The organism is Burkholderia sp. S171, from assembly GCF_009766085.1.
GTDB lineage: Bacteria > Pseudomonadota > Gammaproteobacteria > Burkholderiales > Burkholderiaceae > Caballeronia.
Genome location: NZ_LMUF01000048.1, coordinates 267,917 through 325,587 on the forward strand (window position 1 = coordinate 267,917; position 57,671 = coordinate 325,587).

General features: G+C 59.4%; 45 protein-coding genes and 1 pseudogene (2 of these 46 running past the window's edge). 24 read left to right on the forward strand and 22 right to left on the reverse strand.

What is annotated here, in order from left to right:
- Positions 1–328, forward strand: partial view of a sigma-54 dependent transcriptional regulator gene (locus GSQ93_RS28530; RefSeq protein WP_158938996.1) — the final stretch only. 1,079 nt of this gene lie to the left of the window's left edge; the window shows 328 of its 1,407 coding nt (coding positions 1,080–1,407); the start codon falls outside the window, past its left edge; it ends in the stop codon at positions 326–328.
- Positions 329–679: 351 nt separating this feature from the next.
- Complete coding sequence (locus GSQ93_RS28535) at positions 680–1,342, forward strand: helix-turn-helix transcriptional regulator (protein ID WP_158938997.1); 663 nt, start codon at positions 680–682, stop codon at positions 1,340–1,342.
- A 1,039-nt stretch (positions 1,343–2,381) separates the two neighbouring features.
- Here the strand turns inward: GSQ93_RS28535 and GSQ93_RS28540 are convergent.
- The gene (locus GSQ93_RS28540; protein ID WP_254074104.1) at positions 2,382–3,389 is read right to left on the reverse strand and encodes a DMT family transporter; all 1,008 of its coding nucleotides are present in this window, start codon (positions 3,387–3,389) and stop codon (positions 2,382–2,384) included.
- A 233-nt stretch (positions 3,390–3,622) separates the two neighbouring features.
- Complete coding sequence (locus GSQ93_RS28545) at positions 3,623–4,489, reverse strand: LysR family transcriptional regulator (RefSeq protein WP_158938998.1); 867 nt, start codon at positions 4,487–4,489, stop codon at positions 3,623–3,625.
- A 214-nt stretch (positions 4,490–4,703) separates the two neighbouring features.
- Between GSQ93_RS28545 and GSQ93_RS28550 the strand changes: the two genes are divergently transcribed.
- Positions 4,704–5,138: a VOC family protein gene (locus GSQ93_RS28550; protein WP_158938999.1), complete on the forward strand. Its 435-nt coding sequence runs from the start codon at positions 4,704–4,706 to the stop codon at positions 5,136–5,138.
- Between the two features lie 98 nt (positions 5,139–5,236).
- On the opposite strand, the gene GSQ93_RS28555 is transcribed toward GSQ93_RS28550, so the two are convergent.
- A complete protein-coding gene (locus GSQ93_RS28555; RefSeq protein WP_158939000.1) occupies positions 5,237–6,040 on the reverse strand; it encodes a transglutaminase family protein in 804 nt (267 codons plus the stop codon).
- Positions 6,041–6,172: 132 nt separating this feature from the next.
- Complete coding sequence (locus tag GSQ93_RS28560) at positions 6,173–7,324, reverse strand: putative zinc-binding metallopeptidase (RefSeq protein WP_158939001.1); 1,152 nt, start codon at positions 7,322–7,324, stop codon at positions 6,173–6,175.
- A gap of 272 nt (positions 7,325–7,596) precedes the next feature.
- Between GSQ93_RS28560 and GSQ93_RS28565 the strand changes: the two genes are divergently transcribed.
- The 3 genes from GSQ93_RS28565 to GSQ93_RS28575 are packed head-to-tail and all read left to right on the forward strand — an operon-like array spanning position 7,597 to position 14,585.
- Complete coding sequence (locus tag GSQ93_RS28565) at positions 7,597–11,049, forward strand: DUF2126 domain-containing protein (RefSeq protein ID WP_158939002.1); 3,453 nt, start codon at positions 7,597–7,599, stop codon at positions 11,047–11,049.
- Between the two features lie 24 nt (positions 11,050–11,073).
- Positions 11,074–13,647: a circularly permuted type 2 ATP-grasp protein gene (locus GSQ93_RS28570; protein ID WP_158939003.1), complete on the forward strand. Its 2,574-nt coding sequence runs from the start codon at positions 11,074–11,076 to the stop codon at positions 13,645–13,647.
- Positions 13,644–14,585 (forward strand): transglutaminase family protein, encoded by a 942-nt coding sequence (locus GSQ93_RS28575; RefSeq protein ID WP_158939004.1) that lies wholly within the window; start codon positions 13,644–13,646, stop codon positions 14,583–14,585. Before GSQ93_RS28570 ends, GSQ93_RS28575 begins: the two co-directional genes overlap by 4 nt.
- A 48-nt stretch (positions 14,586–14,633) precedes the next feature.
- Here GSQ93_RS28575 and GSQ93_RS28580 read toward each other — a convergent pair whose 3' ends face one another.
- A complete protein-coding gene (locus GSQ93_RS28580) occupies positions 14,634–16,190 on the reverse strand; it encodes a PAS domain-containing methyl-accepting chemotaxis protein (RefSeq protein WP_158939005.1) in 1,557 nt (518 codons plus the stop codon).
- 324 nt (positions 16,191–16,514) lie between these two features.
- Between GSQ93_RS28580 and GSQ93_RS28585 the strand changes: the two genes are divergently transcribed.
- Complete coding sequence (locus tag GSQ93_RS28585) at positions 16,515–16,844, forward strand: DHCW motif cupin fold protein (RefSeq protein ID WP_158939006.1); 330 nt, start codon at positions 16,515–16,517, stop codon at positions 16,842–16,844.
- 24 nt (positions 16,845–16,868) lie between these two features.
- Here GSQ93_RS28585 and GSQ93_RS28590 read toward each other — a convergent pair whose 3' ends face one another.
- A complete protein-coding gene (locus tag GSQ93_RS28590) occupies positions 16,869–17,483 on the reverse strand; it encodes a glutathione S-transferase (RefSeq protein WP_158939007.1) in 615 nt (204 codons plus the stop codon).
- 157 nt (positions 17,484–17,640) lie between these two features.
- Between GSQ93_RS28590 and GSQ93_RS28595 the strand changes: the two genes are divergently transcribed.
- Both GSQ93_RS28595 and GSQ93_RS28600 read left to right on the forward strand, forming a co-directional pair.
- On the forward strand, positions 17,641–18,534 hold the full coding sequence (locus GSQ93_RS28595) for a LysR substrate-binding domain-containing protein (RefSeq protein WP_158939008.1): 894 nt from the start codon (positions 17,641–17,643) through the stop codon (positions 18,532–18,534).
- A 63-nt stretch (positions 18,535–18,597) separates the two neighbouring features.
- On the forward strand, positions 18,598–19,221 hold the full coding sequence (locus tag GSQ93_RS28600; RefSeq protein ID WP_158939009.1) for a trimeric intracellular cation channel family protein: 624 nt from the start codon (positions 18,598–18,600) through the stop codon (positions 19,219–19,221).
- A gap of 24 nt (positions 19,222–19,245) precedes the next feature.
- Here GSQ93_RS28600 and GSQ93_RS28605 read toward each other — a convergent pair whose 3' ends face one another.
- A complete protein-coding gene (locus tag GSQ93_RS28605) occupies positions 19,246–20,151 on the reverse strand; it encodes a LysR family transcriptional regulator (RefSeq protein WP_158939010.1) in 906 nt (301 codons plus the stop codon).
- 295 nt (positions 20,152–20,446) lie between these two features.
- Here GSQ93_RS28605 and GSQ93_RS28610 point away from each other — a divergent pair, with 295 nt between their 5' ends.
- The 9 genes from GSQ93_RS28610 (at position 20,447) to GSQ93_RS28650 (ending at position 32,388) form a co-directional block, all read left to right on the forward strand.
- The gene (locus GSQ93_RS28610) at positions 20,447–21,991 is read left to right on the forward strand and encodes an MFS transporter (protein WP_158939011.1); all 1,545 of its coding nucleotides are present in this window, start codon (positions 20,447–20,449) and stop codon (positions 21,989–21,991) included.
- 908 nt (positions 21,992–22,899) lie between these two features.
- The gene (locus GSQ93_RS28615) at positions 22,900–23,889 is read left to right on the forward strand and encodes a MurR/RpiR family transcriptional regulator (RefSeq protein ID WP_158939012.1); all 990 of its coding nucleotides are present in this window, start codon (positions 22,900–22,902) and stop codon (positions 23,887–23,889) included.
- A complete protein-coding gene (locus tag GSQ93_RS28620; RefSeq protein WP_158939013.1) occupies positions 23,886–24,881 on the forward strand; it encodes an isoaspartyl peptidase/L-asparaginase family protein in 996 nt (331 codons plus the stop codon). Before GSQ93_RS28615 ends, GSQ93_RS28620 begins: the two co-directional genes overlap by 4 nt.
- Positions 24,882–24,962: 81 nt before the next feature.
- The gene (locus GSQ93_RS28625; RefSeq protein ID WP_158939014.1) at positions 24,963–26,876 is read left to right on the forward strand and encodes a dipeptide ABC transporter ATP-binding protein; all 1,914 of its coding nucleotides are present in this window, start codon (positions 24,963–24,965) and stop codon (positions 26,874–26,876) included.
- 88 nt (positions 26,877–26,964) lie between these two features.
- On the forward strand, positions 26,965–28,527 hold the full coding sequence (gsiB, locus tag GSQ93_RS28630; protein WP_158939015.1) for a glutathione ABC transporter substrate-binding protein GsiB: 1,563 nt from the start codon (positions 26,965–26,967) through the stop codon (positions 28,525–28,527).
- A 116-nt stretch (positions 28,528–28,643) separates the two neighbouring features.
- Positions 28,644–29,564 carry a glutathione ABC transporter permease GsiC gene (gene gsiC, locus GSQ93_RS28635; protein ID WP_158939016.1) on the forward strand — a complete coding sequence of 307 codons (921 nt, stop codon included), beginning with the start codon at positions 28,644–28,646 and terminating at the stop codon, positions 29,562–29,564.
- A 7-nt stretch (positions 29,565–29,571) separates the two neighbouring features.
- Positions 29,572–30,480, forward strand: coding sequence for a glutathione ABC transporter permease GsiD (gene gsiD / locus GSQ93_RS28640; protein WP_158939017.1), 909 nt, complete (start codon positions 29,572–29,574; stop codon positions 30,478–30,480).
- Positions 30,477–31,535, forward strand: a complete 1,059-nt coding sequence (locus GSQ93_RS28645) for a P1 family peptidase (protein ID WP_158939018.1) — start codon at positions 30,477–30,479, stop codon at positions 31,533–31,535. The genes gsiD and GSQ93_RS28645 overlap by 4 nt, the downstream gene beginning before the upstream one ends.
- A gap of 19 nt (positions 31,536–31,554) precedes the next feature.
- Positions 31,555–32,388: a M55 family metallopeptidase gene (locus GSQ93_RS28650; protein ID WP_158939019.1), complete on the forward strand. Its 834-nt coding sequence runs from the start codon at positions 31,555–31,557 to the stop codon at positions 32,386–32,388.
- Positions 32,389–32,456: 68 nt separating this feature from the next.
- Here the strand turns inward: GSQ93_RS28650 and GSQ93_RS28655 are convergent, their stop codons facing one another.
- The 3 genes from GSQ93_RS28655 to GSQ93_RS28665 form a co-directional block, all read right to left on the reverse strand.
- Complete coding sequence (locus tag GSQ93_RS28655; protein ID WP_158939020.1) at positions 32,457–33,371, reverse strand: PhzF family phenazine biosynthesis protein; 915 nt, start codon at positions 33,369–33,371, stop codon at positions 32,457–32,459.
- A gap of 123 nt (positions 33,372–33,494) precedes the next feature.
- Positions 33,495–34,139, reverse strand: a complete 645-nt coding sequence (locus GSQ93_RS28660; protein WP_158939021.1) for an ankyrin repeat domain-containing protein — start codon at positions 34,137–34,139, stop codon at positions 33,495–33,497.
- Positions 34,140–34,154: 15 nt separating this feature from the next.
- On the reverse strand, positions 34,155–36,197 hold the full coding sequence (locus GSQ93_RS28665; RefSeq protein ID WP_158939022.1) for a M3 family metallopeptidase: 2,043 nt from the start codon (positions 36,195–36,197) through the stop codon (positions 34,155–34,157).
- 263 nt (positions 36,198–36,460) lie between these two features.
- Here GSQ93_RS28665 and GSQ93_RS28670 point away from each other — a divergent pair, with 263 nt between their 5' ends.
- Complete coding sequence (locus GSQ93_RS28670; RefSeq protein ID WP_158939023.1) at positions 36,461–37,255, forward strand: FRG domain-containing protein; 795 nt, start codon at positions 36,461–36,463, stop codon at positions 37,253–37,255.
- 39 nt (positions 37,256–37,294) lie between these two features.
- Here the strand turns inward: GSQ93_RS28670 and GSQ93_RS28675 are convergent, their stop codons facing one another.
- Entirely contained in the window at positions 37,295–38,419 is a 1,125-nt protein-coding gene (locus GSQ93_RS28675) for a mandelate racemase/muconate lactonizing enzyme family protein (RefSeq protein ID WP_158939024.1), read from the reverse strand.
- A gap of 120 nt (positions 38,420–38,539) precedes the next feature.
- On the opposite strand from GSQ93_RS28675, the gene GSQ93_RS28680 reads away from it, so the two are divergent.
- The 3 genes from GSQ93_RS28680 to GSQ93_RS28690 all read left to right on the forward strand — a co-directional run bounded on the left by GSQ93_RS28680 (position 38,540) and on the right by GSQ93_RS28690 (position 41,858).
- Positions 38,540–39,418, forward strand: a complete 879-nt coding sequence (locus GSQ93_RS28680) for a LysR family transcriptional regulator (RefSeq protein WP_158939025.1) — start codon at positions 38,540–38,542, stop codon at positions 39,416–39,418.
- A 123-nt stretch (positions 39,419–39,541) separates the two neighbouring features.
- Complete coding sequence (locus GSQ93_RS28685) at positions 39,542–40,471, forward strand: dihydrodipicolinate synthase family protein (RefSeq protein WP_158939026.1); 930 nt, start codon at positions 39,542–39,544, stop codon at positions 40,469–40,471.
- A gap of 76 nt (positions 40,472–40,547) precedes the next feature.
- The gene (locus GSQ93_RS28690) at positions 40,548–41,858 is read left to right on the forward strand and encodes an MFS transporter (protein WP_158939027.1); all 1,311 of its coding nucleotides are present in this window, start codon (positions 40,548–40,550) and stop codon (positions 41,856–41,858) included.
- A 167-nt stretch (positions 41,859–42,025) separates the two neighbouring features.
- On the opposite strand, the gene GSQ93_RS28695 is transcribed toward GSQ93_RS28690, so the two are convergent.
- The 4 genes from GSQ93_RS28695 to GSQ93_RS28710 form a co-directional block, all read right to left on the reverse strand.
- The gene (locus tag GSQ93_RS28695) at positions 42,026–44,290 is read right to left on the reverse strand and encodes a molybdopterin cofactor-binding domain-containing protein (protein ID WP_174254687.1); all 2,265 of its coding nucleotides are present in this window, start codon (positions 44,288–44,290) and stop codon (positions 42,026–42,028) included.
- Complete coding sequence (locus GSQ93_RS28700) at positions 44,287–44,742, reverse strand: (2Fe-2S)-binding protein (protein WP_158939028.1); 456 nt, start codon at positions 44,740–44,742, stop codon at positions 44,287–44,289. The genes GSQ93_RS28695 and GSQ93_RS28700 overlap by 4 nt, the downstream gene beginning before the upstream one ends.
- Entirely contained in the window at positions 44,739–46,058 is a 1,320-nt protein-coding gene (locus GSQ93_RS28705) for a c-type cytochrome (RefSeq protein WP_158939029.1), read from the reverse strand. The genes GSQ93_RS28700 and GSQ93_RS28705 overlap by 4 nt, the downstream gene beginning before the upstream one ends.
- Before the next feature lie 200 nt (positions 46,059–46,258).
- Positions 46,259–47,707, reverse strand: a complete 1,449-nt coding sequence (locus tag GSQ93_RS28710) for a cytosine permease (RefSeq protein WP_158939030.1) — start codon at positions 47,705–47,707, stop codon at positions 46,259–46,261.
- A 580-nt stretch (positions 47,708–48,287) separates the two neighbouring features.
- On the opposite strand from GSQ93_RS28710, the gene GSQ93_RS28715 reads away from it, so the two are divergent.
- Positions 48,288–49,211 carry a LysR substrate-binding domain-containing protein gene (locus GSQ93_RS28715; protein ID WP_158939031.1) on the forward strand — a complete coding sequence of 308 codons (924 nt, stop codon included), beginning with the start codon at positions 48,288–48,290 and terminating at the stop codon, positions 49,209–49,211.
- 66 nt (positions 49,212–49,277) lie between these two features.
- On the opposite strand, the gene argE is transcribed toward GSQ93_RS28715, so the two are convergent.
- From argE to GSQ93_RS28735, 4 genes are all read right to left on the reverse strand, one after another.
- Positions 49,278–50,447, reverse strand: a complete 1,170-nt coding sequence (argE, locus tag GSQ93_RS28720) for an acetylornithine deacetylase (protein ID WP_158939032.1) — start codon at positions 50,445–50,447, stop codon at positions 49,278–49,280.
- Positions 50,440–51,117, reverse strand: coding sequence for a DUF1028 domain-containing protein (locus GSQ93_RS28725; RefSeq protein ID WP_158939033.1), 678 nt, complete (start codon positions 51,115–51,117; stop codon positions 50,440–50,442). The genes argE and GSQ93_RS28725 overlap by 8 nt, the downstream gene beginning before the upstream one ends.
- Positions 51,118–51,249: 132 nt before the next feature.
- Positions 51,250–51,681: a RidA family protein gene (locus tag GSQ93_RS28730; RefSeq protein ID WP_158939034.1), complete on the reverse strand. Its 432-nt coding sequence runs from the start codon at positions 51,679–51,681 to the stop codon at positions 51,250–51,252.
- Positions 51,681–53,015: an NAD(P)/FAD-dependent oxidoreductase gene (locus tag GSQ93_RS28735; RefSeq protein WP_158939035.1), complete on the reverse strand. Its 1,335-nt coding sequence runs from the start codon at positions 53,013–53,015 to the stop codon at positions 51,681–51,683. Before GSQ93_RS28735 ends, GSQ93_RS28730 begins: the two co-directional genes overlap by 1 nt.
- Before the next feature lie 1,053 nt (positions 53,016–54,068).
- Between GSQ93_RS28735 and GSQ93_RS28740 the strand changes: the two genes are divergently transcribed.
- Positions 54,069–55,220 (forward strand): porin, encoded by a 1,152-nt coding sequence (locus GSQ93_RS28740; RefSeq protein WP_158939036.1) that lies wholly within the window; start codon positions 54,069–54,071, stop codon positions 55,218–55,220.
- Positions 55,221–55,637: 417 nt separating this feature from the next.
- Here GSQ93_RS28740 and GSQ93_RS28745 read toward each other — a convergent pair.
- The 3 genes and pseudogenes from GSQ93_RS28745 to GSQ93_RS28755 all read right to left on the reverse strand — a co-directional run.
- Positions 55,638–56,297: pseudogene (locus GSQ93_RS28745) on the reverse strand (alpha/beta hydrolase); the annotation flags it as partial.
- A 15-nt stretch (positions 56,298–56,312) separates the two neighbouring features.
- Entirely contained in the window at positions 56,313–56,705 is a 393-nt protein-coding gene (locus GSQ93_RS28750; RefSeq protein WP_158939038.1) for a hypothetical protein, read from the reverse strand.
- Positions 56,689–57,671: the 3' portion of an MDR family MFS transporter gene (locus GSQ93_RS28755; protein WP_158939039.1), read on the reverse strand. 490 nt of this gene lie beyond the right edge of the window; the window shows 983 of its 1,473 coding nt (coding positions 491–1,473); its start codon lies beyond the right edge, outside the window — the gene reads right to left on this strand; the stop codon is at positions 56,689–56,691. The genes GSQ93_RS28750 and GSQ93_RS28755 overlap by 17 nt, the downstream gene beginning before the upstream one ends.

The following is a 57,671-nucleotide window of genomic DNA, read 5'->3' on the forward strand; positions in this document are numbered from 1 at the left end:
CTGGCCAGGCAACGTGCGTGAGCTGATCAACCGCGTGCGGCGGGCGATCGTCATGGCCGAAGGGAGGCTGATCGGTGCGCGCGATCTGGAACTTGGCGAATTTACCGGCGGTATCCCGATGTCGCTTGCGCAGGCTCGGGAAGTGGGAGAAAGGAAGGCGATCGAAATGACGTTGTTAAGGAATCGCGGGCGCGTGGGCGAAGCTGCACGGGAACTTGGCGTGTCCCGCGTGACCCTGTACCGGATCTTGTCTGCCTACAGCATGCGACATGCAGAGGTGAACCGCCCCGAGTTTTCGGGAGACGCAAGACAGAATGGCCGGTGCTGAGTGAACGGCCGGGGAGCCAGTCGCGAGTAACGAGGGTTGCGCACCGAGGTGCCAGGGGTGCAGCAGTAAATTCCGGGCGGGCATCTTCCTGACGTGAAGCGTGATATGAAGAAGACCATAATGGCACCGGTCAAACAGACTTGAATCGACGATATCCTCCATGTAGTCTGCGGGGCAATATCTCAGAATGTGGCGGCTTGCGCGTCGATAAAACGTACGCGAGCCATTGACCTGGGGATCAACCAGCCTATGTATTTAACGAGCAGAGAGACCCGCCTGGTCTCCGACATATTCGCGGTTCTTGCTGATTCGCTTCCTGAGCAGTTGATGCGGCAGGAGGTGGGCGTTCGCATGCTCAGCTTGCTGCGCGCGGACCACCTCGGGTCGTACGTCTGGGACGAGACGAAGAAGGAATTCGTCAATCGGGTCTCGTTCAACATGTCGGAAGACAACCTGTCCGAGTACGAGCAGTACTACCAGTACCGCGATACCGTGACTCCGCGGCTGCAAAATTGCCGCGAGGCGGTTCGCGTAACCGACAAGATTCCGCAGGGTGAGCTGGTGCGGACTGAACTATTCAACGACTTTCTGCGTCGTGACGGTTTGCACTGGGGCATGAACGTGTATGCGTGGGCGGGTGATTCGAACATAGGCGACCTGCGCATCTGGCGCGGCAAACATCGGGACGATTTTTCCGATCACGATCTCGCCATGGCCGAGTTCATTCGCCCGGCTTTTACTGCAGCACTCGCGCGAGCGCGCGACGAAGCGGGCATGACGAAGCCGTCCGGACCGCAAGCCACGCTGATTTCAGAGGACGTGCTGAAGAACCTGACGGCGCGTGAGCGGGATGTGGTCGGGTTGGTGGTGGAGGGGTTGCTCGACAAGGAAATTGCATTCCGGCTTGGCATCTCTTATACGACGGTCCGTACGCACATTGACCGTTCTTTCCATAAGCTGGGTGTGGGAAGCCGCTCCAAACTGATTCGCGTGGTGCAGACGAACGGGCGGTAGCAGAGCGCCGCGCCCGGCCAACGTGTTGCTCGAATCGGAAGCGTAGCCCGGTTGAAGATGGTCGAATATCTGCTGCAACAGAAGTCCGGCGAAAATGTAACGCTGGCATGCGAACTGAATTGAACTCGGTCTGGTTATCGCGCGCTCTGGACAATATTTTCCTTTGCCCAATATCGGTCATTTGTAGCACTGGCCCGGTGCGCCTATGCATTCTTATTTATCGTTTTTTCGTGAAGGCAATGATTAGAGGTTACCGCCTAGCGTAAATCCTCAGAATTGAGGATTCACTATTGGCGAAGTCGGGATACTGTTCCCTGCGTCATGACTGGAGCATGAGCCTTGGGCTTTGACCAGACCTTCCAAACAACCCCGACATCCGCTATTGGCCGAGCAGGAGAAACGCGCATCTGGATGCGGATCATTCCGCGCTGAAGCGACGAGGGCAGCAGTTCCCTGCTCGGCCAGGCTTATTGGCGCAAGCGTGTAGTCGGTCTGGCTCGTTATCCGGAATTGAGGCTAACCCAGCACACCACTGTGGAGGGAATGCTCGAATGCGTGAACACGGCAATTTGATCGTGACGCGCAAAGTTGCGCAACGGGTTGCGCGGCAAGTTGGATTGAAAGGCCGTCGCACGCAACATTGAGTTATCCCGGCTTTGTTTTCACGTTTCGGCATATTTATTCGTAGCCGCTGCATAAAGATGCATCAACTACTAAAATATTTCTGGTTTTTTTACTCTGGTTTTCATTGCACTGACCTAAAGAGAGAGGGTTGAAGATGGAAATGCAATACCGAGGATCGACTATACGACCCATGGTTGCCCCCGCTCAGGGCGCCTTCGATTCATTTGTGATCATCCGGGACGAGCATGGAAATCAACGCTCGCACGGCACCCTTGGCCGTTTCGCGTCGCATAATGCCGCCACGAATTTTGCGGTCGTCTGGGCCATAGCAACTTTGGATGGAGATGCCGCACCGCGAGCACCGTTCCAGGTTGCTTGAAGTGCGTGCCCGTGCCATCCGGGTATCGGCACTGTTCTATGAACCGGCAGCAACGCGCCGCGAGCGAAGACGTAGATAAAGGTTGTTGAGGATTAGTGCCGCGCCTGTCATGCAAGCGCCCGCAATCTGCATGTGGGTCGGGATTAATCCGCTCATCGCCGACACTACGAATGTTGTCATGGGCAGCACATCCATGAACAGCACGCCATTGAGCGGGGTCAGGATCCTGTTTCCCATGTTCCAGAACAGAATCGCGATAAAACCCGCAACGGGCCCCATATAAAGCAGGTGAGGGATGATGGCGATCAGCATCGCCGTGCTTGGCACCGGCACGACATGAAGCGCAAATAACAGCACGTTCAGCCCGATGATCGTAGTCAGGCCCAGCAAGGTTGTCATCGTCGTGTATTTGAGCGCGGACCACGTTTTGAAGTATGACGCGCTGAACGTGTAGATCGCCCAGCACAGCGCGCCGACCACAATCAACGCGTTGGCCGAGTAGTGCTGAGGCTCGCTCAGCAGTGCTGCAATATCGCCTTTTGTCACGACCAGTGCCACGCCGGCAAACGACATCAGGATAAACAGAAACGAATACAGCGGCGGCACGATCGAATTCACGATCAAGCCCATCATCGGCTGGGTTGCCATCATGATCGATGCAGTCAGCGCGCCGTCGCGGCCGGCCAATTGTTGTCCGAGAAAAACAAAAGAACCGAATCCACAGAAGCCGATTGATCCCGGCAGCCAGGCAAGTGCTACGGGTTCGCCTTTAAACCGGAATGCGCTTCGGCCTTCTTTCTCCCGCAACAGGACCAGGAACGCGCTGCCCGCAATCACGTAGCGCAGTGACGTAAAGGTGAATGGATCGACATGCCGGAGTGCGCTTGTCATGACGGGAAACGTGATGCCCATCAAGACGGTTGCGCACACGCAGAGCACTACCCCTGTCATGTATCCGGGGCGCACCGTCCCAAAGGATGGGCTTGGCACAGCGGCGCCTGGGTTAGCCGCGACAGTCGCTTGACGCTCGAATAGTTTATTCATGACCTATCGTTCAAAAATTAGGAAAAAAATTTTAGAACAGCGCGCGCGGGGTCATATCGACGATGCCAGCCAGCTTCTTTTCGCTTACTTCGACTTTGCCCAGCACCCGCAGTCCTTACACGATGCATAGCAAGAAAGTGCCGACGGCGTTTTCATCGAGATCGGCATTGAAGTCTCCCGCTTGCTGGCCGCGAATTACGGCAGCAGTCAGTTGGGATGTCGTCGAAAACGGCTCACCGTGGCAGAACTGCACAAACAGACCCGGCGAATTGCACGGTGACGGTTTGCTCATTTCTCGTATGCCGTTGGACGAGGCCGATTTCACGCGTGAAGGTCTCATCACCCAGAGACAACGCGCATACGGTGTCCGGCATGTGCAGCGCGGACGATTGCGGGATGAGCGCAACGCCCACCCTGTGCGCCACGAGCCCGACAATTCCCTGCAATTCATCCAGCTCGACGACGTCCTGCACCGTCACGCGAATCCTTCTGAGAAAGCGGTCGACGAGGCGGCCTCCAAATGAGCTCCGGTCGTATCGAATAAAGGGCTCTGACTTGAGCAGTGCACGCCACGGCTGGTCCGCAAGCTCGCGCGGGACCAGCAACACGAAGGGTTCAGTGAGCAGCGTTCGCCAGTGCAACTCGGCCGGCAATGCAAAAGGCGGTTTAATGAGCACCGCGACGTCGATCTCGCCAGAATCGACTTGTGCCAGCAGATTGAGCGACACGCCAGGGACCACGCGGATTCGCCATCCGGGCGACGTCTGCCGGAACAGTTCAATGGCGCTCACCAGAAACGAAGCCTGCGCCGAAGCAATAGCCCCCACTCGCAGCAGGCCCGACTGTTCCGCCGTGCCGCCACGCGCCGCCAGGCGCGCGTAAACCGACAATAATTCTTCGGCTGAATCGACCGTCTGCTTGCCTGCGGCGTTGAGCGTGGCCGAGCGCCCGGTCCGGTCGAATAGCGGGAAACCCAAGTCGTCCTCAAGCCGCTGGATCTGTGCGCTGACAGCCGATTGCGTCAGTCCGATATGCGCCCCGGCACTCGCGAACGTCCCGAAACGCACCACCGCCAGAAAGGTTTTCAGCTCTCGCATCATGATTTTATCGATCAGATTCACAGGTTTTATTGATCGATTTTATTGATGCTGAGATAAAAAAACTATCGTTATTCAACTATTCTCGTTGCCCCTAAACTCTCTTCCCATGGCGTGACATCCACTTTTCACCCACCATGACGACGGTGCGGACAGACCATGTCCGCGTCGTCGAATACATATGCATACGTACACTCAACCGATATCCGAGCCTGCCATGAGCGACACTCCTGCTGCCATTTCCCCGTTTCATCTCGCCTTTCCGGTCCATGACATCGCGGCCGCCCGTGCGTTTTATGGCGACCTGCTCGGCTGTCCGGAAGGCCGCAGCTCACCCGACTGGGTGGATTTCAATTTCTACGGGCACCAGATCGTGGCCCATCTTGCGCCGGACGAAATCGGTCATCGGAAGACGAGCGAGGTAGATGGCGATGCAGTCCCGGTCCGGCACTTCGGCGTCGTGTTGCCGATGGATCAGTGGCAATCGACATCGGACAAACTCACGTCAGCAGGGGTGGAGTTCATCATCGAGCCGCATGTGCGCTTCAAGGGTGAAGTGGGTGAGCAGGCGACGATGTTCTTCCTGGACCCATCGGGCAATGCGCTTGAGATCAAGGCGTTTGCGAATATCACTGCGCTGTTTGCGAAGTAACTTCGGCAGCTATTTCCGCACGCAGCAAACCCATGCACTGAACGCCAGCGTCAGCCGGGCAATCCGGATGACGCTGGCGTGGCCGTTCCCAGTGCGGTTTATTGCGGCTCGCAGACCACGCTGAACCTGACCAGCGTAGTGGTTCCGAAGGTGTTGCTCAACGCGACATCGGCAGCGTCGCGGCCTCGCGCCATCAATACGCGTCCGGTGCGCGGCGCGTTGTTGCGCGGATCGAATGTCTGCCACGTGTTGCCCAGATACACCTCGATCCAGGCGCAGAAATCCATGGGTGCGTAGGGCGGCGGCAAACCGATGTCGCTGATATACCCCGTGCAGTAACGCGCCGGAATGTTCATCGCGCGGCATAGCGCGACGGCCAGATGCGCAAAGTCCCGGCACACACCCACGCCATCCCGATACGCCTCGAACGCCGTCTTGGTCGGACGCGCGCAGTTGTAGTCGAACCGTATGTGCCGATGAACATAATCGCAAATAGCCTGTACCCGTGCGCGTCCGAGCGGCGTGTGGCCGAACATCTGCCAGGCGGCGTCGGACAGCAGGTCGGTCTCGCAATAGCGGCTGCCGAGAAGGAACTGCATGCACTCGTCGGGCAACTCTTCAACGGCATGCTGATAACCGTTGGGCTCCTGCAACTCCGGATAAGGCGGCACGTCGATTACGCCCTGCGTGGACAACGTGAGCCAGCCTTGCGGTGCAACCAGCCGGCTGCACAGGTTGCCGAACGAGTCGTGATACTGCGAGTAGGGTACCGACGGGTTGACCCGCAGGATGTCAGGGACAAGGATGTTTTGCGCCCGCGACGCGTGCATGTTCAGCATCAGCAGCATCGGGGTCGGCTGCACGCATTCATAGACCAGTTCGTAACCAACGCGGAGCTTCATCGGACTGACCTTTCTAGGTTGGGATGCGTAAATGGCCGCGGCCGGGGAGCTACTGGCATCGACCTCGCTTGTTTCACGAAGGACGATGGTCAAGGCGAAGTTCAAACCATCGAACTCCTGATTAACTTATGATCAACCGGCTGCTGCCGCCGGCTGATCCTGCGGGTCTTGCGTGATCTCTTGCTGGACGCCCACACTGACTTCACTCGCGTCGTTCACTTGTTTCTCAGCACTCGCGCTCGCAATCACCTTATGCACGAAACGCAGCTTGGCGACGACTTTCGGCGAGAGCGTGAACGGATACGCATCAGCCAGTCCCAGGCTTCGATTCAGGCTGTTCAACGCGTACATGAGCGGAAACCATTGCTTCATGAGCTTATCGAAACTGGTGTTCTCTATGGGCTCGATCTCGGTGAGCGACGGTTCGTTGTCGGACTTCGGGTCGAGCTTGAATCCGCATGCGGCTGCAGTGTCCACTGTATCGACGATATGCAGGTAATGAGCCCACGTCTCCGCCCAGTCTTCCCACGGATGAGTGGTGGCGTAGGCGCTCACGTAAGACTGCTCCCAGTCGGCCGGCGGTCCATTGTCGTAATGGGCCTGGAGCGATTGGGCATAGTCAGCGCGCTCGTCGCCGAACATCTCGCGAAACGGCGCTTCCCAGTCTGTATTCGTCACAAGACGGTCGAAATAGTAATGCCCTATCTCATGCCGGAAATGCCCGAGCAGGGTCCGGTACGGCTCGTGCATATCCGCGCGCATACGTTCACGCAGGGCGTCGTCGGCTTCGGCGATGTTCATGGTGATGAGGCCGTTGTCGTGACCCGTCAGGACCTTCGCTCCCATCTCACCGTCTTCGAGAAACTCGAACTGCAAGCCGGTTTCCGGATTGGTCCGCCGTGAGTCCGTGTTCAAACCGAGTGCCGAGAGCGCGAACAGCAACCGCCGCTTCGCCGTCTCCAGCTTGTACCAGTAGACGCGATTATTGGGCAGCGTGAGGTTGGGGATGGTCTGCGTCAGGCTGCATGCCGGGCACAATACGTCGGGCGAATCGGCCGGGATCATCCAGTTGCAGACATTCTCCAGCGCGTAGTTATTGCACTGCCGAAACAACGCGCCGTTTGCCGATGGATTCAGGGCACGCCACAGCGTGTCGCCCGCCGGTTCGAACGCGCAAACTTCGGACAATTCGGGCACGAAGCCCAGCAACGCCGCGCACGATTCGCATTTCACGTTTTCGAAAAAAACGTGATGCTGGCAACGGCCGCAATGGAATGTTTTCATATTAAAGAGATAGGCTGGAATGCAGCGCGGGATGTTAGTTGAAAGCGCTTGTTGAAAGCTAGCAAGCAAGCCACGTGCCGCCGCAGGAACGGTCCGGGCCCGAGGCAAAGGGCGTTTTACGCGCTAGTTTGGTGCATCGAAGAACGCTGAAAGCGGTTTAAACGCAGTATCGAGTGCATAGAAGTTCCCGAGAGCCTTGCCGGATGGTGCATTCGACCAAACGGCATGGAGTTTGCTTTTGAAGATTGCCAAAATTCGTCCAGGAGTCAGGTGTGTCAATCCGTGTCGCGTTGAACCATGTCACGCACTATCGTTATGACCGCCTAGTCGGCCTTTCACCGCAGGTCGTGCGCCTGCGGCCTGCGCCGCATTGCCGTACCCCGATCATTTCGTATTCAATGCGGGTCGAGCCAGCCGAACACTTCATCAACTGGCAGCAGGATGCGTTCGCCAACTATCAGGCGCGGCTCGTCTTCCCGGAGAAAACCCGGGAATTCAGGATCACGGTCGATCTGGTCGCCGAAATGGCGGTGTACAACCCCTTCGACTTCTTCCTCGAGCCCTATGCCGAGAAATTCCCGTTCGCGTACGAACCGGAACTCGCGGCTGAGCTGGCGCCGTATCTGATCACGCGCGAGCCCACGCCGTTGCTGGCCAAGTTTGTCGACAGTATCGACAAGACGCCCAAGGTAACGGCCGATTTCCTCGTCGAACTGAACCAGCGGCTGCAGCAAGATATTGGCTACGTGATCCGCATGGAACCCGGCGTTCAGACGCCGGAGGAGACGCTCGAAAAGGCGTTGGGATCGTGCCGCGACACAGGTTGGCTGCTCGTCGAGGCGCTACGTCAGCTCGGGCTGGCCGCGCGTTTCGTGTCGGGTTACCTGATCCAGTTGACCCCTGACCAGAAGTCCCTCGATGGCCCGAGCGGCACCGAAGTCGACTTCACCGACCTGCACGCGTGGTGTGAGGTCTTCCTGCCGGGCGCGGGTTGGATCGGACTCGATCCGACCTCCGGGCTGCTGGCCGGCGAGGGGCATATCCCCGTCGCCTGCACGCCTGAACCGGGCAGCGCCGCGCCTATCTCCGGCGCGGTCGATGAAAGCGAAGTCGAGTTCGAGCACATCATGCAGGTGCAGCGCGTGCTCGAAACGCCACGCGTGACGAAACCGTACACGGAAGAAGTGTGGGCCGCGGTGCAGAAGATGGGCGCGCAAGTCGACCAGGAACTGACCGACATGGACGTGCGCCTGACGATGGGCGGCGAGCCCACGTTCGTCGCCGTGAGCGACCGCGATGCTGCCGAATGGAACACCGATGCGCTCGGGCCGACGAAGCGCGGTTATGCCGTCTCGCTGATGGACAAGTTGCGTGCACGTTATGGCGTGGGGGGCTTTCTGCATCTCGGCCAGGGCAAGTGGTATCCGGGCGAACAGTTGCCGCGCTGGGCCATGTCCCTGTACTGGCGCGCAGATGGCGAGCCGATCTGGGAAGACCCCAAGCTGTTCGCCGATGAACGCGATCCCGGCAATTACACGGCCGAAGATGCGAGACGGTTTATCGAACATCTGGCGGAGAAGGTCTCGCTGGATCCGTCGTATATCCAGCCCGGCTACGAAGACACGTTCTACTACTTGTGGCGTGAACGTCGCTTGCCGGTGAACGTGGACCCGTTCGAATCCGAGCTTGAGGACGAGATGGAGCGCATGCGCTTGCGTCGCGTATTCGATGCAGGCTTGTCGCAGGTGACGGGTTATGTGATGCCTATTGCACGTGAGCGCGATGTTCCGATGCAAGCGCCGACATGGGTCAGCGGCCCCTGGTTTTTCCGCGATGGCCGCATGTACCTGATCCCCGGCGACTCACCGATGGGATACCGCTTGCCGCTGGAATCGCTGCCGTGGGTAAGTGCGGGCGACTATCCGTATCAACATCCGCACGATCCGTTCGGGCCGCCCACGCCGTTGCGTCAGGCGATGGAATTGCGCATGCAATATCGCGGCGAAGCGGTGGTTCCTGGCGAGGGTATTGAAGGAAAAGCGGGCGAGGGTGCGGGAGCAGGAACTGGCCTGGCCGCAGGCACCGGACGCGCGCCGGCAACCTCGACCCGCGAGCCGTCGCGTGGCGAGTCTGCTTCATGGATCCGTCGTACAGCGCTGTGTGTCGAAGCGCGTGATCCGGCGCGTGCGGCAGGACCGGATGTCGAAGAGAAATCGTTTGGAAGCGGCAAGAGCCTGTTGCATGTGTTCATGCCGCCGCTGACCGAACTCGATGACTACCTCGACCTGCTCGCGGCCATCGAAGCAACCGCCGCCGATCTGCACATGAAAGTGGTGATCGAAGGGTATCCGCCGCCACGCGATGCCCGTCTCAAGATGCTGCAAGTCACGCCGGACCCGGGCGTGATCGAGGTGAACATTCATCCGGCGTCGAGCTGGGATCAACTCGTCGATCACACCGAGTTCCTGTATCAATCGGCGCACGAAAGTTATCTCAGCACCGAGAAGTTCATGACCGATGGGCGGCACACCGGCACGGGCGGCGGCAATCACTTCGTGCTTGGCGGTGCAACGCCTGCAGACAGTCCGTTCCTGCGGCGTCCCGACCTGCTTGCAAGCCTGATTGCGTACTTCATCAACCATCCGTCGATGTCGTATCTGTTCTCGGGATTGTTCCTCGGGCCGACGAGTCAGGCGCCGCGTGTAGACGAAGCCCGCAACGACCAGCTTTACGAACTGGAAATCGCGTTCAAGGAGATCGAGCATCAGCTTGAACGCTTAGGTGGTCGCGACAGTGCATTGCTGCCGCCGTGGCTGATCGACCGGACGTTGCGCAACCTGCTGATCGATGTGACCGGCAACACGCACCGCGCGGAATTTTGCATCGACAAGCTGTATTCCCCCGATGGTCCGACCGGCCGCCTTGGCCTGCTCGAACTGCGGGGTTTCGAAATGCCGCCGCACGCCCGCATGAGCCTCGTCCAGCAGTTGCTGCTGCGGGCGCTGGTCGCGCGGTTCTGGGACAAGCCGTACACCACGCGCCTCACGCGCTGGGGCACGGAATTGCATGACCGTTTCCTGCTCGGCACGTTTATCGAAATGGATTTCCACGATGTCATCGCGGACCTGAATGAAGCCGGTTATGCGTTCGATGCCGCGTGGTTCGCGCCGCATTTCGAGTTTCGTTTCCCGCTGGTCGGAGCGGTCCAGTCGAACGGTATCGAACTGACGGTGCGCAGCGCGCTGGAACCGTGGCACGTGATGGGCGAGCAGGGGTCGCCGGGCGGGACGGTGCGCTACGTGGATTCGTCGGTGGAACGGATGGAAGTGCGGGTGCTCGGTCTCAACGACAACCGCCATGTGGTGACAGTCAACGGCGTGCCGTTGCCGTTGCAACCCACCGGGCGGGTGAGCGAGCATGTGGCCGGCGTGCGCTTCAGGGCATGGTCCCAGCCGACGGCGCTGCATCCGTCGATTGGCGTGGATGCACCGCTTACCTTTGACATAGTTGACACTTGGAGCAACCGGTCCATAGGCGGATGCCGGTATCATGTAGCCCATCCGGGTGGCCGCAATTACGTGACCTATCCGGTCAACGCATACGAGGCGGAAAGCCGGCGGCGCGCACGCTTTTTCAGAATCGGCCATACGCCCGGGCGCATGGTCGTGGAGGAACCGAAGCGCAGCCTGGAATTTCCGTTCACGCTCGATTTGCGCCGACGGTAGCCTCATCTACGATAACTGCTCAATTTGGCCTTCCAATCCACGCTTCCGTTTGAAGCAATCACGAACCGCGCGAGTGTGTCGTCACACCTTCGCGCGGTACCGGCCCGGGAGGGACATTGGGACGAACTGCGCGACGCGGCGGGCCAGTTGCGCGCGCCCTGGCAGCAGTTCTTCGACTTGCTTGGCGACGACGGCATAGCCGGCCTCGACCGGGCGACCGCTTCCATCGCGCAGCAAGTCCGCGATAACGACATCAGCTATAACGTCTACGCGGACAAGGGCGAGCCTCGTCCGTGGGCGCTGGACCTGCTGCCGTTTCTTATCGATGAAGGCGAGTGGTCGGTGATCGAGCGCGCGGTGACGCAGCGCGCGAAGTTGCTCAACGCCATCGTCGCGGATATCTACGGGCCGCAGACGCTGCTGCACGACGGCCTGCTGCCGCCCGCGCTGGTGTTCGGACATCCCGGGTATCTACGCTCGGTGAAGGGGTTCGTTCCGCCCGGCGCGCAGTATCTGCAGCTTGTTGCGGTGGACCTGACGCGTGCCCCCAACGGCAGGTGGACCGTGATGGCGCACCGGACCGAAGCACCGTCCGGCCTCGGCTATGCGCTGGAAAACCGGCTCATTGTCTCCGACGTATTCGCCGAGCCGTTCCGCTCCATGAAGGTCCAGCGGCTCGCCCCGTTTTACTCGCAACTGATCTCCGCGCTGGTCCAGGGCGGCCGGGCGATGATGTCGGGCGAAGGTTCGCCGCATATCGCGCTGCTGACCCCTGGGCCTTTCAGCGAAACCTTCTTCGAGCATGCGTTCCTTGCTCGCTACCTCGGCGTTACGCTGGTCGAAGGCAAGGACCTGACCGTACGCGACGACATGCTGTTCCTGAAGACCTTCGCCGGGCTAGAACGGGTTCACGTACTGATGCGCCGCCTGGACGATGCCTTTTGCGATCCGGTCGAATTACGCGCCGATTCCACCATTGGCGTGCCGGGACTGTTGCAGGTAATGCGCGCCGGCAATGTGATGGTGTCCAACGTGCCGGGCTCGGGGTTTGTCGAATCGCCGGCGCTGCATGGTTTCCTGCCGGCCATCTCGCGGGCGCTGCTGGACGAGCCGTTGGAACTCGCCAGCGTGCCGACCTGGTGGTGCGGTGAAGCCGCGGCGCGCGAAGCGGTGCTGGCACGTCTGGACAAGGCTTTCGTGATTCCCACGTGGCCTGGCTTGCCGCTCAACGGCGGCGGCCCCCGCGGTTTTGGCGACGGCCTGCAACCGCTTGCCGGCTGGCGCGCGCGGATCGACGCCATGCCGGACGCGTTCACCATCCAGAACCTGTTTCCGAGTTCGCACGCGCCGCGTTATGAAGACAACACGCTGACGGGCCGGCCGTCGGTGCTGCGCGTTTATGCAATCGCGAATATTGATGGCGGCTGGTCCGTGATGCCCGGCGGATTCACGCGGCTTGGGGCGGAGCGCCAACCGTCGGTATCGATGCAATACGGCAGCAGCAGCGTCGACACCTGGGTGCTGTCGAGCAAGCCGGGTTCAAGCTTCTCGCTGCTCCCCACGCCGATAAAACCGGCTGACCTTGCGCGCAAGCATCGGACGGTATCGAGCCGGGCCGCAGAAAACCTCTTCTGGGCCGGACGATACGGCGAGCGCGCCGAGAACAACGTGCGGCTGCTGCGCGTGATCCTCTCGTCGATCGACAGCAACGACTCCGAGGGCATGCTGGAGACCATGGTGGACCTCGCGTGGCAGAGTGGCTTGCTGCCGCCGGGCACGCCGATCGAGGGCCACACGGCGCGCGGGCTCGAACGTTTGCTGGTCGCCAATATTGGTGAGAACGGTACGGCGGCGAGTATCGGCCAGAACCTCGCGAGCCAGGTGCGCGCGAGCAGCGAGATTCGCGGACGTCTTTCGACCGATCACTGGCGCACAATCCTGGCCGCGCGAAACGATTTCCGCGACGCCATCCAGCAATTCAAGCCGGGACCGGGCGTGGAGCGCTATGACCGCGTGAAGCTGACGCGAACGCTTGATGCACTGTCGACGCAACTGCTTGCAATCAGCGGCGCGCAGGGCGACCGCATGACGCGCGACGAAGCATGGAAGCTGGTGTTCGCGGGACGGCACATCGAACGGGTCTGGACGATGACCACCTTCCTGCGCGTAGCCGCCGAGCATGGCCAGATGACCACACCTGCCGGGTTCGATCTGCTGCTGCAATTGTTCGACAGCACGCTTACGTATCGATCGCTTTATCCGGGGCGTTTCGAAGTTCCCGCGCTGATCGACCTGCTGGTGGTCGAGCCGACCAACCCCCGCGGTCTGTACGGCGTGTACTCGCGCTTATGCACGAAGCTCAACGAGATTTCGGTTGCCGCCGGCAGCACCACCCACGACGCATTCAGCGACGCAACGCTGTTGCTGAAGTCGCTGCGAGGACTCGAGCAACTCTGCACGACCGACGAAAAGGGCAACTATGGCGAACTCATCCATGCCTGCGAGACACTCGGCGATCACGTGAGCGCCGCTGCGCATGAAATCAGCGCACGTTACTTCAGCCACGCGAATACGCAGGCATTGCAGGTGTCGTCGTGAAGATCCCGAAAACCGTTTTGTGGGTGTCGCACCGGACGACTTACCGCTATTCAACGTACGTGGAGACGGCCCAGCATCTCGCGACTATCCGGCCGCAGAGTTGCGCATGGCAGCGGGTGATCTCGCACACCGAAAGCATTGAGCCGAAGCCGCCGTACATCAATAGCCGTGTCGATACCTTCGGTAACGACGTGCTGTATTTCTCGCTGGAGTCACCGCACCGGTCGTTGCAGATGGTCAGCGAAACGACCGTTGAACTGACGCCCCGATGGGCCTCGCTCGATCCGGCGACCACGCCCGCATGGGACGAGGTCGCGAAGGGTATGCGTTTTAGCGCCAGTGCGCCGTTTCGCCCGGAGACGGAGTTTTGCTTTGCGTCGCCCAATATCAGTCTCGGTCAGGACTTGCGTGACTATGCGCTGGAGAGTTTTCCTGCGGGCAAGCCGCTGGCGGAAGGGGCGATCGACCTGATGCACCGGATTCATGCCGACTTCAAGTACAAGCCTTTGGCAACGTCCTACGACACGCCTGCCCATCGCGCGTTTGAAATGCGCCGGGGCGTCTGTCAGGATTTTGCGCAGGTGATGATCGGCTGCATGCGCGCGCTCGGGTTGCCGGCCCGGTACGTGAGCGGATACTTGCGCAATGATCCCGCGCCGGGGCAGGAGAAGTTGATCGGCGCGGATGCGTCGCATGCGTGGGTGTCGGTTTTTTGTCCCGGCAGCGGATGGATCGATCTCGATCCGACCAACGATGTGCTCGCCGATCTCGAACATGTGACGCTTGCGACGGGGCGTGACTATAGCGACGTGTCGCTGCTTCGGGGGATGATTCTCGGCGGCGGGTCACATCGGATCGATGTGGGGGTCACCGTGCTGGCGCTGGACGCTGAGGCTGAGGCTGAGGCTGAGGCTGAGGCTGATCCCGACGCTGATTAATTGAGGGTTATTCGCTCGCGCCAGACGCACCGCGAGCGCTCGCCTCACTTATGCAACAGTAAATAACCGCACGGCGTCATCGAGCACATCGGCACGTTCAGCCAGCCGCTGCGCGGTCGCGGCAGCTTGCTCGACCAGCGCGGCGTTCTGCTGCGTCGAGCCATCCAGATGCGCTACCGCCTGGTTCACTTGACGAATGCCCTCGGCCTGTTCGCTGCTCGCATTCGCCACCTCTCCGATGATCGTCGATACCCGCATCACGGCGGCGTCGATGGCGTGCATCTGGCTGGTCGTGCGCGACACCAGCTCGGTCCCTTCCGCGATCTGCGCGACGCTTGTTTCGACCACCGCCTTGATCTCCTTCGCCGACGCCGCGCAGCGTTGCGCGAGGTTGCGCACTTCGGTTGCGACCACTGCAAACGAGCGGCCCGCTTCGCCTGCGCGTGCCGCTTCCACCGCCGCGTTCAGTGCGAGGATATTCGTCTGGAACGCGATGCCGTCGATCACGCCGGTGATGTCCGCAATACGCTGCGATGCCGTGTTAATGCCGGCCATGGTCTGCTCGACCTGGAGCGCGATCTTGCCGCCATCGCTTGCTGCGGCCTGCGCGTCCTTCACCAGCTCCAGTGCGCGCACGCTCGCGTCTGCGTTGCCCTTTACCGTCGCGGTCAACTGGTCCATCGTCGCGGCGGTTTGTTGTAGCGATGCTGCCTGCAATTCGGTCCGGCGCGACAGATCCATGTTGCCGCTCGATATTTCCCGCGTGGCGTCCATCATCCCGCCGATCTGCCCGCGTACGTCGATGACTATTGCGGACAGGTTCGCCTTGAGCTGGTTCAGCGCGCGCTGGACGTCGCCGAGGTCGTCGCGAGCGCCGGTTTCCATCGCAGCCGTGAGGTCGCCGGCTGCCATGCGCGTGGCAAATCTGGACATGATGCGAACGGGCGCACTGACGTGATGTGCAACGGTCGCCCAGCCGATTACTCCCACCAGTGCGCTCACCCCAAAGGCGATCCACAGGGGCAGCGGCGGAAGCCCCTGGTACGCGATCAATCCTGTCGCGAGCACCGCCAGCGGTCCGGCTGCATAGCCGATCGCAATGCGCGACGCGACCGGCATGCGCGCCAGTTCCCCAAGCTTGCCGGCGAGCCCCGTGCGTACAAGCGCGCCCTGTTTGAGACGGAGTGAACCCATTGCACCGGCGCGCATCCGCGCATACAGCTCGGCTGCGTTTGCCACCTCGTCGCGGCCCGGCTTCACTCGCACGCTGAGAAAACCGACGGTCTTGCCATGCTCGATAACCGGCGTCACGTTCGCCTGAACCCAGTAGTAGTCGCCATTCTTGCGTCGGTTCTTGACCAGCGCAGTCCACGGGCGGCCTTCCTGGATCGTCGCCCACAGGTCGCCGAAAGCCTCGCGCGGCATGTCAGGGTGGCGGATCAGATTGTGCGGCTGGCCGATGAGTTCTTCTCTCGAATAACCGGAGACTTCGACAAAAGCGGGATTGCAGTATTTGATGTTGCCTGAAAGATCCGTAGCCGAAACAAGCATGTCTGAGCCGGGAAAGTCGTACTCCCGCTGCGAGACGGGCTGGTTATTGCGCATTGATTGTGTCCTTTCTTCGATCTGGAACGTGAAGCGAGAACGCGTGGTCGCGTTAAAGGACATATCGGCAGTTACCCACTTTGACTTAAAGGTTTTTACGCTTAATAGATGACGTGCGGCGTTACGCCGCAGGAGGTTGCGCTTCAGGCGAGATGTCCTTTGCCTGGATAGAGTGCCGGCTGAAATTGCATCGACCGTACCTGTCGCGAAAGGCTTCTCGCTCGCAGAATGGCAATGCGTCGAGGGCGATCCCGAATCGCAGGACGCCCATGCGAAATCGAGGCCTGAAGCCGCGGTTATCTACTATCTATCGAGAGGTGCGTAATGCAGATGACCGACATCCCGTTCGGTATCACGGACTGGGCGAAGATCGAACGAACTGAACACAAGGGTGATAGCGGCATGGCGTACTGGCGGACTCAGCACTTCGGGACTATTCGCGTGCGGCACGTTGAATACACGCCCGGCTATGTCGCTGACCATTGGTGCGTGAAGGGCCACATCCTGCTGTGTATTGAAGGCGAGCTTGATACCGAACTCGAAGACGGGCGACAGTTTACGCTGCGCCCGGGCATGAGCTATCAGGTAGCCGATAACGCCGAGGCGCACAGGTCGTCAACTGCAACCGGCGCCAAGCTGTTCATCGTGGACTAGACGGCGGCTATCCTTCGCGATCGTTCATTCGGGCGGCGTGCTTTCGAAAGCAGGCTGCTGCTCAGCGAAAGCCGAGAACGATTGCAGGTTGGGATACTCCGCTGCGACAACAATTTTCGGCACCATCATCTGGGTGAATCTCCAGGCAACCGCGACGGTCACGCCCGCTTGTCCAAGCCGTCCTGCGTCCAGAGGCAGGGTACTCAACGCCAGTTCGGCCTCGAGCCCCGCGTACGCCGCTAGCAATTGAACGCTGACGCGATCGATCCACGGTTCGTGTTGTTTTTCGATGGGGCGCAAGTTGCGTTCATAGACAATCTGCACTGTCTTGTCACACGCTGCCAACGCGAGACCGGCGAGCCTGGTTGCGCGCAAACGATCGCCGGCGTGGTCCGGTGTCGACGTGACGACCGGCCCGGCAATGGCCGTCACATAATCGAGGATCAGGGTTGAATCCATCAGGCTTTGACCATCGTCGAGGATCAAAGTCGGTGCCTTAACGACCGGGTTGAGTTTGCGGAATTCCTCGAAGTCCCTGAATACCGACACCGGCCGATGCTCAAAATCAAGCTCAAGCAGCTTGAGGCAAATCGCCACCCGGCGCACATAAGGCGAGTCCAGCATTCCGATCAGTTTCATACGCTTCCCGTTAGAATATCTATCATGCGGCACTCTTTATGCGCATCGCCGAATGCGCTTGCACAAAGGACATAAGACCGCCATTTACGTCAGGTTAAACAGTTAGCCGGCATATGAAAAGCGACATAAACAAACGTCTTTCGTAAGAAAACCTTACATGAAAAACATTCCGCCGTTAACCGCACTCAAATGTTTCGAAGCGGCTGCCAGACTCGGCGGTGTCACGCTCGCTGCGCGGGAACTCCACGTGACGCACTCGGCGGTCAGTCAGCAGATCAAAATTCTCGAAGACATGATGGGCATTGCGCTCTTCGTGCGTGAAGCGAGAGGATTGCGGCTGACGGAAGAGGGGCGTCTCTATGCGCTCGAAATACGCTCGGCGCTTCGCGACATTGCCAATGCGACGCTTCTGGCCCAGGCCCGCCCTCAAGAAAGCGAAATGGTCATCGCAACGCTGCCGTCGTTCGCTTTGCATTGGTTGCTGCCTCGGTTGTCGAGTTTCCGGGACCGCCATCCGTATTACCGTGTCCGCTTGCAAACGAGTCTTGAGATACACGACATGCGGCACGGTCTGGCCGATGCCAGCATTCGAATGGGACAAGGGCACTGGCCCGGTCTCGCTCAGAAAGAGTTATTCAGCGACGAACTGCTGATCGTGGCTGCGCCGCATTTCAACGGAGGTCAGCTTCCTCGCTCCGCTGAAGAGGTCGTGGCGTGTCCATTGATAAGAAGCACCGATGCTCCGTGGACCGACTGGTGCCGCGCCGCCAACGTGCGCGAGCCCGAGAATGTAAGTGGCCTGTTCGCGAACGATTCGAATATCGTGCTGGGTGCCGTGCTTCTGGGACAGGGCATCGCGCTTGAACGGCGCACGCTTGTTGCCGATGCCATGAGTCGCGGCGAGCTCGTCCAGATTACCGATATACACGTGCCTTACCCGTATCCGTACTGGCTCGTCTGGCAACAGCGTGAAGTGTTGAGCGTTAAGCAGGCGCATTTCATGGAATGGATCGATGCCGAAGTAAAGCGCTATCTGGAGCGCACCGCTTGATGCGGAGCCGCACGCTCCTCGATACTCGATCAATACAAAAAATATCCATCGCAGACCTGAACGATGAAAAAAATCGAAACGATAGTCCTGGTAGCCGATCTTGCCGGAACCGCGGTGTTTGCCGCCGAGGGCGCGATTACGGCCATGCAGAGCGGACTCGACCTGCTCGGCGTGATGGTCCTGTCATTTGTGGTGGCGCTTGGCGGCGGCGTAATTCGCGACCTGCTGATCGGCGCAACGCCTCCCAATGCCGTGCGCGATTGGCGCTACCCGGCGCTTGCGTTCCTCACAGGCTTGCTGACTTTCATCTTTCATAGCGAGGCGCGCTATCTGTCGGCGCCCTTGCTTATGGCGCTGGACGCGGCCGGCCTTGCGCTATTCGCCGTGGCGGGCGCACAGAAGGCGCTGAGCTATGGCATCGGGCCGTTTATATCGACGCTGATGGGTACGATCACCGGCGTGGGCGGTGGCGTCATACGAGACATCCTGCTGGCTCGCGTGCCCATGGTGCTGGTCGCCGATATCTATGCAAGCGCCGCGTTCGTGGGAGGGGTTGCGCTGGTCGTCAGCCGTCGGTTGGGTCTATCGCCGATGGCCACCGCGCTCCTCGGCGGCGCCGCGTGTTTCATCTTGCGCGTGGCGTCTGTCACGTATGGATGGCAATTGCCGAAAGTCGCCCACTGGTGAAGGGAAAGGCCCACCTTGACGGCTTCATCCCGCGATCATCCCCGGAATCTCGGCGACCAGTGCGTCAATAGCGCGCCGTGTCTTCGAGGGGAGGTAGCGCGTCTGGGGCCACACGGCATGGATATCCTGCGGGAGCATGCCGCAGCTATTCATGACGACCACCAGTTCACCGGTTTTCTCGTAACGCGACAGCAGCCAACTAGGCATCCAAGCCAATCCAAAGCCTTCGATGGCCGCAGTCGCTATCGCCTGCACATCGTCCAGACTCACCTGGGGCCGGATGCGCGCTTGGCGCACCTGGCCATCGATATTTCGTACCTGCCAGGGCGACACCGCGCCGGCGCGCGAGTACGCAATGCCTGCATGTCCGTCCATCTCTTCGATACTCGCAGGCAGCCCGTGCCGCGCCACATACGACGGCGCAGCGCCAATGCTTGAGTACTGCACGCCCAGACGGCGCGCCGCGACGCTCGCGCTATCGCGTAACTCGCCGATGCGTACGGCGAGGTCGAATCCTTCTTCCACCAGATCGACCGCGCGATCGCTGAACGAAATGTCGATCTGCAACTGCGGATGCCGGGATGCAAGACGCAACAGCACCGGCGCCACGCAAAGATGGCCGAATGCGATTGGCACGCTGACGCGCAAGCGGCCGCGCGGTTCACGCCGGCCGCTTTCCAGATCGGCTTCAGCCGCGTCCAGTTCGGCCAATGCCCGCACGCAGCGATCGTAGTAAGTCTGGCCGTCTTCGGTCAGGCTCTGACTGCGCGTGGTGCGATGAAGCAGGCGCACGCCGAGCCGCGATTCGAGCCGCGCGATTACCTTGCCGACGGCCGAACGCGTCAGGTTCAACCGTTCGGCAGCCAACACGAAGCTGCCGGATTCGACGACCTGGACGAAGGTAGTCACGCCGTGAAGCTTGTCACTCATGCCAGCATCCTATTGGTTCCAATTTGGATTCATTGATAGGAAATCAATGAATCAATGACGACATCAATTCCCTCTATATTACCTTTTCACCCGTAGGTGCGAAGCATTGCGCACCACTTGCATTGTTTTTTAGCGGGTGGGTCCATTCACTATTCCGGTGTCAATCCAACATGCAGCGTTATCGAATCGAGTTCAGTGGTTTATTCCGTGCGTATAGCACGTCAATACCCCCACGTTTTGCCACGATATGCGGGAGGCGCGGGTAGCCGGAGCATTTGGCCAACCCGTGATATTCATGACACTCGTTAATCCCGCTAGAAACTCAATTGCATTGGCCGGCATTTGCCTGGCTTCGCTCATGTTCGGCCTGGAGATTTCCAGCGTCCCCGTGATATTGCCAACCCTCGAGAAAGTATTGCAGGGTGATTTCAAGGAGATGCAATGGATCATGAATGCGTACACCATTGCGTGTACGACGGTCTTGATGGCAACCGGGACACTTGCCGACCGGTTTGGCAGGAAACGTATTTTTATGATCGCCATTGTCTTGTTCGGGATCACATCATTGATTTGCGGGATGGCGCAGAGCGTTTCCGTGTTAATCGTGAGCCGCTTTCTTCAAGGCATAGCCGGTGGGGCGATGCTGATTTGCCAGGTGGCGGTTTTATCGCATCAGTTCCAGGAGGGACAGGCCCGTACCAAAGCCTTTGGCGCCTGGGGGATCATATTTGGCATCGGTCTGGGTTTTGGGCCGATTGTGGGCGGGGTGATCGTCGCGATATCGAACTGGCAGTGGGTATTTCTAATCCACGTTCTGATTGCGATAGTAACCTTGATTCTCGTTTTCAACGGGGTTGAGGAGTCCAGCGACCCGCAGGCGAAAAAGCTGGACCTGCTGGGAATTGTTGCGCTTTCTCTATCGGTTTTCGGTCTGGCGTATTTCATTACGCAAGGGTCTGATCTTGGTTTTACCAGTATCAAGGGCATTGGCATTATTACCGCGACCGTGATCAGCTTTATCCTGTTTGTATTCGTGGAAAAGATCAACGCTCATCCGATGTTCGATTTTTCCGTGTTCAGGATACGCAATTTTTCGGGCGCGCTTTTTGGATCGATGGGTATGAATTTTAGCTTTTGGCCATTCATGATTTATCTGCCAATTTATTTCCAGAGCAGTCTGGGCTACGACAGCGTGACGGCCGGATCGGCGCTTCTGGCGTATACGCTTCCCACATTGGTCATACCGCCGTTGGCCGAACGCCTTTCGCTTCGATATCACCCGGGTGTCGTCATTCCGTTGGGCTTATTCACTATCGGCGCGGGTTTCATTCTGATGCGAGCGGGCAGTGGCGCGGAGCATGCCAGTTGGCTGACCATGCTGCCCGGTTGTTTGTTGGCCGGCATCGGATTGGGACTGACCAATACGCCCGTGACCAATACGACGACCAGTTCCGTTCCGAGCACGCGCGCAGGCATGGCTTCGGGCATCGACATGAGTGCCAGGCTCATTTCGCTGGCCGTCAATATCGCGTTGATGGGGTACATCCTGATAGAAGGCATCTTGTCGTCGTTGAGGAATGCGTCTTCCGGGTCTCTCGATGCACGACAACTTAAATCCCTTGCGGAGCGAATAGCCGCCGGCGATGTCATCTCCCTCAAGCAAGGGTTTACCGGATCAGGCTCCCCGGATTCGTCAGGGGCGGCCGTTCACGCAGCGCTCGTGCATGGATTTGGACTTGTGATGCTGTACGGCTGTATCGGCGCCTGGGTGCTAGCCGTTGCTAGTTTCGTGACATTCGGTCCGAGAGCGCGGGTGCGCCAAACCAGTCCAGTGGTTTGATGGCGGGTTCGTAGTTTCTTGCGGATGAGACGATGGAGGTACTCCGAGGACGACGGCGATCGCCTCATTTCGGGCTATCGCCTCATTCTTGAATGATTCAAGGGCCATTCTTGAATCATTTCCCGATGGGGCCGCTGCCAGGAACATGCACATCTCGTGCACGCGAACAACGCGAACAGCGTGCGAATCCGACAGCCGGGCCCCGACATGATGAAAAGCGACAAGACGCCCAGCACCATCAGGCTGGGACGTAACCGCACGCTGTAATACCCCGGGAAAATCCTCAAAAATTTGAAGACCGATCGCTTACTCTTAAGCCTCTGTTTACCTATCATGTAGAGGTAAGTGCAGAGGACGTGGGAGGGCATCGTGGATGAATTTGTAAACACTGTAATCGATCTTCTAGGCACCGCGTCGCGATTAAGCTTGCACAGTTCTGCTATCGATTTAATCAATGTACTGGTCGGGCTCGGCGGCCTCGCACTGGTGGCAGTTATTCTGCTAATTAACGAGTCGAAGTGGCCAGGTCAAAACCGCGAGCGCATGGATGATCACTCCCGCCATTGGTGGATGCATCATCGGCACTGAGTAGGCCGCGGCTGCCGATCCACGCAGCTTAAGCCGTCCGGAACAATAGTCAGGATACCTATTGTTTGTATCGGTAATTGCTATCTCACTGAATGTCCATTACCTCGGTCTGAAGGTTCCCAACCAACAAAGTAGCGACAACTCAGCATGCTTCAAATCACATTGGTTCTCGGCTAGGGAAGCCGTCTGAACGGGGCTGCATACCCCGCCCAGACCTGCTCAGGGGAAACCCTTCCAATGAAAATGAATTTTTTTCCACAAATATTTTGTGTAAATATACTTTCATCATCACTTTCTCGGCTTCTCGCTGATCCTTGTTCATGGCAGACCATCCGCCCGCTGTATCCGGTCCGTCCGGACTGAGCATCGCGGCACTTATCGTGGCGGCAATGCCGGGCCTGACGCCAATCCATCGCCGTATGGGCGCCTACGTTCAGGCCAACTTGTTCCGCGCGGCAACCATGCGCATAGATGAACTGGCAGATGCCGTCGGCGCCTCCGTGGCGACTGCAAACCGCTTTGCACGTACGCTGGGCTTCGACGGTTATCCGGCATTTCGCAGCGCGCTAGTGCGCGGTTTCGAAGCCACGCTTGCACCGGTTGAGCGTTTGCGTTCAGCGCAGGAATCGCCCGCGAGCGGTGACGCTTTGCTCGGCGCGTCGCTTGAGCAGGCAGAGGTTAATTTGCGTTTGACACGCAGCGACATCAACGGCGCCGCAGCGGATGCAGCAGTCGAAGCCATTCTTGCCGCGCGCCGCGTGTTCGTACTCGGCGCCGGCTCGAGCGCGTTTTTGGCGGGACTGATGGAGCACGGTCTGATGCCCTATCACAGCAACGTGCAATCGCTTGCGTTCGTTGGCGGACCGACGCACGCAGCGCGCCGTCTCTTCAGCGCAGGCGAGGGCGATCTCGTGATCGGCATTGCGTTTCCTCGTTATGTCGACGACACCATCCAGCTCGCACGCCGTGCCGCGAGCCTGGGTGCCCGCGTGCTCGCCCTGACCGACAGCGTCAACTCACCGCTCGGACAGTTCGCGGACCTGACGCTGTGCGTGCGCTCAGAACGACGGCTCGCGGCGAACTCCGACGCGGCGGTGCTGGCGGTGATTGAGGCACTCTGTGACGCCGTTGCGTATCGCACCAAACGCTCGGCGAAAGCGGCCGCGGACATGACCGAATTCGTGTTGCCGTGGCTGACCAAGACCTCGTCCGGCGAAAACAGCCCGTCAACGCCGGGTTCGTCGAATGGTTCCGCGATCAAGCCCCGGACATCCCGTACTCCGCGACCCAACAAAAAGCCGAAACGATGAATCCAACTGCAGTCATTGCTATCCACGGCGGCGCCGGCACGATCCTGCGCACGCAGATGGATCCAAACGCAGAGCAGCGCTATCACGCGAGCCTGAACGATGTCCTCGCAGCAGGCCAGAGCGTGCTGGCCGCCGGTGGCAGCGCGCTCGACGCCGTGAGCGAAGCAGTGCGTCTTCTTGAAGACAACCCGCTGTTCAATGCGGGACGCGGCGCGGTGTTCACTGCCGAGGGCACGCACGAACTCGACGCTGCAATCATGGATGGGAGCACGCTCGAAGCGGGCGCGATCTGCTGCGTCAAGCGCGTGCGCAATCCGATCCTGGTCGCGCGCCGCGTGCTGGAGGCAAGCGAACATGTGATGTTCACGGGCGCAGGTGCAGAAGCATTTGCCGTAGCACAGGGGTTTGAACCGGTCGACCCTTCGTACTTCCATACCGATGCGCGTCACAAGCAATGGTTGCTTGCACGGGGCCAGCAACGTGTGATGCTCGATCACGACGGCGGGACACTTTCAGCCCCATCGCCGGATGGCGGTGCAGAAGAACCCACGCCGCACGAACCCATCGATCCGAATCGCAAGTTCGGTACGGTGGGTGCGGTTGCGCTTGATCAGCATGGGCATCTTGCTGCCGCAACATCGACAGGCGGTGTCACCAACAAGCAGGCCGGGCGGGTGGGCGACGCCCCGTTGATTGGCGCAGGCTGCTATGCCGACGATGCAACCTGCGCCGTATCCACGACCGGCTCCGGCGAGATGTTCATGCGGATGGTCGTCGCTTACGACGTCGCGGCGCAAATGGCGTATCGCGGGGTATCGCTGGAAGAAGCCGCGGCCGATGTCGTGATGAAACGGCTGCCGCGTATTGATGGCCGCGGTGGTTTGATCGCCGTCGACGCGCTCGGCAACGTCACGTTGCCCTTCAATACCGAAGGCATGTACCGCGGTTTTGCGCGGGTAGGCGTTGCACCTGTCACGGCGATTTATCGCTGACGTTCGTTCATCAGTCTGGTCCTACGCCCGGCAATGCGCGAATCATCGCCCGAGCCGCGTTCATTCCTTGAGGAAAACATCGTGCCGATTTCACCGCACATTGCACGCTCGCGTCTCGACACCTTGCCGCCGCAATGCGTGCTCGCTGTCGACGATCTTTCGATCGCGTTCCGCCAGGGCGACAAGGCGTTCAACGCGGTGCGCAATCTGTCGCTGACGGTCGATCGCGGCGAGACACTGGCGATCGTCGGCGAATCGGGGTCGGGCAAGTCGGTGACATCGCTTGCGCTGATGCGCCTGATCGAGCATGGCGGCGGCCGCATTGCCAGCGGCTCCATTGCGTTCCGGCGGCGCGACGGCCAGGTGCTTGATCTTGCGCTCGCGTCATCCAGCACGATGCGTTCAATCCGCGGCGCCGACATCGCGATGATCTTCCAGGAGCCCATGACATCGCTGAATCCGGTGTTCACCGTGGGCGACCAGATCGGCGAAGCAATCTCGCTGCATCAGCATAAAAGCCGCGGTGCAGCCCGCGCGGAAACCTTGCGTCTGCTCGACCTCGTGCGTATTCCCGAAGCGCGCCGCGTGGCAGCCCGGTTCCCTCATCAGCTGTCGGGCGGTATGCGCCAGCGCGTGATGATTGCGATGGCGCTGTCATGCAAGCCCGCCTTGCTGATCGCCGATGAACCGACTACCGCGCTCGACGTCACGATCCAGGCGCAGATCCTGCAACTGATCCGCGGCTTGCAGGACGAGATGAACATGGGCGTGATCTTTATCACGCATGACATGGGCGTGGTCGCCGAGGTGGCCGACCGTGTGCTGGTGATGTATCACGGTGAGAAGGTGGAGGAGGGTGCGGCCGGACCGTTGTTCGCCGCACCTTCGCACCCCTATACAAAGGCGTTGCTGGCCGCTGTTCCGCGTCTTGGCGCCATGTCAGGCACCGACTCGCCGGCCAAGTTTCCGATTCTCACGGTGGAACAAGCCGGTGCCGACGAAACGCTGGTTCCCGCACCATCGGTCGCGCACGAAGCGCAGCCGGCTATTGCCGATTCCACGCCGCCGATCCTCCGCGTGCGTGATCTGGTGACGCGCTTCCCGGTCAGGACCGGTCTGTTCGGCCGCGTGACGGGCCGCGTGCATGCCGTTGAACGCGTGAGCTTCGACTTGCGTCCCGGCGAAACGCTTGCGCTAGTGGGTGAATCGGGCTGCGGTAAATCCACCACGGGCCGCTCGTTGCTGCGACTCGTTGAAAGCCAGAGCGGTTCGATCGAGTTCGACGGCAACGAGATCAGTTCGCTGACCGGACCCGCGTTGCAGGCATTGCGCCGCGACATCCAGTTTATTTTCCAGGACCCGTTTGCGTCCTTGAATCCGCGCCTGACGGTTGGCTTCTCGATCATGGAGCCGCTGCTCGTGCATGGCGTTTCGCAAGGTGCCGAGGCGCAGGCGCGGGTGGCATGGCTGCTCGACAAGGTAGGACTGCCGGCCGAAGCAGCACGACGTTACCCGCACGAATTTTCTGGCGGCCAACGCCAGCGCATAGCCATTGCCCGTGCGCTCGCATTGAATCCAAAAGTGGTGATTGCCGATGAATCCGTCTCGGCGCTCGACGTGTCCGTGCAGGCGCAGATCGTGAACCTGATGCTCGATCTGCAGCGTGAACTCGGCGTGGCTTACCTGTTCATTTCGCATGACATGGCGGTGGTCGAGCGCGTCAGCCATCGCGTCGCGGTGATGTATCTCGGGCAGATCGTTGAGATCGGGCCGCGCCGCTCGGTGTTCGAAGCGCCGCAGCATGCATACACGAGAAAACTCATGGGCGCGGTGCCGGTTGCCGACCCGGCCCGACGTCACGCGAAGCGCGTGCTGGCCGTCGATGAAATGCCAAGCCCGATTCGCGCGCTCGACGACGAGCCGGGGTTCGCCCCGCTTGTCATGGTCGGTCCTGATCACTTTGTTGCCGAGCATCGGATTGGCGGTGCGTACTGATCGCTTTTGATCGCTTAAAGCGCCCGACGTTTTTCACCACGACTTTTGCTTACTTGTTTTGTTACCAAGCTGCCTGGAGCCCACCCTTATGAACTCGCTTGTCCTGTCTCATCCGTTTCGTTTGCGTGCGCTGGTGGCCGGCGGCGCGGTCGTTTTCGCCATGCTCGCGAGCGGGGCGGCACATGCCGATCAAACCGCCGTGATGGCCGTGGCATCGACCTTTACGAGCCTTGATCCCTACGACGCCAACGACACGCTTTCGCAAGCCGCCGCGAAATCGTTCTATCAAGGCCTGTTCGGTTTCGACAAGGACATGAAGCTCGTCAACGTGCTGGCAACCAGCTATGAAGCGAGCCCCGATGCACGTGTCTACACATTCAAGCTGCGCCAGGGCGTCAAGTTCCAGGACGGCACCGACTTCAACGCGGCGGCGGTGAAGGCCAACTTCGACCGCGTGACCGATCCGGCGAACAAGCTCAAGCGCTACAACCTGTTCAACCGCATCGAGAAAACCGAGGCGGTCGATCCGTACACGGTCAAGATCACGCTGAAGACGCCGTTCTCGGCCTTCATCAACGTGCTCGCGCATCCGTCGGCGGTGATGATCTCGCCGGCTGCCATGACGAAGTGGGGCAAGGACATCGGCTTTCATCCGGTCGGCACGGGCCCGTTCGAATTCGTGAAGTGGGACCCGGCGGGCGACCTGACGGTGAAGAAGTTCGCCGGCTACTGGAAGACGGGGTATCCGAAGATCGACGCGATCGACTGGAAGCCGGTCGTCGACAACAACACGCGTTCTGCGCTGATGCGCACCGGCGAAGCCGACTTCGCCTTTCAGGTGCCCTATGAACAGGCTGCCATGCTCAAGACCGATCCGAAGGTCGACGTGTTCGCCGGACCGTCGATCATCGTGCGTTATATCAGCCTGAACATGACGAAGAAGCCGTTCGATAACCCGAAGGTCCGTGAAGCGCTGAACTACGCGGTGAACAAGGACGCGCTCACGAAGGTAGCGTTCTCCGGCTACGCCACGCCGGCCGACGGTGTCGTGCCCCAAGGCGTGGATTACGCGGCGAAAACCGGGCCCTGGCCTTACGATCCCGCCAAGGCGCGTGCGCTGCTGAAAGAGGCCGGTTACCCGGACGGTTTCGAGTCCACCCTCTGGTCAGCGTATAACAATTCGACCTCGCAAAAGGTCATTCAATTCGTGCAGCAGCAGCTCGCTCAGGTCGGCGTGAAGGTGCAAGTGGAAGCGCTCGAAGCCGGGCAGCGCGTGGCGAAGGTAGAGAGCGCACCGGATCCGGCAACCGCACCCGTGAGGATGTATTACGCTGGCTGGTCATCGTCGACGGGTGAAGCCGACTGGGCGATCTCGCCGTTGCTGGCATCGGTTTCAATGCCGCCGAAGCTCACGAATACCGCTTACTACAAGAACGATACCGTCGACGCCGATCTGTCGAAGGCGCTCGAGACCCCCGACCGCGCGCAGAAGACGGCACTGTACATGGATGCGCAAAAGCGCATCTGGGCCGACGCGCCGTGGATCTTCCTGGTCCAGGAAAAAGTGCTCTACGCGCGCAGCAAACGTCTGTCGGGTGCTTACGTGGCGCCGGACGGTTCGTTCAACTTCGACGAGATTGCGATCAAGTAAGGTCGTTCGCTTGGGTCCGGCTCGTCAGGCCGGATTCCTCCGTATTCTCTTTTGCTGTTGTGCACTGTGGCCGGAACATCTGGCCACAGTGGCTGCATCACAGCCGGGTCGCCTTCATGCTGAACTTTCTCGTCAAACGTCTCATGGGCTTGCTACCGACGCTTTTCATCGTAGCGGTGCTGGTGTTTCTGTTCGTGCACCTGTTGCCAGGAGACCCGGCGCGTCTGGCAGCCGGTCCCGAAGCCGACGAAGCCACCGTTGCCCTTGTACGCAGCGATCTTGGTCTCGACAAGCCGATGCCGCAGCAATTTGTGCACTTTTTCTGGCGCATCGCGCATGGCGATTTCGGTATCTCGACGCGCAGCAAGCGGCCTGTCAGCGAGGAGATCGGCGAGCGTTTCATGCCGACCTTGCTGCTGACGTTGGTGAGCATGGTGTGGGCGGTAGTCTTCGGGATGACGGTGGGGATAACGTCGGCGGTGTGGCGTAATCGATGGCCGGATCGCCTCGGCATGACCTTGGCGGTATCGGGAATCTCATTCCCCGCGTTCGCGCTCGGCATGCTGCTGATGGAAGTCTTCTCGGTAAAGCTGGGTTGGCTACCGGTTGTCGGTGACGGTTCATGGAAGAGCTACGTGCTGCCTTCGCTCACGCTCGGCGCAGCGGTTGCCGCGGTCATGGCGCGCTTCACGCGTGCATCATTTGTCGAAGTAATGCATGAGGACTTTGTGCGCACCGCACGCGCCAAAGGCGTGCCTGAGTGGCTTGTGATTGTGAAGCACAGCCTGCGCAACGCGATGATTCCCGTCGTCACCATGATGGGGTTGCAGTTCGGCTTCCTGCTAGGCGGCTCGATCGTAGTTGAAGTCGTATTCAACTGGCCGGGCCTCGGGCGCCTGCTGGTCGATGCCGTTTCCATGCGCGACTATCCGGTGATCCAGGCTGAAGTGCTGCTGTTTTCGCTTGAGTTCATTGTCATCAATCTGGTTGTCGACGTGCTGTATGCCGTCATCAATCCGACCATCCGTTTCAAGTGAGGTCCGCATGAACACGACAGGCAGTGAGACGAATATCGTCGTGCCGGGAAAACAGGCAGACAGCACGATCCGCACGCCCTGGGGCGAGTTCTGGCGCAAGTTCCGCAAGCAACATGTGGCGCTCGCTGCGGGCGGGCTGGTGCTGCTGCTCGTGGTGGTGGCGATCGTCGCGCCGCACATTGTTCCGTACGATCCGGAAAACTATTTCGACTACGATGCGCTGAACGCGGGGCCATCTGTGGCGCACTGGTTTGGCGTCGATTCATTGGGCCGGGATATCTTCAGCCGGATTCTGTCGGGTACTCGTATTTCGCTTGCAGCAGGTTTCCTGTCGGTTGCAATCGGTGCGGCGATCGGTACTTTCTTCGGTCTCCTTGCCGGTTACTACGAAGGCTGGTGGGATCGCATCACCATGCGCGTGGCGGACGTCCTGTTTGCTTTCCCCGGCATCCTGCTCGCGATAGGCGTGGTGGCCATCCTCGGCAACGGTATGGTCAACGTGATCTGCGCGGTGTCCATCTTCAGCATTCCAGCGTTTGCACGACTCGTGCGCGGCAATACGCTGATGCTCAAGCAACTGACGTATATCGAGGCGGCTCGAAGCATAGGCGCGTCGGACTGGACCATCATCATGCGGCATATCTTGCCGGGGACCATATCGTCGGTGGTCGTGTATTTTACGATGCGTATTGGTACCTCGATCATCACCGCGGCCAGCCTGTCGTTCCTCGGTCTCGGCGCGCAACCGCCTACGCCGGAGTGGGGCGCGATGCTCAACGAAGCACGGGCGGACATGGTGACGGCGCCGCATATCGCGTTGTTTCCCAGCCTCGCTATTTTCGTCACCGTGCTTGCATTCAACCTGCTCGGCGATGGCTTGCGCGACGCGCTCGATCCGAAGCTCGACCGGCCATGAGCGATACACAGTTGCCCGTTAGTCTCTCCATTGGAATGTTGCCGTCCGGACCGCTTGGGACTATCGCCGATGTGGCAGGCCTGACAGTCGGACATTGCACGCTTGATGACGGGCCGGTTCAAACCGGCGTGACGGTCATTCATCCGCATGGGGGCGATCCTTATCGAAGCAAGGTGCCGGCTGCGGTGAGCGTGATCAATGGTTTCGGCAAGAGCATGGGTCTCATGCAAGTTGAAGAACTGGGTATGCTGGAAACGCCAATCGCGTTGACGAATACGTTTGGTGTCGGGGCAGTTGCCGAGGCGCAGATTCGTGCAGCGATCCGTGCAAACCCGCAAGTCGGGCGCGAATGGCCGACAGTGAATCCACTCGTGTTCGAATGCAACGACGGTTACCTGAACGATATTCAGGCGCTGGCGGTCACTGGCGAACACTATCAGCGAGCAAGTAATGCGGCGAGTGCCGACGTAGCCAGCGGCTCGGTGGGCGCGGGGCGGGGCATGTCGTGCTTCGATTTGAAGGGCGGCATAGGCACCTCGTCGCGCGTGGTATCTATCGCAGGAAGGACGGTCACCGTGGGCGCTTTGGTGCTCGCTAACTTCGGCCGGCTGCCTATGCTTACACTTAATGGCAAACCCATTGGCCGGATACTGGCGGAACGCAGCGCCCGTGCAACCGCTGTAAAGCCGGAGCAAGGCTCGATCATCATGATCATCGCTGTGGACGTAGCGCTCGATGCACGGCAACTGAAACGCTTGTCCATGCGCGCGGCTGCGGGTCTGGCGCGCACCGGTTCCGTCTACGGACACGGCAGCGGAGATATCTCCTTGGCATTCTCTACGGCCTACACAATCCCCCACAACGCCGACCTCATTACTCTGCCGCCCATCCTCGCCGATACCCGCCTCGACCCGCTCTTCCAGGCCTGCGCGGATAGCGTCGAACAGGCTATTGTCGATGCGCTATGGAGCGCTACCTCACTGTTCGGTCGCGATGGCCATCGACGTCTTTCATTACTTGACGCAGCGCCGGATATCGCGCAACTGCTAACCTGACCTGACTTTAATTTCCCCGATGAACGTCCTGATTTCAGTCGATATAGAAGGCATTGCCGGTGTGTTCCATCCCGAGCAAACGCGTGCGGGCAACAGCGAATATGAACGCGCTCGCCGCTGGATGACGATTGAAGCAAACGCTGCGATACAAGGGGCATTTGCAGGCGGCGCAGCCCAGGTCTGGGTCAACGATTCGCATGGCGGGTTCCGCAACTTGCTGCCTGATCTGCTCGATGTCCGCGCGCAAGTCGTGCTCGGCAAACCGCGGACACTTGGCATGATGGCGGGGCTGGAATACGGCGCCGCGCTTGTGTTCATGATCGGCTACCACGCGATGTCTCAAAGCCGCGGCATTCTCGCGCACACCATCAACAGCTTCGCGTTTTCACGGGTGTTGTTGAACGGTGTGGAAACCGGCGAAGCAGGGTTGTATGGCGCACTGGCTGCGGAATACGGCGTGCAGGTCGCGCTGCTTTCAGGCGACGATGTTTTTGCCGAGGAAACGCGAGCGCAATTTCCCGACGCGAGCTTCGTCGTTACCAAGACCGCGACCGGTCACGCGAGCGGCGTGACACAGACGCCGGAAAGCGCTTGCGTGGCGATCGAGCGTGCGGCGCGCGCGGTTGTTGCACGTCACGTGGCGGCGGGCACGATGCGGGATTCCGCACGCGCGTTATCCGCATCAGTTGAATGCGAACTGCGTGTGCAGACCACTGCGCTTGCCGATCTGTTTTGTCAGTGGCCGTCGTTGACGCGCGTGGATGGCGTGACGCTGCGCTTTAACGCAGCGTCCGTCGAACATGTGGTGCGGATGTTGAACTGCTTGTCGGCGATGTCGTTCATGTTGCGGTAGGCTGGCGGGTGCTGCGCGTTGTGCATAACGCCGATAAAAGCTCGCCACGCTGATGCTCACACTCAAGTCTAGTCAGAAGAATCGAGCCAAAACGATCCTTCCATCACGCTGACACATTTGCCGCCAATGCGGACCCTCGTCTTGCCGTTGTCAGTATCCACGCTGGCGATCAAGACGCTCGGCCGCCCCATGTCTACGCCTTGACCCACGCGCAGCACTAACTCCGACACCCCCCGAACCTGGGCCACGAGTGCCGCCATCGCGCAGGTTGCGCTGCCCGTCGCCGGGTCTTCTGTCATGCGAGGCGTGAACATGCGGGCTTGCAGATCGCATTCAGCGTCAGCCACGTCTGAGGCTGCATCGCGCGTATAGGCGTAGATAGACGTGGCGCCGTCAATGGGCAGCAAGCCTTTGTAAGCGACGAGGTCAGGCGTACAACGGCGGAGTGCATCTCGGGAAGCAAGCTCAACAATGACGAACGGGAGACCGACCGAGGCGACCTGTGGCGGGTGGGCGTCGACCAGGATATCGGCAGGATCGAGGGAAAGACACTCCGCTACGCGGTCTAGCGGCACGTGCGACAGCCGGGCTAGCGGATCTGGCGCAATGAGTTCCGCTCCCACCAGCTTGCCGTTTTCTTTCAGTTGAGTGACCCGAACCAGGCCCGCAGCCTCCTCAAACACGAGTTGATCTCGCAGGGGCGCCGGACCCGATGCCGCTCTCGCCGCCAGTACGAACGCGGTACCAATGTTCGGATGTCCGGCGAAAGGAATTTCGCGATTCGGCGTAAAGGTCCTCACCCAGGCCGTGTTGGCAAGGTTCCGAGGTGGCAACACGAATGTCGTTTCGCTATACCCAAATTCTGCTGCGATCGCCTGCATCTGTTTTGCTGACAAACCTTCAGCATCCAATACGACAGCGACCGGATTGCCTTTGAATTTTTCATCCGTGAATACATCTGCCGTGACATAGCGACGGTTCATGAGTGACTCCGAGGTTTGATCGTACCGACCAATGACGAGCAACTATTATTGCTTCACCGGCCGTCAACGCGCCCTATACAGATAAGCGATGATGGACCGGCCAGTGCAGCTGTTTCAATGTCCTCACGGGCGGTTGGCTTGCATACCGTTCTTCAACTGCTCCAGCCGATCGATGACTTCTTTGGGCAAACGTCTTGCCCGCGCAATATCCATAGCATCGCGGCCTGCGGAATCCGCTATGGACGGATCCGCACCCGCCTTGATCAGGAGATCCAGTGTCTTGAGCCGCTTAAGGCGGGCGGCATAGAAAATGGGCGTCTCACCGTGGGCCCTTAGATCGAGCTCCGGTTTCGATTTCAGCAGGGTGCGGCATAGAAGATCGTCGTCGCGCCACACTGCAGCCCAAAGCGAATAGCTTGCGTTTGCGCCACGCTGCAAAAGAAACCTGACCAGCGGCAGGTTTTCGCCACGGGCGACCGCGTACCAAAGCGGCGTTGCCCGGAAATCGCCTTCGTCCTCCTCCATGGGCACGTTCCGTTCAAGCTCCGCACCGGCTTCCAGAAGCGCTGTAACGGTCCTGATCCCGTTCGGCTCGGCGAGTTGGGCACTGGAGCCAGGTTTGACTGCGCAAGCCCGATGCAGAGCCGTACGGCCCTGGGGATCGCTTACTTTGACAAGCTCGGGCGCCGAGGCCAGGTTCGCCGCGACCGAGGCGGCATCCCACAGGGTGGCCGCAACGAAAAGTGATGTTCTGGATGGCTTGGTCATCTCCAGATCCTCTATTCACTCACTCCGCAGCAATCCTCGCTTACGCAACATGGGCTCGGCGCGTGGATCGCGGCCACGAAAAGCCCGGAATGCCGCCCCCTGTTCGCGGCTGTCGCCTGCGCTGTACACGTATCGATACAGCTTGTCCGCTAGCGCGGAATCGAACGCGTTGCCGACTTCTTCGAAAGCATCGAATGCATCAGCTTCCAAGACCTCCGCCCACATGTAGACGTAATACCCGGCGGCGTAATATCCACCGCTGAAAATATGGCCAAAGTGGGGCAACCGGTGACGCATGCCCACCTCGCGCGGCACGCCGAGACGTTCCCGCTCAGCTATCTCGAACTGGGCAATATCGATACCGGCAGGATCGCTCTGCAAATGCAACGCCATATCGATCAAAGCTGACGATGTGTAGGCAACCGTCTGAAACCCCTGGTTGAAAGTCTGGGATGCCCTGATACGCTCGATCAGCGCAACCGGAATAGGCTCGCCAGTGGTCACATGACGCGCGTGCTTGGCGAGCACTTCCGGCACGGTGGCCCAGTTTTCCATCAACTGAGAAGGAAGTTCCACATAGTCTTGCGGCACACTTGTACCCGACAGACGGCCGTAGTTCACGTCAGACAGCAAGCCATGCAGGCCGTGGCCGAACTCATGAAACAGCGTGCGTACGTCGTCGAAACTCAGTAACGTCGGGCCATCGTCGGAGCGGGCGAAGTTGTTGTTGTTCACCACGATCGGCGTCACCTTGCCGCCATGACGCCTTTGCTTGCGATAAACATGCATCCACGCACCGCCCTGTTTGTTGGGCCGGGCATAGTTGTCCCCAAGGAAGAGACCCACTAGCTCAGCGCCGCGGCGCACCTCCCACAGGCGCACGTCCGGGTGATACAGCGACACGCCAGTTTGCTCAACGAACTGCAAGCCGAACAGGCGTTCCGCGCAATCGAACATGGCGGCGAGCATCGCGTCCAGGCTGAAGTGCGGTTTCACTTGCGCGTCGTCGAGTGCATAGCGGGTCACCCGTACCTTCTCGGCGAGGTAATACCAGTCCCACGGTTCAATGTCGGTAGGTTCACCCAGCGCGGCAGCCTGCGTGGCCAGTGCCTGCCGCTCCTGTTCAACGCTTGCCTTTGCGGGCTCCCATACCTGGCTCAGCAGTGCGTGGACCGCAGACGCGTTGCCCGCCATGCGATCGGCAAGCGCGTAATCGGCAAAGTTGTCGTAGCCGAGTAAACGGGCTTGTTCTTGCCGCAGCATCAGTATCTCGCGAGCGATCGGGCGGTTATCGCGTGCCGGATTTTCTCCGCGACTGGTCCAGGCACGCCATGCCGTCTCGCGCAAATCACGGCGTGTGGACCATGTAAGAAAGGGCTGCACCAGCGAACGCGACAGCGTGATCACGTAGCCCTCTACACCGCGTTCTTTCGCAGCGCTGCGTGCCGACTGGCGCAGAAAATCGGGTAGCCCAGCGAGGTCCGCGTCGGACGTCAGCGGCAACTGGTAGCTGGATTCGTCCGCAAGTATGTTTTGCGCGAACTGCGTCTGCAGATCGGCGAGCCGCGTGGCAATGGCCGCGAAACGTTCACGGTCGCGCCCTTGCAGCGTGGCGCCGGTACGGACAAAATCGGTGTGCGTGCGCTGCAGCAAACGCTGCTGTTCTTCGTTAAGATCCAGCACGGCAACTTGCTGGTGGACAGCATTGAGCCTCGCGAAGAAACCGGCGTGCATAGCGACCTTACTGTCGTGCGCGGCTAGCCTTGGCGCCATCTCGCGCTCTACGGCCTGCAACTCGGCCGACGACTCAGAGGCGCACAGGTTTTCGAAAGTCAGCCGCACACGATCAAGCGTGGCGCCGGTGGCATCGGACGCGGCCACGGTGTTCTCGAATGTAGGCGCGGCCTGATTTTCAGCAAGTGCATCAATTTCCGCCAGATGCTGCTCGAAGAGCACTGCGAACGCGGGTGCAAAATGTTCGGACCGGATCTGCTGGAAGGGCGGCAATTGGTAGGGCGTTTGCCAGTCCTGTAGCAACGGGTTGCCGGTGTCGGTCATGTCGATCCGCCTGTGGGGTATTGATGGTCACGAAGTGATCATGATATGACATCGCGGTAAAGGTGTTCGGGCCGGCTCTGATCTGAGCTTTTGGAGGTATGGGCAGCGCGCCCGGCTCAAAAGTTGGATCATGAATCCTGCGGCGAATCTCTTCGTATAGGATGCCGCATCGGCTGCTTCTGCTGCTTCTGCCACGCCCCGACCTGTGATCGGGCAGGCGTGGTCGGGAAAGAAGCCGCGACTGCTACTCTGGATAAGTGACAATGCAAACCATTATTGTGTCGAACTGGCAAGAGTTCATGAGTCTCACCATAGAACTCGACGGCTGGGCGTTTCGCGGTCAGCAGGACGCGCGGTGGCCGTTGCAAAGTTCGTTATCGCGTTACCTGTCCGCGTTCGTGCCGGACCGTTCCGCGTGGCGAAGTCAGGAGCAGCGCGCCATTCGCATCTTCAGGCGAAAAGCGCATAACTATCTTTCCGATGTCCGCGCACTTTCCGATGACCTGCGCTGCCTCGGGCTGATGCAGCACCACGGCGCGCCGACCCGACTACTCGATTTCACCAAGTCGCCTTTTGTTGCCGCGTTCTTTGCGCTTGAGCGCGCTGTGACTGACGCCGCCGTTTTCGCCGTCAATACCCCGGCGCTATGGACGGATCGCGCAGTCCCTGTTTCGGCGCCGCACCTTGTGCGAGAGATGATTGACCCACGCTTGCCCGGAAATTTCGAAAGGTTTTATCTGAGCGACGAAAACCCGGTGATGTGGTTTGGGGAACCCGCCGAAATGGATCAGCGGCTGATCGCGCAAGCCGGCACGTTCGTCTTGCCCGGCTTGCTGCATCAACCGCTCGACATGATCCTCGATCAATACACCTGCAGCGACGAACTGCTGCGCAAGATCGTGTTGCCGTCGAATTTGCGGGATGAAGCCATGCGTTCGTTGTACAGGATGAACATCACGAATGCATCGCTTTTCCCGGACCTCGAAGGACTGGCGCGTTCAATTGCGCTGGAACTGGAGATCGTATGGCCGGCGCAGGTGGGCAGAGCGAGCGAATGATTCTGACTTAACTGGAATCATAGGGAGCGGGGCGCTTCTTTATCGTATCTCCAGCCAGTTCCCATAACGCTTGATCATCTTCTCATCGAAGTTGAAGCCGAGTCCGGGCGTCTGGTGCAATAGCACGTGGCCATTGCGGTGCTCCAGTTGCCGGTCGATAAGACGCCTGAAATTGAGTACCTGATCGTCCCGGAAAAATTCCACATACCGCGCGTTCGGCGTGGCGGCAACCAGCGGCGCGTGAACGTCGTGGAACCAGTGTGGGCACATTGTCACGCCGTAACTCGAGGCGGTGGCGGCTATGCGCCGCCACTCGGTGATGCCGCCGCAGACAAGCGCGTCGGTTTGAAGGATAGCGGCCGCGCCTTGATCCAGGACCTCTTTGTGGTACCAGCGTCCGTAGCCGATCTCTCCGGTGGCAATAGGCACCCGCGTCAGCTTCGCCAGTCGCGCATGATTGGTGACATCGTCAGGCGAGAACGGCTCTTCTATGAAATAGGGATCGTATGGTTCCATCAACCGGACGTAGCGCATGGCTTCGGTTGCGTCACTCCAGCCGTTGTTGATATCGAGCATCAACTCAATGTCCGGACCAATGGCCTCCCGCGCGGCGCGCACGCGTGCTTCCTCCTCGCGCGGTGACAAGCGGCCGGATTTCATCTTTACTGCCTTGAATCCCATGTCTACGTAGCCGGCCATTTCCTCCCCGAGCATCTGCGGCGTTTTCCCGTCGAGGTAATAGCCGCCGCTCGCGTAAGCCGGCACCTGATCGAGTTGGCTCGCCCCAAGGTATTTGTGCAGAGGGATCCCGTGCGTGCGCGCGTTGAGATCCCATAGCGCGGTGTCCAGGATACTGATCGCACGCATGACGGTACCCGCGCGTCCCTGCAGCAACGATTCCTGATACATCGATTGCCACAGTCCTTCTGTAGCATAGGAATCCTTACCTATCAAAACTGGCGCAAGCAATTGCTCAACCGCCGCCGTCAATAATGCACCGCCTGCGCTTCCAACGTAACAAAAGCCGATTCCCTCGACGCCGTCGCTTGAGCGCACTTTGACCAGACCATAGTGGCGCTCAGATACGGTGCGAGTCGCGAATGAAGTGACACGGTCGAGTGGGACCGCTGCTGCGCATACGGATATGGATTCGATCGTAGGCAAGATTCTGTCTCCTGTTTTCAATTAACCAGACCGGCAATGACCGGTTCAGTCTTATTCTCATTGACGCCATTCAACAGAGCCAGTAATTTGCGGTTTATTCAAACGATAAAATTTCTATCGATGGACTCCCGTTATTTGCAAAGCTTCGTTTATGTCGCCGAACTCGGTTCAATCGCTGAAGCGGCGCGTCGCCTCGACCTGACGCCGGCGGCGGTTGGCCAGCGTGTCAAGCTGCTCGAAGAGGAACTGGGCATGCGGTTAATCCAGCGCTCGGGCCGGACGGTTTCGGCAACGCCTGCAGGCGCACGCATTCTCGAGCGCGGCCGCAAGGTGCTGAGGGACATCCGCGATCTCCGGGCAGATGTGGTGGATGACACCAGCCTCTCCGGTGAGCTTCGGCTTGGCGCCACGCCCACGCTGATGACCGCGCTGATCCCGCGACTCGTTTCAACGCTGCTTGGTGAGCACCCGCAGGTCGACATTTACCTGGAGCCGGGTAATTCAGTCGCGTTGTACAGCAAAGTGCTCGATGGCGAACTGGACGCCGCGCTGATCATCCGGCCGCTATTCGACCTGCCCAAGAGCTGCGGCTGGCACACGATGCGGGAAGAGCCCCTCGTGCTGCTCACTCCCGAGTCCATGCAAGTCTCCGACGTACGCGTCACGCTCGAAACCGAGCCGTTTCTCCGCTATGACCGCACGACCGTTGGTGGCCGGATTGCCGACGATTACTTGAGGCAACAGGGCATCAAGACACATCAGCGATGCGAACTTGACGGCCTCGACGCACTCGCGGCGCTGGTCAGCCGAGGACTTGGTGTATCACTGGTCCCGCATTGGCTGAGCGCACCCGGATACAACGTACCGCTAGCCCGTTGGCCGCTGCCCGGTTCGCGCGCAAAGCGGGTGGTCGGCATGGTGTGGGCGCGCACATCGGCGCGGATTCGCCTGGTCGAAAGTTTCCTTCAACTCGCTCAGGGCTGGGATGGCAAACCGTAAAGAATTTCTATCGACTCAAGCAAGGAAAGCCGGGTAGTTCCGCGGGGAGAGCGGCGCAATACTAGTGCCGCGTTACGACGACTACGCCCTTGATCGAAAGGGCTTAAAGGAGACTCCCCCGTTATGACAATCATTAAGGATCGACTGGCCGGCACGCTTGCGCCAGTGTTGACACCGTTCAAGTCCGGCGGGTCCCCGTGTACCCGCCGATTCATCGAACACTGTGAGCGCCTGCTTGAGCAGGACGTCGGTATTGTCCTGTTCGGCACTAATTCCGAAGCGGCTTCCATGACTGTGCGCGAGAAGCGAATGCTGCTTGATGCTCTGCGGGAAGCAGCGGGGTTACCTCGCAGAATGATGGTAGGCGTGGGCTCCTGCGCGCTTGCGGAGACGGTGGAATTGACGCGAGCGGCGCTGGACAGTGGCTGCTACAACGTGTTGATGTTGCCGCCGTTTTTCTACAAAGGAGTCAGCGACGAAGGATTGTTCCGCTCGGTCGCGCAAGTCATCGAGTCAGTTGGCGACACACGCCTGCGGATCTATCTCTATCACATTCCCGCTGTGAGCCAGGTACCGTTCAGCGTGTCGCTGATAGGCCGCCTGCTAAACGCTTATCCGAACGCCATTGCGGGAATCAAGGACAGTTCCGGCGACCCCGTCCACACGCTTGACCTGATCAGCGAGTTTCGCGGCCATGGTTTCGATGTCTTTGCCGGCAACGAAACTCATCTAGTTGACGTCATGCTAGCGGGCGCTGCCGGCGTGATCTCCGCGACCGCTAATGTCAACGGAGCGGCCATCGCGCGTCTTTGCAAAGAATGGAATGCCCCTGGTGCGCTCGCGGAACAGGCTGGCGTCAATCACGTGCGCTCAGCGTTTTCAAAATTTCCGATCATCGCCGCCATGAAGACCGTGATCGCCGCACGCCTGGGCGACGCAATCTGGGCGCAGGTGCGGGCTCCGCTGATTGAATTGGATTCCGGCCAGAAAGATGCTCTGCTATCCGAATTAATAACCACAGGTTACGAAAGTCATCACGAGCAGCTTTCGTGAACCCAATAACGAGTAAAGGTCGCCTGTGTTCAGCCCAGGCCGATATCCTTTGCCGAATTTAAGCAGGAGACATGCAATGTTGAGTGAAAGTCCTAGCGTAGCCGGCGCGTTTGCCGGCGATAGCGTGGAAGCAACCTACAAACGCGTGGCGTGGCGAATCGTTCCCTTGCTGTTTGTCTGCTACATCGTGGCGTACATGGATCGGGTGAACGTTGGCTTCGCCAAGCTGCAGATGCTTGCCGATCTTGGCTTTAGCGACACCATCTATGGTCTAGGCGCCGGGTTCTTCTTCCTCGGCTATTTCTTGTTCGAAGTGCCCAGCAACCTGCTGCTGCATCGGTTCGGGGCACGCAGATGGATTGCCCGCATCATGATCACCTGGGCGGTGCTCTCCATGGCGACAGCATGCGTCACTACACCCGCAGCTTTTTACGTGATCCGCTTTCTGCTCGGCATTGCGGAGGCCGGTTTCTTTCCCGGCGTGATTCTCTACTTGACCTACTGGTTTCCATCGCATCGCCGAGGCCGGATGACGGCTTGGTTCATGGCGGGGAATCCGATCTCGGGCATCATCGGCGGCCCACTCTCGGGGCTGGTCATGAAGTTACTCGCCGGCTCGTTCGGACTGTCGGGGTGGCAGTGGCTGTTTATTATCGAAGCGCTTCCGGCGATCGTAATGGGTATCGTCGTCTATCACTATCTGGACGATAAGATCGCAGACGCGCGCTGGCTTCGCCCGGATCAAAAAGCCTTGATCAGCGCAGAGATAGAACGAGAAAGCAGGGCGCACACCCACGGGTCGATACGCAGCGTGCTTGTGTCGGCAAGGGTTTGGCTGTTGTGCTTTATCCTGTTTGGAATTGTCATGGGATCCTATGCAATTGGTTTCTGGCAACCCACATTGATTCGACTGGCGGGCATTGAAGATCCGCTGACAATCGGGATGCTGTCCATGATTCCCTATGCTGCAGCGTTGCTCTCCATGCTGCTGACAGCACGTCACGCGGATCGTACCCGCGAGCGCCGCTGGCATCTCGCCGTTCCAGCGCTCGTTGCCTCTGTTGGCTTCAGCGCGTGTGCGCTAAGCGGTTCGCATCTTTATCCCGCCATGATTGGCATGACGCTCGCGGCCATCGGCGTCATCACCGCGTTGCCCATGTTCTGGGCCTTGCCGACCGGCTTTTTAGGTGGCGCCGGCGCGGCAGCAGGCATCGCCTTGATCAATTGCACTGGCAACCTGGCCGGGTTCGTCAGCCCGTCAGTCATTGGATGGCTTAAGAATCAGACCCACTCGCTTAGTTCAGGATTGTTCCTGGTCGCCGCGATGATCGCGGTCGCCGGCATCTCCGTTGTCATGCTTATCCCGGCGAAGCTGGTTAACCGATAGCGTCTAATCAACCGTCGCGCACGGAGGCTTGAGCGGTGCCTCCGTCTAGTCGTTTCCTGATGATTTTTATCCGAGTCAAGCGTTCTACAAAGGCACGGAGACACGAATAATGCAAGCGACTTTCTTTGCGGGTGAGTCGGCAATGGGCCGCGGTGCAGAAAGCGCTGTTAAACCCGCAATGCGGCCCGCAATATTTCCGGCGACAGCGGCAAATCCCTGAAGCGCTTGCCAGTCGCGTTAGCAATGGCGTTCGCCAACGCCGCCGACGTCGGTCCTTGTGACGCTTCACCGACACCCAAGAACGGCATGCCCGGCCGATCGATCAGATCGACATCGAGCACTTTCGGCGCCGACGAAAACCGCAAGATCGGGTACTGGCTCCAGTCGAAACTCGTTATGTTGTGCGCATCGAAGGTTGTTGCTTCGAACAGCGTCCAACTGGCCGATTGCACGATGCCGCCTTCGACCTGATTGCGCACGCCGTCCGGATTCACGATCTGTCCGCAATCGATCGCGCACGCCACGCGCTCGATCGTCACATAGCCTGTTTCGCGTTCGACCGCGACTTCGACGGCCAGCGCGCAGTACGCCATCAGGTTCTTGTACATCGCGAACGCAAAGCCTACGCCGCGCGAAGAAGCGCCGTCATGCACGCGATGCGGCCAGCCGAAACGCTGTGATGCGCGTTCGATCACGTCACGCGCGCGCGGATCGTCGAGATGCTTCAAGCGGAACGCAACGGGATCGGCCTGCGCGGCGAGCGCGAGTTCGTCGATGAAACTCTCGATCGAAAAGATGTTGTGATACGCGCCGAGCGAACGCATCGCCGACACGCGGATCGGCATGTCCGGAAGAAAATGATGCTGCACGTAGAGATTCGGCAGGCGATACAGCGGAATGCTGTTGCGGTCACCACCGCCTTCGGGCATTGGAATTGGCTTCGGCGGCGCAGGCGTGAAGGGCGTCGATAAAAACCACGTTGGCATAAAGCGCCCGGCATTTTCGATGCGATTGTTGTGCGTGTTGCTCCACACCTCGAACCTCCAGTCGACGATCTGGCCGCTCGCATCCAATGATGCCGTCACATCGCTCGACATCGCCGGTCCGAACGGCTCCCATGTGTGCTCCTGCTCGCGCATCCATTGCACTCGCACGGGCTTTCCAGGCACGGCGCGCGCGATCAACGCAGCGTCGGCGGCGACGTCGTCGGCACCGTTGTGTCCGTAGCAACCGGAGCCTTCGACGTGGATGCAATGCACGCGCTCAAGCGGCATCGACAACATTTCGGCGAGCCCTTTGCGCATCGGAAACACGCCTTGCGTGTGGGTCCAGACCGTCATCGTGCCGTCATTGAGCCACGCGACGGCGCACGACGGGCCAATCGATCCGTGTGTCAGATACGGCTTCGTGTAATGCGCTTGCAGGGTCTGGGTGGCGGGCGCGGTGGCGGCCGTTTTGTTCGCGACGGAAATTTCCTGCGCGGGCAGTTTTTCGAGCGCCTCGTGGATGGTCGACTGCGCGGGCAACGGAGGACCGCTGTGCCAAATCGCGGCGCCGGACAGCGCCCGCATTGCGACGATCGCGCGCCATTCGTCGTCAGCGACAACCGCAAGATAGCTGCCGTCCTGCACGACGGCGATCACGCCGGGCATGGCGCGTATCGGGTCGATATCGACTGATTGCAGCGTTGCACCGTAAGACGGCGGCCGGACGACGCGCGCATGCACCATGCCGGGCAACTTCAAGTCTTGCACGTAACACGGCGCGCCGGTCACCTTGCCTGGGATATCGACACGATGAAACGACTGGCCGATCACCTTGAACATCTTTGGATCTTTGGTCGGTGCATCGGGCACGGCGTTGCGATGCAAGTTGACGCCGCTGACCGCTTCGCCGAAGGTCAGTCGACGGCCATCGTTCGCAACAATTTCGCCATCCTGAGTAGTCAGCGACGCGACATCGACGTTCATTCGCGTGGCCGCGGCATCAAGCAACAGCGCGCGCACCTGCGCGGTCGCGTTGGCGATTGCGGTGCCGCTGTCGGCGGTCGAATGACTGCCGGCGGTGTAGCCTTCGTCGGGTGTCGCGTTCGTATCGGCGGTGACGAGGACAATGTGCTCGGGCGGCACGCCGAGTTGTTCGGCGGCGATCTGCATGAACGCCGTGCGAATGCCGGTGCCGAGTTCCGCCTTGCCGGTGAACACCGTGATGCGGCCCGTTTCGTCGATCTTCACCCACGCGTCGAGCATCGGCGATGTCTTGAGGCTGCCCGGGAGTTGCGGCGCGGATGCGGTGAACGTACCGGCTTCGGTCGTCGTGGTCTGCGCGAGCGCGCGTACGGAGGGCAACAGTGTGAAGCCGACCATCACGCTGCCAGCTGCAAGAAAGCGGCGGCGATTGAGGTTGTCAGGCGGAATGCGCGGATCGTTCATGCGGGTTGCCCCGCCTGACGAATCGCTGCAAGTATGCGCATGTGCGTGCCGCAGCGGCACAGGTTCGGCTCCATGTGCTCGCGAATCTGCTCGTCGGTGGGCGAGGGTACGCGATCGAGCAGCGCCTGCGCGCGCATCACCATGCCCGCGATGCAGTAGCCGCACTGCGCCGCCTGTTTATCGATGAATGCCTGTTGCAGTTTGCCGGGCTTCTCCGTGCTGCCGAGTCCTTCGATGGTACGCACAGGACGGGTGCCGATTGCCGCGACCGGCATCAGGCACGAGAACACGGGCTTGTCACCGACGATCACCGTACACGCACCGCATTGGCCCAGACCGCAGCCATATTTCGCGCCGTGCAAGCCGAGTTGATTACGCAGAGCGTAGAGGAGCGGCGTCGACGGATCGATATCGAGTTGATGCGGCGTGCCGTTCACAATGAGCGTCATCATGGTTCGTGAGACTCCTTGCGCAGGCGTTCGATGTTGGCTTCGTCGAGCGTCCATGCGGGTTGGCTGCTGAAATTCGAGCGCAGGTACGCGGCCAGATCGACGATCTGCGCGTTGGTGAACGTGTCGGCGAAGCCGGGCATGAAGGCGGCGCGCGTGCTGCGATCGGTGGGAATGCCGTCGAGAATCATCCGCAGCGCGTTACGTGGATCGTGCGCATTGACGGCGGTGCTGAGTGCCAGCGATGGACGGCTGCCCAGCGTCGTCATCGGCGCGTTCGTTGCATGGCAGGAGGCGCATGCCGCTGAGAAAAGCATTGCGCCGTTGTAGACGCTATTCATGTTTGCCTGAGCGGTTTGCTGCATTGCCTTGGGCGATGCTTCGGCTGGCTTTTGTAGTGAGAGCAGATAAGTGGCCATCGCATCGATGTCGGCAGCGGATGCATTCGTCAGCGATTGCGTCACGGCTCGCATCGGTCCGGCCGCTGCACCATGTTGATCGGCGAAACCGGTGCGCAGATACGCCGCGAGTTGATCGTGCGTCCACGGTTTCGGTGCGCTTGGCAACGTCGTCAACGCGGGTGCCTCCCAGCCTTCGAGCACGTTGCCGTCGAACGGGTCGCCGCGCTTTTCTGCGCCGAGCAAATTCATCGGCGTGTGGCATGCGGCGCAATGCGCGGGGCCGTCGATCAGGTATTTGCCGCGCATTAGCTGTGCATCATGCGTTGCGGGTTCTGCTGGCAATTCGCCATCCGCTTCGACACCGGGATGCAAAAAGAACAGATTCCATACGGCGATCAACGGACGGAAACTGAGCGGGAACATCAACTGGTTCGCGGGCGCGGTTGACTGCACGGCATCACGCGACATCAGATACGCGTAGAGCGCGGCGATGTCGGTGTCCGTCATGTGCGTAAAGTGCGGATACGGAAAGGCAGGGTAGAGCATGTGACCATCGCGCGCGATGCCGCGACGCATTGAACGCGTGAAATCGCTGAGCGACCAGTCACCAATGCCGGTTTCGCGATCGGGCGTGATATTGGTCGAGTAGATCGTACCGAACGGCGTCTCAAGCGGACGGCCGCCTGCAAAAGGCGCACTGCGATTTGCCGTGTGGCACACGACGCAATCGCCGATTGCAGCCAGATTCGCGCCGTGCTTGAGCAGGGCGGTGTCCGTGAGCGGTAGCGTAGGGGTTTCTGCTGCGTTGGCCGTCGATGTGAAGTGCGGATGGGCGAGCGAGCCAGGCGTCACCGCGAAAAACGCGGCGCACGACAATGCGCCTAGCGATGCCGCCAACCCCATCGACCTCTTCTTCATCGCGTCTCCATCGATGCCCCCGATTCAGCATCATGTATAGCATAGGATAAAGCGATCGCGTTTTGCCATAGGATTCAATCAAGCTTCCGATGAAACTGATGACGCCAACGTGGCGCGGAGATGGCGCGAGTGTGGCGTCGTTGATATGAGCGTATGCATTGAGGCGTTTCACCGCTGCGCTGGTGAAACGTGCACTCCTATCATTCGTTGACTGGGGTAGTCGTCGCCCGGGTCGACGCGCCGTGAGCAACGCGCGGTTCATTCTGGCGACGTCGATAGGCCGTGTCCCGCGACGCCAGCCAGAAATACAGTGGCGATGTAAGGAGAAGTCCAATCAACCACGAGAGGTCCGCGCCGTCCAGGTACTTTGGAATTGGACCCGTATAGATAGGCGTATTCATGAAAGGTATCTGCACCAGAATGCCGACTGCGTAGGCGGTCAATGCCTGCGGATTGAAGCGCCCATAGATGCCACCGTCCGCCTGGAAAATAGACTGGATGTCGTATTGCCCTTTGTGAATCACGTAGAAGTCAATCAGGTTGATAGCGGTCCAAGGAACAAGAACGACGAGCAGAGCAAGCACGAGGTCCACCAGGTTCCCAACAAAGTTCGTGGACGCACCAATCGCGGCATAGCAGCACGCAGTGAAGATGACAACCGACACCACTGCCCGCGCCTTTGCCGTCGGAATCCAACGATATGCGAACGTTTGAACCGACGTAATCACAGCGAGAACAGCCCCGTACAGGTTAAGGGCGTTGTGACTAATGACGCTCAACAGGAATAGCACGAGCATGAGGGTACCCAGTGGTCCGGTAGCCTGCTTCACAGCGTCCATCGCATCGGCTCCCTCCGGCACCGCCAGAACAGCGACTGCCCCGAAGACGAAGGCCAACGTTGAGCCAACCACACAGCCAAGATAGGTGGCCCAGAATGTCGAGGCGACACCGACGCTCTCCGGCAGGTAGCGTGAATAATCGGAAACGTACGGAGCGAAGGCGATCTGCCAGAGTGCGGAGAGTGACACCGTCGCCAGCCAGCCCGCGAAACTGAAACCTCCGCGGGTCAGGAAATCACCCGTCTCTATGTGCGTGAGGATGTACCAGTAACCAACAACAATGCCGATTCCGAGCACCCAGGTGCCGATGCGGTTGAGCAGGTGGATGAACCGGTAACCGATGATGCCGATTAAGCCCGAGCCAACCGCACCAATCACGACACCGGCAGGCACGGGTATAGACGATGCAATGCCGTGCACCGACTTACCCGCGAGCACAATATTGGACGCGAAAAATCCAACGTACATCACTGCGGCGATGACCGTCACAAGCAGTGCGCCCCAGGAGCCAAATTGTGCGCGGCTCTGAATCATCTGCGGGATTCCCATCTGGGGACCTTGCGCCGAGTGCAGCGCCATCAACACACCGCCCACAGCTTGCCCGACAATGATTGCGACGATTCCCCAGAGCAGATTCAGATGAAACATCTGCACGCCAAGCGCGCCAGTTACGATAGGCAGCGGTGCAATATTCCCACCGAACCAAAGTGTGAAAAGATCCCGTACCTTTCCATGCCGGTCCTTGGGAGGCACGTATCCGATTGTGTGCTTCTCGAATAGTGGGGACGCGTTGCTGTCAGGTGTACTCACGATACCGTCTCCTATAATCCACGCCTTAGCGTATATAATGATTTTGTAATTTTGCAATCTGAAATGAGCACTCGGCACCGGCTGGCAGAGACATGAAATGCTGATCAAAATCCAGACCCGGTGCTTGGTTTGTGCCGCGGCGTCCGAATGCTTATCGACCCTTTTGTGTTCGAAAGACCACCCACTGCTGACGTTTCGAATCTGCCTCCAAGCGAGGTCGAGGTCTTAATTTAGCGAAGTAGCTCATATTTGGAAAATATGGTTTTATGTGCTTCTAAACAGCTTTTTTGTTTCTTCGCTGAACGCCCTTTGCTAAAGGCGCTACAGGGACCTCGGGCTCACTCCTTCGGTATGTCGCGGGGTAAACACCGACCACACACCAGGCGTACCAGCCAATTTCCTGCAGTTCATAACTACGTCTGATACGTTCAGGAATAGCGCGGCACTCGCGCGATGATGCAGACAAGCAAAAATGTACTCGAGTCATACAATAAAGCTCTGCCGCCGGCCAACCATCCACTTTTTCACGCTGTAAGATGCGGGGGGTCTATATGGTTTGATAGCGCAGCAGAGGCTTCCGGTGGCAACTTATACATTGAGACAACTGAAGTATTTCGTAGCGACGGTGGAGGCGGGGAGCGTGGCGGAGGCGTCCCGGCAGCTCTATATTGCCCAGCCATCCGTTTCGACCGCCATCAAGGGCCTGGAAGAGAGCTTCAATGTACAGCTCTTCATCCGTCATCATGCCCAAGGCGTGTCTCTGACGCCAGCAGGTACGCGCTTCTACCATAAAGCGCAGGAACTTCTTCGCGTCTCTCGCGAATTCGAACAGAATGCCCTTGCCGACAACGACATCGTAACCGGACAGGTTGACATAGGTTGTTTCGAAACCGTGGCGCCGCTCTATCTCCCCCAACTCATCGCGGGCTTTAGAGCACTCTATCCCGGCGTTGTCATCCGAATGCGAGACGGAGAACAGCAAGAACTCGTACAAGGGCTGACCGCAGGTACGTTCGACTTGGCCTTTCTCTACGACCATGAGCTCGACGGGACAATAGAAACCGAACCACTGATGCCCCCGCAGATCCCTTATGTCTTGCTACCTGAGGGGCATCGCTTCGTACACCAGAAGCAGGTATCGTTGCGCGACCTTTGTCTGGAACCCATGATTCTGCTCGATGTACAACCCAGCCGAACCTACTTCGTGAGTCTCTTTCACGAGCTTGGATTGACACCCAACATCGTTTTCGGCTCCCCCTCAATAGAGATGGTCCGTGGAATGGTCGGGCAAGGCTTCGGGTTCTCGCTGCTGGTTACACGCCCGCACTCCGAATACACCTATGACGGCAAGAAGGTGGTGATAATCGACATCGCTGAGACCGTCGCCCCATCGGGGCTCGTAAGCGCCCGACTCAAGCGGGGTCAACTGACGAAGCCTGCTCAAATCTTTCTGGACTTCTGTCGCGAGCGCCTGGCAACAATGCCCCCAAAACTTACCCCATGACTACCTGCCTTGGCGGGTGCGCGCCGTCGCTTTGCAACAGCCAAAGCGATTCACCGTCCTCAAGAGTTACAGATTGGCGGGGCTGCAAAGGTAGTCAAGGAGCCGACCCAGCATTGCATCGCAACCTTCAAGCTGTCCAGTAGCAATGAACTCGTCGGGCTTGTGACCCTGGTCCATGCTCCCCGGTCCACAGACGACAGTCGGAATTCCCGCTTGGGTAAACAGGCCGCCCTCCGTGCCGAAGGCCACCGTTCCGAAGTCGGTGGAACCAGCGAGTTGCGACAACAGACGCGCAGCTTCACTGTCGGGAGATGTGGCGAGACCCGGATACGAATTCAGTTCTTTCATGTTGATATCGGTATCTTCCTTTGCGGCCCGCATTTTGGGCAGCAACTCTGTCTCAGCGAACCGTCGCAGGTCGTCTGCCACATGCTGCTGATTGAAACCTGGCAGCGCTCGCACCTCAAAGTCGAATTCGCATTCGGCGGGTACGATGTTCAGGGCACGTCCACCCTTGATAACCCCGGTCTGCACAGTCGAGAACGGCGGGTCGAAGCGCTCATCGTGATGTTCCAGCCCGGCGAGCCGTTCGCCAATCTCTTCCAGGTGACCGATAAGGCGCGCTGCGTACTGAATCGCATTGACGCCGTATGGCGCATAGGCTGAGTGGCAAGCATGGCCTTTCACCTGACACCGCATGGCCATCTTCCCCTTGTGCCCAAGGACAGGCTTCAGCTCCGTCGGCTCGCCAATCAGGCAAAGACGCGGCCTGAGCTCGCGGTTTTCAAGTTCGGCCAGCATCGACCGCACACCGAGACAGCCCAGCTCTTCATCGTAGGAGAAAGCGAGATGTACCGGGAGCTTCAGGCGCTGTTTGCGAAACAGCGGCACTGCGGCCAGTACTGAGGCGATGAAACCCTTCATGTCGGCCGTTCCTCGCCCGTATAAGCGGCCGTCCCTGTTCGTCAGTTGAAACGGGTCCATTGTCCAGGCTTGCCCATCTGTTGGAACAACATCGGTGTGACCCGAGAGCGCCACTCCGCCGCAGTCATCCGGGCCAATGGTCGCAAAGAGGTTGGCCTTCGTTCGCTCCGCGTTGTAGAAGAGCTCACTTTCTACGCCGTGGTCGGACAGGTATTGCTGGATGAAGGCGATTAACTGCAAGTTCGAATCGCGACTGACTGTCGGAAACGCAATGAGCCGCTCAAGCAGGTCGCGACTGGACAGTTCATTCATCGCCGGGAACTCCATAGCTTGGGGCTGTCGTAGGATTCAAGGCTCGGGTGATGTAATCCCGCATCTGCGGCTGATACGCGCGCCACAACGCATCAACTTTTCCAATTGGGTCTTCGTCGGCCCAATCGACGCGCAAGTCCACAATAGGCCACGTCAGGTCGCCGACTATACTCAGTGCTGCTGAGTGAATCGGACCCGCTTCCCCGCCCGCTGCCATTGCTGCGTGCATGGCGGTGAGCAGGCGGTCTGCCAAGAGCCCCGGCGCGTTTTCGAAAGCAGGGACCATTGCTTCGATGACTTCCTTGCTTGCGAGCATGTTTCCCGCTGCCACGCACTGATTTCCTGCCACGGCGTTGTAGGTGCCGAGCGCTTCTTTCCCGCTAAAGTAAGCGGTCCGGCCGTGACCATCGATGACGGTTACTTGCCGATATTGGCTCCATCCATTGGCGTTCAACGCCCGGTCCAGTGCTGCCTCAGGCGTCAATTGGTCGGTATCGAGCAAGTCAAGGATTTCTGGACCGAGCGCTGGCAACGTGACGTTTTGCGTCGCCACCGCGCCGACACCCGCGCGCACCCAAGGACAACGCGCACCGACGGCGATGCTCGAGGAGCTTATTGCAATACCGAGTTGCCCACTTTCAGGGCAGCGCCCAACAATAGAGAACGTCACGTGAGCTCCTTCAAATATGGAGCCGAGACGCGAACGCCTCGGCCATAGTCCTGGACATCGGATTTGCTCGCCCATTGCTGCGTCAGAGTGCATTGCAAGCAGCATCAAGCTTTGGTCTTTACCGCGTTAGGTCTACGCTTGCTTGACCTTCCAGTCATCCGGAATGACGGCGATGACGTCAATTTCCATCAGCCATTGCGGCTGTCCCAGCGCTGAAACAACGAGGCCTGTAGAAATGGGATAGACACCCTTGAGCCACTTGCCAACTTCCCGATACACCGGCTCGCGATAGCGCGGGTCAATGATGTAAGTCGTCGTCTTGACAATGTGCGACATGTCGCTGCCGGCTTCTTCCAGCAGTTGCTTGAGGTTCTTCATTGCCTGTTCGGCCTGGGCTCCCGGGTCCCCCAGACCAACCAGCTTACCGTCGAAATCCGTGCCGACCTGACCCCGCACGTAGACGGTGTTGCCCGCACGTACGGCCTGACACAGGTCGTTGTCCAGCGTCTGGTTCGGATAAGTATCCTTCGTGTTGAACATCCGGATACGGGTATGGGTAGGCATCAGTTCACTCCAATTTCGGTAGCGGTAGCGGTGACGGACTCCTGGGATTCGCGGTGGGTCTTTCCACTACGTTCCAGGGCGTCCTGATAAGAAAGGTACGAGCGTTGCGTCGCAATATGTCCAGCCACATGCTTGGCGTCATGCCAGACGCCCCAGATGAATGACGAACCGCGGCGCGACAGCCAGGGCAGACCGAGGAAATAGATACCCGGCTCGGACGAGACACCGCGCTGGTGACGGAGCTTGCCTTTTTCGTCGAATGCGTTGACCTTGAGCCACTCGTAATCGACCGTATAACCCGTGGCCCAGACAATGGACGTAATACCTGCGCCGGCGAGATCGAGGTGATGAATAGGATTCCTGATGCAATCCGGGTCCGGCAAGATGTCGCGAGCGGCGGGTTCTTCCGGAAGGTCGAGGCCGTTGCGCTCAACGTACGCATCCGCTGCATTCAGCAAAGAGAGATAGCTTTCATCACCAGCCTTGATGTTAGCCGCCAAGTCGGATTCGAACGTCACCACGCCTTCGTCGCTAAAAGACTTAGTGAGGCCAACCAGCGTCATCCCTTCGTGCGCGAGGCGGCGGAAGTCCACCGTCTTGCCACCACGAGCGCCGCTTACTGCAATGGTGACGTGCTCCTTGCCGGGACGCATTGCTTCCGCATCCCATTCACCGAGGACGCCGAGCCACCAGCAAAAATCACGATTACGATAAGCGCGCGGCGGACGATCATGAGCGCCGACGGAGAGAAATACTTTCCTGCCCGCGCGTTGCAGCTCATCAGCGATTTGCACTCCAGACGACCCAGCGCCAACGACCAGCACGCCGCCGGCGGGCAATTGTTCGGGGCTGCGATAGTCAGCCGAGTGAATCTGGAATAGGGCGTCCGTTTTCGGAGCAATCGGCGGTATCACCGGACGCTGGAACGGGCCAGTCGCGACAACTACCCGTTGCGCCTCGATGACGCCATCAGAGGTTTCGACTGTAAAACCCGGCCGATGGGCGTTACGAACAACGCGGCTCACTTCAACACCGGTGTGAATGGGCGCATTGAACTTCTTCGCGTACGCCTCGAAATAGGCAGCCACGCGGTCCTTGGAGGCAAATGCATCTGGGTTCAGGTCGTCGAACTCGAGTCCCGGGAAGCGGTCATGCCATGCCGGGCCATTTGCGACCAACGAATCCCAGCGGCCAGTACGCCACTGCTCTGCGATTCGGCCGCGTTCAAGAACCAGGTGCGGTACACCGAGTTTGCTCAGGTGCTCGCTTACGGCGACGCCGGCCTGACCGCCGCCGACGACGAGTGTATCGATTGAAGTCTTTTCAACTGTCATGGCTGTTTTCCTCTAGTAGGCGTTCGGCAATTCGGTTGTTTCCCCGAGATATCCCGGGCTACCGTTACCGATTCAATCTCACGACCCGACGCCGGCCCTAATGAAGTTTTCCATTGCTACAGCCTTGCGGCTTTGCATAAGTCGAATTCTCATCAGTGGGAGTGAATAGCGAAATTATGTTTTTTGTGGTCGCTGACTAGGAAAAAGCTCCGACCAGACACTGCCGGGCTACGAATTGAAATTGAAAACCGGTTAGAGCCTTTGCTGACGGGCTTTCTAACCATTGGTTGGATCACTTTGTCGAATTGGATCTGGAGTTCGGAGACGGCTTTGGAATGACAGGTGCGGGGGTAAACCCCGGGGAGCTGCTGGGACAGATTCGGCAGCAAGTGGCCCGTATCAAGGGTAGGTGAGGCGTGCTCGCCCCTGTGAACCACAACGCGTCGTGGTACTTGCAAGTAAGTTGTTTGACGAAGCCCTTTCTTGGCCACCCGTCTGCGTCGCGCGACACGATGACCACGCCGACTACCTTCCCCGCTCCGCAGCGCTCAAGTTAGCCAGTCGCACCTATTCAGGTTTGTATAAGCGGGAATTAATTTAAAAAAACGCGACCCGAAAGCCGCGCAAATAAGATGAAAAAGACTGCCCCTGTCCAAAGGGCGAGTCAGTTTAAAAGTTAAGCCTGTGCATGACAATAGTAGTCAGCGGAAGAATCAATTTCCTAAATTGAAGTGAAACCTTTTCGCCGTATGTTGATCGGCATAAATATTACAAAGCATCGCGGGAAAATCCTTTAACAACCACGTAGCATGCGCACAACGATCAGGCCTTGACACACACTTCACGCATGGAATGTGAAAGGTGTTTTCCCCTTTATCTACTTGCACTTATCTGCTTAAGCTTTCGCCATTGCGGCTTCAGAAAACATTATTGCGCGAGACGCGGCTAAAGAGAATTCATCTGCGGGAATACACTGCGCAGCGGATCGCCGATTAGATCATCGTCGATCACTTGAATACGATTCTCTCGCAATGTTTCGGAGCTTTACAAATCATGAAGAAAACCCTTATCGCAGCGAGCCTCATGAGCGTGTTCGCCATTTCCGCTCACGCACAAAGCAGCGTCACTCTTTACGGCACGCTAGATGCCGGCCTCGTGTTTGCAAACAACGAAGGTGGTCACAGCAACTGGCAACAAGGCAGCGGTTCGGTATCGAACACTTACTTCGGCTTGCGCGGCAGTGAAGATCTGGGCAGCGGCCTCCACGCGATCTTCACGTTGGAAAGCGGCTTCAACTTGAACAACGGCCAGTTCAGCGAAAACAATACGATGTTCAATCGTCAGGCGTTCGTCGGCCTGCAAAGCGACCAGTACGGTACGGTGACGCTCGGCCGTCAATACGACTCGGTGGTCGACTATTTGGCGCCGCTGTCGGAAGCCGGCGCAGGCTATGGCAACAACCTTGCCGCGCACCCGTTCGATAACGACAATCTCGACAACTCGTTCTCCGTCAAGAACGCAGTGAAGTACCAGAGCGCGAACTACGGCGGCGTGAAGTTCGGCGGTCTCTACGGCTTCAGCAACGCAGCCGGCCAGTTCTCAAACAATCGTGCTTGGAGCGCGGGTGCATCGTATGGCAATGGCCCGCTGAGCGTAGCAGCCGCTTACCTGCAACTGAACAACTCAGGTAGCAACAACGTGGGTGGCGCTATATCACAAGGCGACGGCACGGCAGCAATCGCCGCGCAACAGCAACGCACCTATGGCGCCGGCCTCAACTACGCTTACGGGCCGGCTAACGTCGGCCTCGTGTACACGCATACGCAACTCGATGGCATCACGGGTGTGAACGTTGGCGGCACGACGCTGCCGGGCGTGGCCGGCACGAACCTTCATATGGATAACTACGAAGTGAACGGCCGTTATGCGTTGACGCCGGCCCTAAGCCTTGCTGCCGCCTACACCTTCACCGACGGCAAGGTATCGGGCTCGAATGGTTCGGGTGATCCGAAGTGGCAAACAGCGTCGCTGCAAGGCGATTACTCGCTGAGCAAGCGGACTGACGTGTACCTGGAAGGCGTGTTTCAGCACGCGTCAGGTGAACTCGGCAACTTCGGTGCGAACGTGGCGTCGATCAACACATTGTCGCCATCGTCGACCGCCAATCAGACGGTTGTCGCGGTGGGCATGCGTCACCGCTTCTAAGTTGACTTAGCGTTAGTACACGCGCGCATGAAGCGATCGTGCGCGCGTTTTTTTTTGACCGTTAGCATCGAATTTCCCCGTGCGACGAACGTTCCGCCACGAACCGGTGCATCTTGAAGCTTGCCTTGGAACCCGAAAAGGAGGCGGCGTTTGCTTTGCTCATAATGACGCTTGGCGGGGCATGCAGGCTACGCGGGCCAACGCAGCTATTGAATCTCGAGGTTTCGTTAGCCGTGCTCGACTCGTCGATGGCCAATGTTGCCATGACCGCGACTTCACGTACGTTTGCTTGCGCAGCCGCGATGCGAACCACGGCACGCAAAGTCTTGGTTCATGTCGGACCGGAGCCGGCCAGTTTCGGCCCTTCAGCGCCGCTTTCCAGATTGCCAACAATCGTTCGACTCGCACTGTCTTTAGTCACTGTTTGAAGATTATTGCGCTTGCCGCGCAAGCTTCTTTGAGTGCGTGCCGAGACAGACGGGTCAAGCCGGAAAAAGTCGTCAAACCATGCGGCGCGCCGGCATATTCAGTGACGCGTACCTTGACACCCGCGGCGCGTAGCCGGGCAGCGTAGCGCCATCCGTCGTCTCTCAGCGGATCATGTTCGGCGACCTGGATTAGCGCGGGCGGCAAAGCCGATAAGTTCTCCGCGAGTAGCGGCGATGCCAATGGGTTACGGGCCAACGCTGGATCTCCCAGGTAGTGCCGCGCATAGGCGGAGACGGCCCGCGCCGTCAACAACGGCGCGTGAGCCTTCTCGCTCATCGACGGTGAACTCAAGGTCAAGTCCAGTGCCGGACAGATCAGCGTTTGGCCGGAGATCGGCGGGCCGCCCAGATCGCGGGCACAGAGACACAGTGCGGCGGTGAGATTCGCCCCCGCGCTGTCTCCCGCGACGCTGATCTGTCCGACGTCGATACCTAGTTGCACCGCATGCAGATGAAGCCAGCACAGCGCCGCGTAGCCGTCCTCCAGGGCGGCTGGAAACCGATGCCGTGGGGCGAGTCGATAATCGACGGACACAACCAGCGTGCCGGTATGGGCCGCAAACGCGCTGCGCCACCAGTCGGTCAAGCCCGGATCGCCGGATACTCAACCGCCGCCGTGAAAGTAAAGGAGACCGGGACAGCCTGCGTCGCGTCGATCGGGTACGTAGAGGCGAATCGCGGGACAGTCGCTCGCGCGAGGGCTGTCGCTGATCACGACGCCAGCGGCGCGCGCGCCGAATATCCAATCTGTCAGCAGGTTGCGGGGCATGGGCTTCTGATCCGCCTCTATCTCTGCTTCGGTGCAGGTCTCTATACTGTTTTTTTCGCTGAGTTTCAGCAGCCATGCCAGGAGTTCGAGGCGTCGACCCAAGGGGCGGCTGAAGGTGCCGTTGCGCATCGCAATGGGCCGCTCGACGCAGTGAGCTGGCACCGCATCGATTGGGTTGCCGGGCGATTGAGCTGCCGCCCCTATCTTGAGTTTAGTATTCGGGCACATCGACACGTCCTTCCGCGACTTCGATCATTTCGGCAGACAACGGTTTTTCCCGGAGTAGCAACGCAAACAGCAAGGCAATGCCCATCATCGCGGCAGCACTGACGAAAACCGAACCGTAGGCGTGCAGCATTTCTCCAGCGTTACCTGCCCGGGCCAGCCTGGCCGTCAGGATCGAGCCGAATACGGCTGCGCCCGTTGCACCACCCAGCGTCTTGAAAAAATTCAGTGCACCGGTCGCCACACCCAGGTGCCGATGCTCGACCGCGTTCTGCCCGGCCAGCACCACGACCTGGATGAAGAAGCCCAGGCCGATTCCGATGACAGCCAGCATGATCAGCACATGCCACAGTGGTGTCGTCAGGTCGATGCGGGCGAGCGCGCAGAAGCCGATACCAGACAGGATCGCACCGGCAATCGGGAAAGCCTTGTACCTGCCCGAGTGCGAAATGATGCCGCCCGTTACCATCGTCGCGGCGATCAGCCCCAGTAGGAGCGGTACGATGGAAGCGCCGGACGCCGAAGCGGTCAGTCTGAAAGTGCTCTGCAGCATGAGTGGGACGTACAGCATTCCCACGAAGAGCGCCGCGGTCGACAGGAAAAACAACGTCGCGGACACGGCGAAAATGCCGCTGCCAAAGAGTTGCAATGGAGTGATCGGCTCCGCTGCTGCATGTTCGACCGCCAGATAGGCAAGCAACGACACGATTGCCACCGCCGCAAGACCGAGCGCCTGCCAGGCGCTCCACGGATAGGCCTGTCCGCCGTAAACCATCGTTAGCAGAAAGCTTGTCGTGAAAACAATCGCCAGCACGGAGCCCCAGATGTCTAGCTGGTGAGAGCGTGCGCGTCCGGGCAGGTGAAGGCGTACGGCAATCATGCCGAACGCAAGCAAGCCGATCGGCACGTTGATGACGAAGATCCAGATCCAACTCCAGTGGTCGACGATTACGCCGCCGAGAACCGGCC

Coding starts and splice junctions, on each gene's coding strand:
- GSQ93_RS28655 (WP_158939020.1), bottom strand. CDS start 33,371: ATGAACCGTCGCTATGTCACGGCAGATGTATTCACGGATGAAAAATTC.
- GSQ93_RS28705 (WP_158939029.1), bottom strand. CDS start 46,058: ATGAAGAAGAGGTCGATGGGGTTGGCGGCATCGCTAGGCGCATTGTCG.
- GSQ93_RS28595 (WP_158939008.1), top strand. CDS start 17,641: ATGAAAAACATTCCGCCGTTAACCGCACTCAAATGTTTCGAAGCGGCT.
- GSQ93_RS28545 (WP_158938998.1), bottom strand. CDS start 4,489: ATGATGCGAGAGCTGAAAACCTTTCTGGCGGTGGTGCGTTTCGGGACG.
- gsiB (WP_158939015.1), top strand. CDS start 26,965: ATGAACTCGCTTGTCCTGTCTCATCCGTTTCGTTTGCGTGCGCTGGTG.
- GSQ93_RS28700 (WP_158939028.1), bottom strand. CDS start 44,742: ATGATGACGCTCATTGTGAACGGCACGCCGCATCAACTCGATATCGAT.
- GSQ93_RS28580 (WP_158939005.1), bottom strand. CDS start 16,190: ATGCGCAATAACCAGCCCGTCTCGCAGCGGGAGTACGACTTTCCCGGC.
- GSQ93_RS28730 (WP_158939034.1), bottom strand. CDS start 51,681: ATGCCTACCCATACCCGTATCCGGATGTTCAACACGAAGGATACTTAT.
- GSQ93_RS28610 (WP_158939011.1), top strand. CDS start 20,447: ATGACACTCGTTAATCCCGCTAGAAACTCAATTGCATTGGCCGGCATT.
- argE (WP_158939032.1), bottom strand. CDS start 50,447: ATGAATGAACTGTCCAGTCGCGACCTGCTTGAGCGGCTCATTGCGTTT.
- GSQ93_RS28550 (WP_158938999.1), top strand. CDS start 4,704: ATGAGCGACACTCCTGCTGCCATTTCCCCGTTTCATCTCGCCTTTCCG.
- GSQ93_RS28605 (WP_158939010.1), bottom strand. CDS start 20,151: ATGAGTGACAAGCTTCACGGCGTGACTACCTTCGTCCAGGTCGTCGAA.
- GSQ93_RS28535 (WP_158938997.1), top strand. CDS start 680: ATGCTCAGCTTGCTGCGCGCGGACCACCTCGGGTCGTACGTCTGGGAC.
- GSQ93_RS28590 (WP_158939007.1), bottom strand. CDS start 17,483: ATGAAACTGATCGGAATGCTGGACTCGCCTTATGTGCGCCGGGTGGCG.
- GSQ93_RS28665 (WP_158939022.1), bottom strand. CDS start 36,197: ATGACCGACACCGGCAACCCGTTGCTACAGGACTGGCAAACGCCCTAC.
- GSQ93_RS28615 (WP_158939012.1), top strand. CDS start 22,900: ATGGCAGACCATCCGCCCGCTGTATCCGGTCCGTCCGGACTGAGCATC.
- GSQ93_RS28670 (WP_158939023.1), top strand. CDS start 36,461: ATGCAAACCATTATTGTGTCGAACTGGCAAGAGTTCATGAGTCTCACC.
- GSQ93_RS28645 (WP_158939018.1), top strand. CDS start 30,477: ATGAGCGATACACAGTTGCCCGTTAGTCTCTCCATTGGAATGTTGCCG.
- GSQ93_RS28695 (WP_174254687.1), bottom strand. CDS start 44,290: ATGAACGATCCGCGCATTCCGCCTGACAACCTCAATCGCCGCCGCTTT.
- GSQ93_RS28555 (WP_158939000.1), bottom strand. CDS start 6,040: ATGAAGCTCCGCGTTGGTTACGAACTGGTCTATGAATGCGTGCAGCCG.
- GSQ93_RS28740 (WP_158939036.1), top strand. CDS start 54,069: ATGAAGAAAACCCTTATCGCAGCGAGCCTCATGAGCGTGTTCGCCATT.
- GSQ93_RS28735 (WP_158939035.1), bottom strand. CDS start 53,015: ATGACAGTTGAAAAGACTTCAATCGATACACTCGTCGTCGGCGGCGGT.
- gsiD (WP_158939017.1), top strand. CDS start 29,572: ATGAACACGACAGGCAGTGAGACGAATATCGTCGTGCCGGGAAAACAG.
- GSQ93_RS28600 (WP_158939009.1), top strand. CDS start 18,598: ATGAAAAAAATCGAAACGATAGTCCTGGTAGCCGATCTTGCCGGAACC.
- GSQ93_RS28685 (WP_158939026.1), top strand. CDS start 39,542: ATGACAATCATTAAGGATCGACTGGCCGGCACGCTTGCGCCAGTGTTG.
- GSQ93_RS28650 (WP_158939019.1), top strand. CDS start 31,555: ATGAACGTCCTGATTTCAGTCGATATAGAAGGCATTGCCGGTGTGTTC.
- GSQ93_RS28585 (WP_158939006.1), top strand. CDS start 16,515: ATGCAGATGACCGACATCCCGTTCGGTATCACGGACTGGGCGAAGATC.
- GSQ93_RS28680 (WP_158939025.1), top strand. CDS start 38,540: ATGGACTCCCGTTATTTGCAAAGCTTCGTTTATGTCGCCGAACTCGGT.
- GSQ93_RS28560 (WP_158939001.1), bottom strand. CDS start 7,324: ATGAAAACATTCCATTGCGGCCGTTGCCAGCATCACGTTTTTTTCGAA.
- GSQ93_RS28750 (WP_158939038.1), bottom strand. CDS start 56,705: ATGTGCCCGAATACTAAACTCAAGATAGGGGCGGCAGCTCAATCGCCC.
- GSQ93_RS28690 (WP_158939027.1), top strand. CDS start 40,548: ATGTTGAGTGAAAGTCCTAGCGTAGCCGGCGCGTTTGCCGGCGATAGC.
- gsiC (WP_158939016.1), top strand. CDS start 28,644: ATGCTGAACTTTCTCGTCAAACGTCTCATGGGCTTGCTACCGACGCTT.
- GSQ93_RS28540 (WP_254074104.1), bottom strand. CDS start 3,389: ATGAATAAACTATTCGAGCGTCAAGCGACTGTCGCGGCTAACCCAGGC.
- GSQ93_RS28620 (WP_158939013.1), top strand. CDS start 23,886: ATGAATCCAACTGCAGTCATTGCTATCCACGGCGGCGCCGGCACGATC.
- GSQ93_RS28660 (WP_158939021.1), bottom strand. CDS start 34,139: ATGACCAAGCCATCCAGAACATCACTTTTCGTTGCGGCCACCCTGTGG.